This window comes from uncultured Phenylobacterium sp. (assembly GCF_902826855.1).
Lineage (GTDB): Bacteria > Pseudomonadota > Alphaproteobacteria > Caulobacterales > Caulobacteraceae > Phenylobacterium.
Map to the genome: position 1 here is coordinate 1 of NZ_CADEGK010000014.1, position 41,756 is coordinate 41,756.

A 41,756-nucleotide genomic window follows, 5' to 3' on the forward strand; every position below is an offset into this window, starting at 1 on the left:
GCGGATTGGAGCGCTGCGGCGGGAGAGCGCTCTTGCGATGACGCTCTGACCCACCGTCCGGAACGGGGCCGACAGCCGGCGCGCCGGTGGACCGTCGTAGCCCGCCGCAGCGGGCTCAATATAGGGCGAACGCGCGTCGCTTACAGCTTCGGCCGGTCGGCGAGGTCCTGGCCGGTGATCTGGTAGTGGACCAGCTCGGCGATGTTGGTGGCGTGGTCGCCGATGCGTTCCAGATTCTTGGCGATGAACAGCAGATGCGTCCCGTCGCCGACCGTGCCGGGATGGTTGATCATCCCGCTGACGATGTTCTGCAGGACCGCGTCGTGGCGCTCGTCGATCTCGGTGTCCTTCAGCCAGACGGTGTAGGCCCCCTGGGCGTCGTCCTGGCGGAAGGCGCCCACCACCGCGGCCAGCCGGTCTCCAACCAGCCGCCCGAGGTCCACAATGGGTTCGACCTGATCCTGCGCGCCGGCGGTGTCCATCCGCCCGACCCGCTTGCCGATGTTCTTCGCCAGGTCGCCGCAGCGCTCCAGCTGCATCGCGATCTTCATGGCCGCGATCGGGCGGCGCAGGTCGTCGGCCATGGGTTGGCGCAGGGCGATGAAGCGCACGGCGTTGCGCTCGATCTCGGCGTCCTGGATGTCGAGTGCATCGTCCGCGCGGACCACCTTGGCGGCGGCCTTGAGGTCGTGGCGGTTGAAGACGTCCACGGCGGCGCGAACCTGCGCCACCGCCAGGTCGCCCATCGCCGCCACCGCGTGGGCCAGCACTTCCAGGTCCGTATCGACCGCCTTGAAGGTGTGGGACATGCGGAGCGCTCCTAGCCGAACCGGCCGGTGATGTAGTCGCGGGCCCGGGCGGTGACCGGGTTGGTGAACACCTGCTCCGTCTCACCGAACTCCACCAGCGTGCCCAGGTACATAAAGCCGGTGTGGTCGGAGAGGCGCGCGGCCTGGCCCATGTTGTGAGTGACGATCACCACCGTGTACTCGCTCTTGAGGTCGGCGATGGTCTCCTCCAACCTGGCGGTGGAGATGGGGTCGAGCGCCGAGGCGGGTTCGTCCAGCAGGAGAACCTCGGGCTTCACTGCGATGCCGCGCGCCACGCACAGGCGCTGCTGCTGGCCGCCGGAGAGACCCAGGCCGGACTCCTTCAGCTTGTCCTTGACCTCGTCCCACAGGGCCGCGCGGCGCAGGGCCTCTTCGACGCGGTTGGCCATGTCCGCCTTCGACAGTTTCTCGTACAGGCGAACGCCGTAGGCGACGTTGTCGAAGATAGACATCGGGAACGGTGTCGGCTTCTGGAACACCATGCCGATCCGGGCTCGCACGGCCGCCACGTTGGCCCGCGGCGACAGCACGTCCTCGCCGTCCAGCAGGATCTGGCCGGAGGCCTTCTGCCCGGGATAGAGGCTGTACATGCGGTTCATGGTCCGCAGCAGGGTGGACTTGCCGCAGCCGGACGGTCCGATCAGCGCCGTCACCGCGTTGGCGGCGAAGGAGACGTTGACGTCGAACAGGGCCTGCTTGGCGCCGTAGAAGAAGTTCAGGTCCTTGATGGCGAGCTTCACCGTGTCCGGCGCGATCTCGAGGATGGCCGTCTCAGGCGGGGATTCGAGTTGGACGTTCATGACGATCGGGTGTTCCCCCGGAGCAGGATGCGGGCGAGCATGGTCACGACCAGCACCGTGGCCGTGATCAGGAGGGCGGCGGTCCAGGCGAGCCGGCGCCAGTCGTCGTAGGCGGTCAGGGCGAAGTTCGCGATCACCACCGGCAGGTTGGCCGTGGGCTTGGTCAGGTCAAGGCTGAGGAACTGGTTGTTGAGCGCGGTGAACAGCAGCGGCGCGGTTTCGCCGCTGATCCGAGCGAACGCCAGGAGTGCGCCGGTGAGCATCCCGCTGCGCGCCGACTTCCAGATGACCGTGAAGATGGTGCGCCAGACCGGCGCGCCCAAGGCGACACTGGCTTCCCTTAGAGCCGTCGGCTGGAGGCGCAGCACGTCCTCGGTGGTGCGGGTAATTACTGGGGCGGCGATGAGGCCCAGGGCGACCGCGCCGGCGAACCCCGAGAAGCCCTTCAGCGGCGCCACCAGGATCTCGTACACGAACAGGCCGACCAGGATCGATGGCGCCGAGAGAAGCACGTCGTTCAGGAAGCGCACCACCTTGCCGTATCGGCTGTCGCGGGCAAACTCGGAGAGCCACGTGCCGGCGAGGAACCCCACCAGCGCGGCGCCGATCATGGCCAGGACGCACATCATCACCGAGCCCAGGATGGCGTTCAGCAGCCCGCCCTCGTTGCCAGGCGCGGGCGTCGACTTCGTGAAGACGTTGAGGTCGAGCCCACCCACGCCCTTGGTCAGCAGCGACCAGAGGATCGCGGCCAGGGCGACGAGCGCGACGCCCGTCGCAACCCAGCAGGCGCTCAGGAATACGATCTCGCCCAGGCGTCGGGACAGGCGCGGGGCTGCGGCGGCCATACTCATAGGTTCTGCTGCCGTCCAATGAGGAGGCGGGCGAGCGCCAGCACCGTGAAGGTAATCACGAACAGCACGAGACCGAGCGAGATGAGGGCGGCGAGATGCAGCTCGCCGGTGGCCTCGGTGAACTCGTTGGCGATGGTCGAGGCGATGGTCGATCCGGGCGAGAACAGCGAGGTCGGGAAGCCGTGCGCGTTGCCGATGACGAACGTCACCGCCATGGTTTCGCCCAGGGCGCGGCCCAGCCCCAGCATGACCGCCCCGATGGCGCCGGTGCGCACGTACGGGAGGCTGACGTTGCGGATCACCTCGAAGGTGGTCGAACCCAGGCCGTAGGCGCTTTCGCGGACTGTGGCCGGGATGGTCATCAGGAGCTCGCGCATGGTCGCGGCGATGAACGGCAGGATCATGATCGCCAGGATCACCGAGGCCGTGAAGATGCCGGCGCCGTTCGGGATGCCGGCGGTGAGCTTCTCCCAGAGGGAGCCGGGCTTGGCCGACATCATCATTGGCATCTGGACGTGCTTGGCGAACCACGGCGCGAAGACGAAGAGGCCCCACATCCCGTAGACGATGGACGGGATGCCGGCGAGCAGCTCCACCGCCGTGCCGATGGTGCGGCGCAGGATGGGCGGGCAGAGCTCCACCAGGAAGATGGCGATGCCGAACGCCAGCGGCAGGGCGAGGAGCAGCGCAAGCCCAGCGCTCACCACCGTGCCGACGATGGCCCCCGCGGCGCCGTACACCTCCTGCACCGGATCCCATTCGGCGCTGGTGAAGAAGGCGAAGCCGAACTTCGACAGCGCCGGCCAGCCGCCGATGACCAGCGAAATGACCAGTCCGCCGAGCGCCGTCAGCAAGAGGGTTGCAGCCGAGAAGCAGAGGATCTCGAAGGCCCGATCCCAACCGGTCCCGCGCGCGGAACGCGGCGGCGCGGCGGGGACGGCGACGGGAACATCGACAGTCACGCTCATCGGTCGTCCTGCCGTCTGGGTGACACCCGCGCACTCCCGTGGTGACGATCTCGCTCTCGCTCTATCGGGGCCGGATGACAGTTGAGCGAAGGTTGCGTGACAGTTCGGTGACGCCGCGCGCGGCGCACGCTATGTAGCCGCCGCACCCTGCTCCGCCGCCGTCGACACGAGGTCACATGCTCAGATGGTTCCAGGCCCTCATGCCCAAGGAGGGCCGGTTCTTCGACCTGTTCGAGAAGCATGCGGCGACGCTGTGCGCCGGCGCCCGGTCCCTCGACAGCCTGCTGGAGGGTGGCGCATCGGTGCCGGACCACGGCGCGGCGGTGGCCCGGCACGAGAACGACGCCGATGAGGTCACCCGCGAGGTGATGCTGCACGTAAGGCGCACCTTCATCACGCCCTTCGACCGGGCCGACATCATCGACCTGATCACCTCGATGGATGACGCCATCGACCAGATGCACAAGACGGCCAAGGTCACCGCCCTGTTCGAACAGCGGACCTTCCAGCCTGACATGAAGCGGCTGGGCGAGGTGATCGTGCAGACAGCGGATCTGACCGCCGAGGCGGTCCCGCTCCTGCGCTCGATGCGGTCCCACGCCGCGCGCCTGAACGAGATCACCGAGGCGGTGAAGGACCTGGAGGAACAGTCGGACCGACTCTACGACACCGGCATCGCCGCCCTCTACAAGGAAGTCGGCAAGCACGACCCGATGGCCTACATCATCGGCGCTGAGATCTACGACCACCTCGAGAAGGTGGTCGACCGCTTCGAGGACGTGGCCAACCGGATCAGCAGCGTGCTGATCGAACACCTCTAGGCTGGCGGATGGACTATTCCACCGCGGGCCTGCTGCTGATCTTCCTGATCGGCGTCGCGCTCGCCTTCGACTTCCTGAACGGCCTGCACGACGCAGCCAACTCCATCGCCACGATCGTCTCGACGCGGGTCCTGTCGCCGCGATGGGCGGTCATCTGGGCCGCCTTCTTCAACTTCATCGCGTTCCTGTTCTTCGGCCTCCACGTGGCCAACACAGTCGGCAAGGGCATCATCTCGGCCGACATCGTAAGCGATGCGGTGATCTTCGGCGCGCTGGGCGGGGCGATCACCTGGAACGTGGTGACCTGGCTGGCGGGCATTCCTTCGTCGTCCTCCCACGCCCTGATCGGCGGCCTGCTGGGCGCCGGGATCGCCAAGGCGGGGTTCGAGGGCGTGATCTGGAGCGGCGTGCTGAAGACCGTCGCGGGGATCGTGGTGTCCCCGGCCCTGGGCTTCGGGCTGGCCATCGTCCTGGTGCTGATCGTCTCCTGGCTGTTCGTGAAAGCCACGCCGGCCCTGGCCGACGGCGCCTTCCGCAAGCTGCAGTTCGTGTCAGCGGCGATGTTCTCCCTCGGTCACGGCGGCAACGACGCGCAGAAGACCATGGGGGTGATCACCGTCCTGCTGTTCTCCCATGGCAAGCTCTCCGGCGAGTTCCACGTGCCCTTCTGGGTGGTGATCAGCTGCCAGGCGGCCCTGGCCCTGGGCACCCTGTTCGGGGGCTGGCGGATCGTCCACACGATGGGGTCCAGGATCACCCGGCTGTCGCCGCAGCAGGGCTTCTGCGCCGAGACAGGCGGGGCGATCACCATCTTCCTGGCCACCTACATCGGCGTCCCGGTCTCGACCACCCACACCATCACCGGCGCGATCGTGGGCGTAGGCGCAGCGCGGCGCGCGGCCGCGGTCCGCTGGAACGTGGCCTCGCGCATCGTCTGGGCCTGGGTGATCACCCTGCCCTCCTCCGCCCTGGTGGCGGCGGGATTCTACGGGCTGGCGCGGGTGTTGGACCGGGTGTTCTAGGACGCCGGCGGCGTGAAGACGGGCTTGCCGTCCGGACCGACGATGTCCGCCCAGCTGGCCCGCGCGCGCGCCTTCAGATCCGCCGGCAGCGGCACGTAGGCCAGTTCGCCGGCCGACGCGTCGCCGTTCGTGTAGGCCCAGTCGAAGAAGGCCAGCGCAGCCGCGCCGGCCGCGGCTTTGTCCTGCTTCTTGTGCATCAGGATGAAGGTGGCGCCGGTGATCGGCCATGCCCCCTGCCCCGGCTGATTCACCAGCAGCAGATAGAAGCCAGGGGCCTTGGACCAATCGGCCCCGGACGCCGCGGCCGCAAAGCTCGCCGCCGTCGGCGTCACGAACGCGCCGCCGGCGTTCTGCAGGCTGGCCGTGGGCATGCCGTTCTGTTTGGCGAAGGCGTATTCGACATAGCCGATGGCGCCGGGCGTCTGCTTGACGAAGGCCGAGACGCCGTCGTTGCCCTTGCCGCCCAGGCCGACGGGCCAGGAGAGCGCATCCGCGGCCCCGACAGAGGCCCACTGCGGCGCCACGGCCGCGAGATAACTGGTGAACAGGAATGTGGTCCCGGACCCATCCGACCTGTGCACCACGGTGATCGGCAGGTTGGGTAGGGCGAGGCCGGGGTTGGCCGCGGCCAGCGCGGGGTCGTTCCACTTCTTGATCTTGCCCAGGAAGATGTCGGCCAGTTGCGGGCCGGTCAGCTTGAGTTGACCGTTCGCCACGCCCGGCAGGTTCACCACCGGCACGACGCCGCCGATCACCGTGGGGAATTGGGCGAGACCCGCCTCTTCCAGTTCGGCCGGTTTCAGCGGCTTGTCACTGGCCCCGAAGGCCACGGTCTTGGACTTGATCTGCTTGATGCCGCCGCCCGACCCGATGGCCTGGTAGTTGAGGAGGCGGCCAGTGGCGGCTTTCTGCATCTCCGCCCACTTGGCGTAGAGCGGCGCGGGGAACGTGGCGCCGGCGCCGGAAATCTCGGTCAGGGCGGCGGGCTTGGCCGCGCCGCCGGCCTTGTCGGGCTGGTTGCAGGCGGTCAGGGCGAGGCAGGCGGCGAGGCCGAGTGCGAACGTGCGGATCATGGGAGCTCCAGGGCCGACAGGCGATGCGCCACAGCCCTACGTCACTTCCACGACAGTTCGATGACGCCGGGCCGCCCGGCTAGATCGTCCCCATCGCGGTCCACATGGCCATGGCCAGGCCCAGCGCGCGCATGTCGCCCTGGGTCGTGGCCCCCATCTTGTTCATGGCGTAACCGAAGGTGGTGCGGGCATCCATGTCGATGATGATCAGCGAACCGCCGTAGCCGCCCCAGTACATGCTGCCGGGGTTCGGCAGCGGCAGCATCCCGCCGGCCAGGCCGAAGCCCAGGCCGAACCGCGCCGGGCCTCCGAGAACCAGGTCCTGGCCCTCGACCTGCAGCTCCAGGGCCTTGCGGCAGCCGGCCTCGGACATGAAGCGCTTGCCCTTGGCGACGCCGCCGTTGGCCAGGATCATGTGCACTTCGGCCACCGAGCGCGCGTTGCCCGTGCCGCCGGCGGCCGGGATCTCGGCGCCGCGCCAGCCCCGCGTCTTGGTGGCCGAGATGTCGATGACCGGGTTCGACATGCTGCGCTGGATTTCGTTCGGGGTGTAGCCGGCTGGCGGCGGCGGGGCCGGCGGCGGCGGGATCAGCTCGGCGACGCGGTGGTCTTCCGACGCCGGGAGACCGATCCAGAAATCCGCGCCCAGAGGCTCGGCGATCTCCTCGCGGAAGACGGCGCCGATCGACTTGCCGGTGACCCGGCGAACGACCTCGCCCACCAGGTAGCCCTGGGTCAGGGCGTGATAGCCAGGCGCGGTCCCGGCCGGCCAGTACGGCGCCTGGGCCGCCAGCAGGCTGGTGGCCTTCTCCCAATCGTAGAGGTCGGCGGTGGTGACCTTCTCCCGCCAGCCGGAAAGGCCGGCCGAATGGCTCATCAGGTGGCTGACCTTGATGTCGCCCTTCCCATTGGCCGCGAACTCGGGCCAGTACTTCGCCACCGGCGCATCGAAGTCGAGCCCGCCGCGGTCGGCCACCAGCAGCGCTGTCAGCGCACACATCGTCTTGGTGGTCGAATAGACGTTGACGATGGTGTCCCGTTCCCAGGCCTGAGTCTCGGCCGCGTCGGCGAAGCCGCCCCAGAGGTCGACGACGATTTCGCCCTCGACCGTGGCGCAGAACGAGGCGCCTACCTCATCGGCCGAGGCCAGGTTCTCTTCGAACTGGGTGCGGACCGCCGCATAGCGGTCGTGGGTCACGCCTTGCACCGAACCGTCGGCCATATTTCGCCTCCCTGACGTTTTCACCACCGTGGCAGGCGGGCGCCAGGGAAGCCTAGGGGGTTCGCCCAGAAAGAATCCAGGCCGAGAGGTCGGCGACCACCTCGAAGCCCAGGCTCGCATAGAGTGGGCGGCCAGCCTCGGTGGCCGAGAGGTAGAAGCGTTGGACCCCACGGCCCCGGAAATCCTGCATCACCTGGGTGAGCAGGGACCGGCCGTGGCCCTTGCGCTGCTGCGCCGGCCAGGTGGCCATCAACGAGATCCCCGCGGTGTTCCCGATGGGCGTCACGGAGACAGCGCTCATCGGCTGATCACCGTCCCAGGCGATGTAGGTCTCCACACCCGATGTGGCGGTGAGCCCCACGTCGATGCATCTGGCGATCGCGTCGCGCGGCGCATCGAACGCGGCGGCGGCAAGGTCGCCTGCGATGCCCACCAACTGCGTCCCGAGCGCCCGACTGACCTTCGTTGAAGGGCTTCGCAGCAAGGGCGTGTCAGCGCGCAGCACCATCAGCGGCGCCATACCCACGTAGGTCAGGCCCAACGCCGTCGCGACCGGCGCAATCGCCGGCGCCACCTGGGGACTGAGGGTAGCCAGCAAGGGCAGGCCTCGCGCCCTGGCCCGGGCGATCGACCGGACGAAGAAATCCTCGGCATCCAGGTCGGGGCCCAGCGTCAGCATGTTGAAATCCGCGAGGGGCTCGCCGGTCAGCCCCAGCACGCTGTTATGGCTCAAGTGAAGCTCCACCCCGGGCACGTCGCCCATCTGGGCGACGAGGGCGCGCCCACAAAGCCGGATCAGCGCTTCGCTTTCGTCCATGAGTTTCGTCCCCCCGCCCGGCGCGCGGTCGTTGCGTCGGGCGCGAACGCCCCGGCCCCAAACGCACCATGGCCGGCGGTGAGGCCGGCCATGGCGGTCGTGGTTCGATCAGCGAGCTTAGCGGTAGACGGGCCGCTTGTCCGGTCCGACGACCCGCATCCAGGACTTGCGCACCAGGTCCTTCACGCTCTGCGGCATGGGCAGGTAGTCCAGTTGGACGGCCTGGGCGTCGCCGTTCTTGTAGGCCCAATCGAAGAAGGCCAGGACCTCGCGGGCGCGGGCGGGGTTCTCTGGCTTCACGGGCACCAGGATGAAGGTCGCCGCCGTGATCGGCCAGGCCTCGGCGCCCGGCTGGTCGAGCAGCAGCAGGTAGAAGCCCGGCGCCTTGGCCCAGTTGGCGTTCGCCGCCGCAGCCGAGAAGTTGGCGGCGGTGGGGTTAACGAACTTGCCCGCCTTGTTCTGCAGCTGGGCGTAGGTGAGGTTGTTCTGCTTGGCGAAGGCGTACTCCACATAGCCGATCGCCCCCGGCGTCTGCTTCACATAGGCCGCGACGCCATCGTTGCCCTTGCCGCCCAGGCCGACCGGCCACTTCACCGAGTCGTTGGCCCCGACCTCGGCCGCCCAGCGCGGGGCCTTCATGGTCAGGTAGGTCGTGAACACGAAGGTGGTGCCCGAGCCGTCCGAGCGGTGGACCACGGTGATCGGCAGGTTCGGCAGCGCCACGCCCGGGTTGGTCTTCGCGAGCAGCGGGTCGTTCCACTTCTTGATCACGCCGCGGAAGATGTCGGCGATCTGCGGCCCGGTCAGCTTCACCTGGCCCGAGCGGATGCCCGGCAGGTTCATCACCGGCACAACGCCACCGATCACGGTGGGGAACATGGCGAAGCCGTTGGCGGCCAGGTCGTCCGGCTTCATCGGCTTGTCCGTGGCGCCGAAGTCGACGGTCCTGGCGGTGATCTGGCGGATGCCGCCGCCGGAGCCGATGGCCTGGTAGTTCAGCCGGTTGCCGGTCTGGGCGCGGTAGGTCTCGGCCCACTTTGCATAGACCGGCGCCGGGAAGGTTGCGCCGGCGCCGGAGATGTCGGCGGCCCGGGCCGCCCCGGGGCCGGCCAGGGCCGCGACCGCCAAGATCGCGGTGATGTAGCGTTTGAACATGGAAATCCCCTCGTCGAGGGCGCAGGTCGCGCGCCCGTTCGGGGGCCGGTGTATTGACGTCCCACGACTCTCACGTGACGTCCGTCCTTCAGTTTGATGACAGTGGCATTGTCACAAATCTGTTTTCCAACCTTTGTCGTAAGGTCGCATACGGAGCCTAGGAACCGCCTCGTCGAAGCCGCCGCTCGGGTGGCCAAAGAGGGGTTTCTCAGATGGTGTTGTCACTGAAGCGCGGCGCGCCCGCGTGGCTGGGCGCAAGTCTCGCCGGCCTGCTGCTCTGCGGTGTGTCCAGCACCGCCTTGGCCGCCCCCGCCGCCGACGCCAAGCTGCAGTCGATGCAGAGTCAGCTGGACGAGTTGCGCGGTCAGCTGACCGCCCTGCGCGCGTCGGGCCAGGCGCCCGACACGCGCCTGTCGGCCATCGAGCAGCAGCTCAGCGCAATGGCCGCCCAGCTGGCGGAAATGAAGACCGAGCAGGAGACCGCGAGCGCCGGCATCGCTACCCTGCAGCAGCCTCCCGCGCCCGCCGCCGTCACCGCAAAGTTGTCGAACGGCAAGCCGTCCTTCGCCACCACGGACGGGCGCTTCACCGCCAACATCCGGGCGATCCTGATGATGGACGCGGGCAAGTACTTCCAGGACGGCAACCTGCCGGCCAGCGTGACCAACCGCGACCTCAACGAGGGGGTCAACTTCCGCCGCGCGCGGATCGGTTTCGACGGCAAGCTGTTCGGCGACTTCGACTATGCCTTCGTCTACGAATTCGGTGGCTCAGGCGCCGAAGAGGCGGGACGTCTCTACGAGGCCTCGGTGACCTACACCGCGCTGAAGCCGTTCCGGATCAAGGTCGGCGCATTCGAGCCCAACGTGGGCCTGGCGGCCGCCACCTCGACGAGCCAGATGGTGCTGCTGGAACGCCCGGCCCCGGCCGAGGCCGCCCGCAACGTCGCCGCCGGCGACTCGCGCGCCGCCTTCCAGGTGTCCGCCGCCGGTGGGTTGGGCAGCGAGAGCGGCTTGGCGGCCTCCTGGCTCGCTTCCACCGCCTTCACCGGCAATGTCCTCGGCGGCGCCCAGCAGTTCGACGAGCAGACCGGGTGGCTCGCGCGCGCGGTGGTGGCTCCCTATTCCGGCCAGGATTGGCAGGCCCACCTCGGCGCCAACGTCCAGTACGTGATCCAGCCCAACGACGCCCTCGGCCCGGCCGGCGCGGGCGCGCGCTATCCCATCCAGATCCGCGATCGGCCCGAACTCCGCCTGGACGGCACGCGCCTCATCGACACGGGCGGGATCGACGCCGAACACGCCACGGTCTACGGCGGCGAGGCGGCCGTCCAGGTGCGGAACTTCCTCTTGGAGGGCGAGGTCTTCCGCTACGAGATCGAGCGCCGCAACAGCCTGCTGCCCGATCCGAAGTTCCGGGGCTGGTACGTACAGGGCTCTTGGGTCCTGACCGGCGAGCCGCGCCCCTACAACCCCATGGAGGGTCGCTTCGAGGCGCCGAAGCAGGCGTACAACTTCAATCCCGCGGCCGGCACCTGGGGCGCCTTCGAACTCGCGGCCCGCTATTCCGACCTGGACCTCAACTACCGCGAGGGCGCGCCCGGTACGACGACGGCGGCGGCCCTCGGCGCGGTGCGGGGCGGCGAGCAGAAGATCTACTCGATGGGCGTCAATTGGTATCTGAACCCTGCGATGCGGCTCATGCTGAACTATCAGCACGTCAAGATCGATCGGCTGGGGGGGACTGGCCTGCAAGTGGGCCAGACCTTCGACGCCGTGGCGGCGCGCGGCCAAGTCACCTTCTAGTCCGTCCGCCTCCCCTCTCCGCCTTCGCCGCCGCGGTGCTCCGCGGCGGCGTTTTCTTGCCTTCAAGAGACCGTCACGGGTCGGACATCGCGGCGCGATAGGGTCCCGGCGTGCGCATCCCCTCGCGCATCTCTCCACGGCCGCCCCGAAGGCCGGATGGGGCCGCGACCCTCCCCCGGGGTCGCGGCCTTTTTTTCCCCGGGGATCGCTAGGCTGCTAGGGGAACCGGGCGCGGCGCCCGCGCCTTGCGCGCCTCCAGCCACGGTATGATCCGCATCGACCCGTCGAAGTCCTCGACGACGGCCGTGCAGCTTTCCACCCAGTCGCCGTCGTTGAGATAGACGATCCCGCCCAACTCGCGCCTCTCGGCCTTGTGGATGTGCCCGCAGATGACGCCGCAGACGCCCCGCCGCCGGGCCTCGTCGGCCATGGCGGTCTCGAACTGGTCGATGAAGGCGACGGCGTCCTTCACCTTGTGCTTCAGGAAGGCCGAGAGGCTCCAGTAGTTCAGACCCAGAATCTTGCGCGCCCGGTTGAAGTGGGTGTTGAGCGCGATCAGCGCCCGGTAGCTCCAGTCCCCCAGCAAGGCCAACCACTTGGCGTTCTGGACCACGCCGTCGAACTCGTCACCGTGGGTGACCAGGTAGCGCCGCCCGTCCGCCGCCTCGTGGATCGCGTCGCGGGCCACCACCACGCCGCCGAAGTGGACGCCGCAGAAGTCGCGGATGACCTCGTCGTGGTTGCCGGGGATGTAGACGACGCGGACGCCCTTGCGCGCCATCCGCAGGATCTTCTGCACCACATCGTTGTGCGCCTGGGGCCAGAACCAGCCGGAGCGCAGCTTCCAGCCATCGACGATGTCGCCCACCAGGTAGAGCGTCTCGCACTCCAGCTCGCGGATGAACTCCAGCAGGAGCTCCGCCTGGCAGCCGCGCGTGCCCAGGTGGATGTCGGAGATGAAGGCCGTGCGGCAGCGGACGGCAGGCGTGTTATCGGGCATGGCAATCCCCCAACGGTCGTGTGACCAGCGCTAGGGCGAGTCCGTGACGGGGCGGTGACCGCCGCCCCCTCAGCCGTCCTGATCCAAAGCGTAGCCCGCCGAACGCACGGTACGGATCAGGTCCGGCGCGTTCGGCAGCCGCAGGGCCTTGCGCAGGCGCCCCACGTGGACGTCGACGGTGCGGACCTCGACGTAGGTGTTGGCCCCCCAGACGGCGTCCAGCAGGCGCTCGCGGGTGAACACCCGGCCCGGCCGCTGCATCAGGAAATCCAGAAGGCGGTACTCGGTGGGGCCCAGATGGACATCTGTCCCGCCGCGGGTGACGCGGTGGCGGGCGCGGTCCAGGACCAGATCGGCGTACTCCAGCCGTTCCTCCACCAGCTCCGGGCGCGTCCGGCGCAGCAGCGCGCGGATGCGGGCGACCAGTTCGCTCATGGCGAAGGGCTTGACCACATAGTCGTCGGCGCCGGTGTCCAGGCCGCGGACCTTGTCGGTCTCCTCGCCGCGGGCGGTCAGCATCAGCACCGGCGTGCGCCGCGTCTCCACGCCCGCGCGCAGCTGGCGGCAGACCTCGACGCCGGAGACCTTGGGCAGCATCCAGTCCAGCACGATCAAGTCCGGCGGCTCCTCGGCGACCCGCAGCAGGGCCTCCTCGCCGTCGGCGGCGCGCTCCACGCGGAAGCCCTCCTTCATCAGGTTGTAGTCGAGGAGCGTCGCCAGAGCGTCCTCGTCCTCCACCACCAGGACATAGGGGATCACGATAGCGAAACCTCCGCGTCGGGCAGGCTGACCTTGGGCCGCTCGCCCGTCAGTTCCTGCCCGGTCATCTGGAAGTGCAGGATCTCGGCGATATTGGTGGCGTGGTCCCCGATCCGCTCGAGGTTCTTGGCGACGAACAGCAGGTGCGCCCCGGCGGCCACCTGGTCGGGCCGGCTGGTCATCAGGGCCAGCAGCTCGCGGAACAGGCTCTCGTAGTGCTCGTCAACCTCGCCGTCGCGGCGCCACACGTCGAGCGCCGGCTCCACGTCGCCGGCGGCGTAGGCGTCCAGCACCTCGCGCAGGCGGGCGGAGACCAGGCGGCCCATGCGCTCGATCGCGCCCGTCAGCGGCAGCAGCGGCTCGCCCGCCGAGAGCACCAGGCTACGCTTGGCGATGTTGCGCGCCAGGTCGCCGCAGCGCTCCAGGTTCATGGCCAGCTTCAGGGTGGAGATGGCGCGCCGCAGCTCGGCCTCGTCGGGGCTGTGGCGAGCGATCAACGCCACGGCGCGGCGCTCCACCTCGCTCTGCATTGTGTCCAGACGCAGGTCGCGGATGATCAGCGCCTGGGCCAGCGGCACGTCGCGGCGGACCACCGCGTCGACAGCGTCCACCACCTGGGCCTCCGCCAGGCCGCCCATGCGGATCACCTCGGCGACCAGCTGGCGAAGTTCAGCCTGCAGGGAACGTGTCACTTAAGCCCTCTCATGGAGGTGCAAACTACTGCGGTATGGCGACAGTTTTGCGACGGTCGCGGTCAGGAGGCCGCCACGGGCAGGTAGACGCTGAACGTGCTGCCCTCCCCCTCGGCGCTTTCCACGGCCAGCCCGCCACGGTGGCGGTTGACCACGTGCTTGACGATAGCGAGCCCCAGGCCGGTGCCGCCGCTGCGCTGGCCTTCCACTCGATAGAAGCGTTCGGAAAGCCGCGGCAGGTGCTGGCGCGCAATCCCCGGCCCGGTGTCGGTGACGCGCAGCACCACATAGGCCTGCCCCTCCGAGGCGTCGGGGGACAGCAGCGAAAGGCCCACGCCCGTACGGCTGGGCGCGCGTGCCGCCTCCACGGTCGGCGCCGATCGCAAGGCGACCCGCACCTGGCCCCCGCGCGGGGTGTACTTCACCGCATTGTCCACCAGGTTCTGGATCACCTGCACGAGCTGGTCGCGATCGCCGATGACCGAGCCGACGTCGTCGCCGGGGTCGATGGCGACCGTCACGCCCCGATCGGCGGTCAGCGGGCGCATGGCGTCGGAGACGTCCTGCACGGTACGCGCCAGGTCGACCTTGCCGGAGGGTGCGATGTGCTCGTTGAGCTCGATGCGGCTGAGCGAGAGCAGGTCGTCCACCAGCCGGGCCATGCGCGTGGCCTGCTGGGCCATGATGCCGAGGAACTTCTCACGCGCCTCAGGATCGTCCTTGGCATGGGTGCGGAGGGTCTCCACGAAGCCGGCCAGCGAGGCCAGCGGCGTGCGCAGCTCGTGGCTGGCGTTGGCCAGGAAGTCGGCGCGCATCCGTTCGGTGCGCCGCGCGTCGGTCTCGTCGCGCAACACGACGACCAACTGCTTGGCGGCCCCCGGCTCGGCCTCCAACGGCCTGGCGAAGGCGCGCCAGAAGCGCGGCTGCACGCCGATCGTCTCGAAGGCCACCTCGGCGCTGGTGGAGGTCGCGAGCGCATGCTCGATGGTCTCCAGCACCTCCGGCCGCCGCAGGGCCGCCCCCAGGGGCGCGCCGGCCAGCTCAAGGCGGAAGACCTCGCGGGCGGCCTGGTTGCCGTAGGCGATCTCCGGCGGCTCGCCGTCCGCGCCGCGCACCAGGATCACCGGTTCGGGCAGCAGTTCCAGGATCATCTGGGCCGCTGCGCCTGCCCCGGCCCGCTCCGGCATGTCAGGCTCCCGGGACGCCGAGCTGACGGGCGGCCTGGCGCAGGGTCTGCTGCTCGCCGGGCGAGCCGGCGAAGGCGCGGCTGGCCTCGCGGTACGCGGCCTGCGCCTCGCCCGTCTGGCCCAGGACCATGCGGGCTCGCATCAGCTGCTGCCAGCCGGCCAGGTCCCTGGGATTCTGCTTCAGCCTCGCGTCCAAGCCCGAGACCATGCCCTGGATCATTTGCTGGCGATCGGCCGGGCTCATGGTCTGGGCGGCGGCCATCTGCTCCTGGGTGGGACCGCGCGGGCTGGCGGCGGGCGCGGCGGCGAGCGGAGGCAGGCGCCCGGCGATGTCGATCTTCCGCTCGGCGGCCACCTTCTCCACGAAGCCGCGCACGTCGGCGGCCCACGGCGCGTCCGGCGGCGCGGACTTCAGGAGCGCGACCCAGTCGTTGATGGCGCCTTCGTGGTCGCCGGCCTGGTCGCGGGCCACGCCAAGGTAGTAGCGGGCGCGCGGGTCGGCGGGGTCGGCGGCGAGCGCCTTCCTGAACACGTCCTGCGCCACCGGCGTCACCGTGCCCTCCGACGCCAGCACCGTGGCCTCGCCCTGCGCCGACAGATAGTCGGCGTTGGTGGGATCCAGCGCGGCGGCGCGGCCGTAGGCCACGGCGGCCTCGGCGTTGCGCCCGGTCTGCAGGTAGGACCAACCCAGCATCCGCCAGCCCTCGGCGTTGCCGGGATTCTGCTGCATCTGGGTCTCGAGCTGGGCGATCACCGAGTCTGCGTCGGCGTGCGGTGCGCCGTTCGCGCCGGGCGCGCCGGGGGCCTGCGCGGCCTTCACCCCCGGGGCGGCGGCGACGTTGGGCTTGCCGATGGCCAGGTAGAGGCCAGTGCCCGCGAGGGTGACGATCGCGACCGTCCCCAGCGCCACATACAGCAGCGTCCGCTCGCTCAGCGGCCGCGCAGGCGTCACCGGCCGGCGGCCCTCAGCCAGCACGCGGCGCTTGAGGTCGGTCTTCAGCGCCTCGGCCTCCGGAGCTTCCAGCACGCCGGTCGCGGCCTGGGTCTCGATCTCGCCAAGCTGGGCCTTCAGCACGCCGAGGCTATCGTTGCGTTCAGCCGCGCGGGCGGCGTCGACGCGGCGGACAAGCGGGATGGCCAAGCCAACCGCCGCCAGCACCGTCATCAGGGTCAGGATCATCCAGAGCATTCAGCCGGCCCTATCACTGCTTGAGCGGTCGGTTTCCATCAGATCGGCCAGTTCGGCCTCCTCGCCGGCGCTGAGAGGCGCCGCCTTTCCCGGCGCGCGGCCGCGCATGTAGATCGCCGCGCCGATCCCGCCGGCCACCAGCACGACGAGCGGCCCGAACCAGAGCGCCAGGGTGTCCGGCCGAAGGGGCGGCTTCAGCTGCACGAAGCTGCCGTACCGCGCGACCAGGAACCCCTCCGCCTCCTCGTCGGTGTCGCCTGCGGCGATCCGCTCGCGCAGGATGATCCGCATGTCCTTGGCCAGTGCGGCGTCGGAGTCGTCGATCGACTGGTTCTGGCAGACCACGCACCGCATCTCCCGGGAGAGCGCGTGGGCCCGGGCCTCGAGCGCCGGGTCAGCCATCACCTCGTCCGGCTCGACGGCGTGGGCCGCCCCCGCCAGGGCGGCGGCGCTGGCCGCGATCAGCAGGAGCCGACTCAAGATTCCGCCCTCAGCCGTTGCAGCAGCGGGCCGATCTTCTGCTCCCAATCCTCGATGCTGATAGCGCCGATGTGGCGGTAGCGCACCTTGCCGGCCTTATCGATCACGAAGGTCTCCGGCGCGCCCGCGACGCCCAGGTCGATGCCGGTGCGGCCGCTCTGGTCACTGCCCACCCGCACGAAGGGATCCCCCCGCTCCGCCAGGAAGCCATAGCCAGCCTCACGCGTGTCCTTCCAGTCGACGCCGTGAATGATGACGCCCTCGCGCTTCAGGCGCATCAGCATCGGGTGCTCCAGCTTACAGGGCCCGCACCAGGAGGCGTAGACGTTCACCAGCATCGGCTCGCCGCCCAGATCGGTTGCGGCGAAGCCCCTCGAATCCTCGGGGCGCAGGGGCGGCAGGATGAACGCGGGCACGGGCTTGTCGATCAGGGCCGAGGGCAAAGCCGACGGGTCGCGTCGCAGGCCCACGAAGAACACGACCAGGACCACCACGAACAGGGCGATCGGCGCGAGAAACAGGACGCGCTTCATTCGGCGGCCATCGGCTGCGCCAGGGCCGGAGCCTTCACCGCCGCCCCCAGCCGCAGGCGCCTGTCGCTGAGAGACACCGCCCCACCGAGGGCCATGGTGAAGCCGCCCAGCCAGATCCAGACAATCAGCGGGTGATCCCAAAGCCGAACGACCACGCCGGCCGGAGATTCCTCCCCCACGGAGACGTACAGATTGCCCAGCGGCCGCACGTGGATGCCGGCCTCAGTCGTCTGGGTCTGGGCGGACGGGAAGAACCGCCGCTCACTGGAGAGCGTGAAGGGCGCGCCCTGGCCGGTCACCGTGAACCGGGCGCGGCGGGCCTCGTAGTTGGGTCCGTTCACATTCTCCAGCGCGGCCAGCGTCAGGGTGCGGCCGGCGAAGGCCACGGTGTCTCCCGGCCGCATCGAGACCACCTTGTCGGTCTCCCACGCCGTGACGGCGGTGATCCCGAGCACCAGGAGGCCCAGGCCGGCGTGCGCCAGGGTCAGGCCGACGATGGCCCGCGGCGTCGTGCGGATCGCGCGCCCGAGATATGCCCGGCCCGCCCACCAGCGACGCCCCAGAATCGCACCCGCCCCGGCCACCAGCCAGGCCGCCAGCGCCAGGCCGCCGGCGGCGATCACGCCCTTGAACCCGCCCAGCACGAGGCTCACCAGAAGCACGACGGCCGCGAGCGCCAGGGGTACGCGGACGCGGCGCAGGGCCTGGCGAAGGCTGTCGCGCTTCCAGTTCACCATCGGACCCAGCACCACCAGCACCAGGAGCGGCGCGGCGATGGGCACGAAGGTGCGGGCGTAGAACGGCGGCCCAACCGAAATCTTGTCGCCGGCCATCAGTTCGATGAACACCGGCTGAAACGTTCCCCAGAAGACGACCGCGCACAGCACGCTGAGGAACAGGTTGTTCAGAATGATACCGCCCTCACGCGAGACCGGCGTGAAGAAGGCGCCCGGCCGCAGAGCCTGGGCCCGCCAGGCGTAGAGCGCGAGGGAAAGGCCGGTGGTCGCCCCGATGATCGCCAGGATGTACACCCCGCGTTCCGGGTCGACGGCGAAGGCGTGCACGCTGGTCAGGATGCCGGAGCGCACCAGGAAGGTGCCCACCAGGCTCAGGGAGAAGGTGAGGATCGCCAGCAGGATCGTCCAGCTGACCAGGGCGCCGCGACGCTCCAGCACCAGGGCCGAGTGCAGGAGCGCGGTCCCCAGAATCCAGGGCATCAGGGAGGCATTTTCCACCGGGTCCCAGAACCACCAGCCGCCCCAGCCCAGCTCGTAGTAGGCCCAGGCGCTGCCCAGGGTGATGCCCAGCGTCAGCGGCACCCACGCCGCCAGCACCCACGGCCGCACCCAGCGCGCCCAGGCCGCGTCCACGCGGCCTTCGATCAGCGCCGCGACGGCGAAGCAGAACGCCATCGAGAAGCCCACGTAGCCCAGGTAGAGCATCGGCGGGTGCATCACGAGGCCCGGGTCCTGCAGCAGCGGATTGAGCTCCCGCCCCTCGAGCGGCGCAGGTGAAAGGCGCAGGAACGGGTTGGAGGTGAACAGCAGGAAGCTCAGGAACGCCGCCCCGATTATGCCCTGGATGCCCAGGACACGGGCCTGGAGCGTCTCTCGCAGCGCGCCGCCAAACGTGGCCACCGCGCCTCCGAAGATCACCAGGATGAGAACCCACAGAAGCAGCGAGCCCTCGTGGTTGCCCCAGGTGGCGGCGAAGCGATAGGGCGTCGGCTGGGCGGTGTGGGCGTGATTGGCCACCAGGGCGACCGAGAAATCACAGGTGACGAAGGCGTAGGCGAGGCACCCGAACGCCAGGATCACGAATCCCGCCTGCAGCCGCGCCGCCGCCCGGCCGAGGGCCATGAGCGTGCCATCACCCCGCCACGCACCCCAAAGCGGGGCTGTGGACTGGACGAGCGCGAGAAGCAGGGCGAGAATCAGTGCGAACTGACCGACTTCCGCCGACATGGACTTTGTGCTCCCCTCTGACCGGTGGCGCGTGGTACCGCGTTCGGCGAAGATCGGAAATGCTAGTGTGCCAGGACCGGGCGTGAATGGGTAACCGCTGCGGCCAATTGGCCAGGGCGCTGGGGGCGTTGGGATGTCGGAGCTCTACAAGGTCGCGATCATTGGATCCGGGCCCGCCGGGCTGAGCGCGGCGGCGCACGCGGCGAAGAAGGGCCTGAGCCACATCCTGCTGGAGAAGACCGACCACCTCTCCGACACCATCTACCGCTACCAGAAGGGCAAGCACGTGATGGCGACGCCCGTCATCCTGGTGCTGCGGGCCGACGCGGATTTCGACGCGGGCAAGCGCGAGAAGGTCCTCGATCAGTGGAACCAGGACATCGCCGCGGCCGGCGTGAACGTCAAATTCCACGCCGACGTGAAGGCGATCACCGGCGAGAAGGGCAACTTCACCATCGAGCTGACCAAGGGCGACCCGGTCCGCGCCGAGACCATCGTCCTGGCCGTCGGCACCCAGGGCAACCCGAACCGGATGCGCTGCGACGGCGCCAACCTACCCCACGTGCAGTACCAGCTGGACGACCCGGGCGAGTACACCGACGAACATATCTTCGTCATCGGCGGCGGTGACGCCGGCATCGAGAATGCGCTCGGCCTGGCCGCCGACCCCGCGCAGAACAACACGGTCACCCTCGTCAACCGCGGAGCCGACTTCCCGACCGCGAAGAAGCCCAACGTCGACAACCTGTTCGCCGCCCGCGACGCCGGGCGCATGACCATCCTGACCGAGTGCAACACCAGTCTGGTGGAGCCGGGCTGGATCACGGTCGACACGCCGCAGGGGTCGTCGCGCTATAAGTGCGACCGGATCATCGCGCGGATGGGCGCCGCCCCGCCTCGGGCCTTCGTGGAAGCGGCCGGCATCGAGTTCTCCGGCCCTGACCGCACGGCCTTCCCGACCCTGTCGCCGACCTTCGAGACTACGAAGGCGGGCATCTATGTGATCGGGGCGCTGGCCGGCTACCCGCTGATCAAGCACTGCATGAACCAGGGCTACGATGTCATCGAGTTCATCACCGGCAACACCCAGCTGGAAGCCGCCGACGAACCGCTCCTGAAGGACAAGCTGAAGCACCTGCCCGGCAACCGCAGCGTCGCCGACTGGCTGGAATTCCTGCGCAGCCGCGTGGAAATCCTGAACGGCCTCTCGCCCCTGCAGATGCGGGAGTTCCTGCTCGACTCCGAGGTAAGGGCCTACAAGGCCAACGAGCCGATCTTCATCCGCAACGACACCGGCTCCTCGGTGTTCGGCATCGCGGAAGGCGCGGTCAAGGTCGAGGTCGACCCGACCAACCCGAACATCACGGTCCCGATCGGCCAGAGCTCGATCTTCGGCGAGGTGGGCCTGATCTCCGGCCGCAAGCGCGGGTCGACGATCCGTGCGTCGGAACCGACGATCTGCGTCGAAATCCCCCGCATGGCGGCGCTGAAGCTGATGAGCCAGGTGCCGGCCGCCCGCGAGGCCGTGCAGCGGATCACCACCGAGCGCCAGGTGCTGCAGATCTTCAAGTCAGGCCTGACCCCCGCCGACATCACCGACGTGCTGGCCGGCGCCGAGGTGATCGACGTGAAGCCCGGCGAGGCGATCATCAACGAGGGCGATATCTCGGACGACCTCTACATCATCCGCTCCGGCTCGATGATCGTGGAGAAGAACCTGGGCGGAAAGCCCGTGTTCATGTCGTACGTTCCGGCCGGCTCCTATGTCGGCGAAATGGCGATGATGGAGCGTACGCCGCGCTCGACGACCGTGAAGGCGGCGATCCGCTCCACTGTCGTTAAATTGCCCGCCGAGCCGTTCCGGGCGCTGCTGGGCCGCAAGCCCGAGCTCGCCAAGCGCATGCAGACCGAAATGCGGGCGCGCCAGGAGATCAACGCGTTCATCGAGAGCCAGAAGGAGGAGTTCGGCGGCGCGGTCGACATGTACTCCTCGGTCGCCAACTTCCTGATCAAACAGGGGATCGGCGAGGCCACCGACGTGCTGCTGATCGACGAGAGTCTGTGTGTCGGCTGCGACAACTGCGAGAAGGCCTGCGCAGACAGCCACGACGGCCTCAGCCGTCTGAACCGCGAGGCCGGCACCACCTTCGCCAACATCCACGTGCCGACCTCGTGCCGCCACTGCGAGCAACCGCATTGCATGGCCGACTGTCCGCCCAACGCCATTCGGCGGGGCCCCGACGGCGAGGTGTTCATCAATGAGACCTGCATCGGCTGCGGCAACTGCCAGCGGGCCTGTCCCTACGGTGTGATCCAGATGGACAAGCCGCCGCCGAAGAAGCCCAGCCTGGTGGAATGGATGCTGTTCGGCCGTGGACCGGGACCGGGCCAGCCGGACAACGAATGGCGCAAGAAGGCGGCCAAGGCCGGTGGCGCCGAATCGCCGAAGCTGGCGATCAAGTGCGACATGTGTTCAGGCAAGGCCGGGGGCCCCGCCTGCGTGCGGGCGTGCCCGACGGGGGCGGCGATCCGGGTGACACCCGACGCCTTCCTCTCGGTGGCCAGGATTGAGAGGACCGCGTAGGTCGTGACACACGCCGGGGGGCATACGGAACGAGTGAAGCAGCGGACCCACGAGGGGTTCCTGCGGCATAAGCATTTCATGTTCGCGCAGATCGCCACCGCGCTCTGCGTGGTCGCGGTCGGCGTCTATTTCTTCACCGCAGCGAGCCTCGACGAGCCGCCCAGCGGCGGCAGCTGGATCGGCTACATACTGGGCACGATCAGCGCCGGGCTGATCGTCTGGCTGGCCTGCCTCGGCATCCGCAAGCGGGTGATCACCTCCGGCCACTACTCGCTGAAGGCGTGGGTTTCCGCGCATGTCTATCTCGGCCTGTCGCTGACGGTGCTGGCCACCCTGCACACCGGCTTCCAGTTCGGCTGGAATATCCACACCCTGGCCTACGTGCTGATGATGCTGGTCATCGTCTCGGGGGCCCTGGGCATCTGGGCCTACGCCACCCTGCCGCAGCGCCTGCATGGCAACCGGGGCGAGACCACGCGCAAGCAGATGCTGGAGAGCATCGAGAGCCTGGACCGCCAGATGCACGACGTGGCCCAGCCCCTGGACCGGGCCGGCGCCGAGCTGGCGCGGATGTCCATCGAGGACACGGAATTGGGCGGCGGCTTCTGGACGCGGCTCACCAACGGCTATGGAAACTGCGCGAACAGGCGGGCCGCGGCGAGGCTGCGCGCCCTGCCCCCGGCATCGAACCCGGCGCAAGCGGAAGCCCTGACCAAGCTGGAGCAGCTCATGCAGCAGAAGGCCGAGGTCCTGGCCCTGGCGCGGCGGCAGATGCAGATCACCGCCTTCCTGGAGGGGTGGCTGTTCGTGCACATCCCGGCCACCTTCGCCCTTCTGGCGGCGCTCACGGCGCACATCGCCAGCGTCTTTGCGTACTGGTGAGCCGGTGGCCCAAGAATTCCATCTCAAACTGATCACCGAGCGCGCCGGCGGCGGCGATCCCATCGTCCGCGAGCGGCAGCTGCCCGGACCGGAGCTCAGCATCGGCCGCGCGGCCGACAGCGGCATCGTCCTCACCGACCTGACGATCGATCCGCAGCACGCCAAGATGCGCTTCTCCGGCCCGGGCCGGATCACGCTGGAATCCGTCAGCGGGCGTCCATTCCTGGTCGGCGGCCGTCCGGTGCAACGGGCCGACATCGACGTGGCCAGCCGCCCGCAGGTGGAGTTCGCGAGCTATCGGCTCGCCTTCGAGCCTGGCCCGGACGGCGGCGCCGTCGTCACCGTCACCCACGCCGAGCACGAGAGCCACGCTACGCCGAAGGTCTTCTCGCTGCAGTCGAAGGTGTTCGGCCGGCGCAAGATGGCCTGGGTGTTCGGCTCCGGCATCTTCGTGATCTGCCTGCTCATCCCGCTGCTGTTCGCCGGATTGCTGTCTCAGTCGAAGATCCATCCGGACCAGCAGTGGTCCACCGGACCCCTGTCGAAGTCGCATGCCTTCCTCGAGACCGACTGCAAGTCGTGTCACGCCAAGTCGTTCGTCGCCGTGCGCGACGAGTCCTGCAAGTCCTGCCACCAGGCCAGCCACGACCCTGCGGCCCAGGCCAAGGTCCTCGCCAAGGCCCGGGACGGGGGCAGCCCCTATCGCCCCACCCTGATCTTCGATCACGCCGATCCGAAGAAGCTGAGCCAGTCCGCCCCCCTGCCCGATGGGTTCGGCGCGAAGGTCACCACGATCGTTCAGCGGACGCTGGGCCATCCGACCGACCGCTGCGCCAGCTGCCACATCGAGCACACCAAGGTCACTCCCCCGGCAAAGGGCGGGGACCCGAAGGCGCCGCTGGCCGACAAGCCCAAGATGGTCGTGGTCAACGACTGCGAGAGCTGCCACTCGAAACTGAAGACGCGGCTGGGCAAGACCGAGCTGATCGATACGCCGGACTGGAACCGCCACCCGGCCTTCCGCCCGCTGATCATGACCTCGGCCGAGGGCGTGAAGCCGACGTTCCAGCGGATGGCTCTGACCGGGGCGCCGCAGGAGCGGAACGGCCTGATCTTCCCGCACCGCATGCACCTCGATCCGCTGGGTGGGGTCGCCAAGCAGGCCATCGGCCTTGGCGCGGCGCGCGGCTATGGCGCCGCCCTGGAGTGCGAGTCCTGCCACCGTCCCGACGCGACCGGTCGCAGCTTCCAACCCATCCAGATGGAGAAGGACTGCGGCAGCTGCCACAGCCTGGCCTACGCGCGCGTCGGCAGCGAGTTGCGCCTCTATCCACATGGCGAGGTCGAGAAGACCATGATGATCGCCGGCGGCGGGAGCATGGGCGGTTCGAACCGTGTCCGGCCCGGCACCGCGCGGCCCACGCCCCTGCCAGGGACCGCCCCGCCGTCGGCGGTGAGCGGCTCGCCGTTCCGCCCGGGCGGCGCCTGCTTCGACTGCCACACCATCACCTGGACGCCCGAGGGACGGCCCAGCGTGCAGGCGGTGAAACTCACCACCAGCTACATGCCACGCGGCGCCTTCGACCACGCGACGCCCGAGCACGGCGGTCCGGGGCAGTCCAAGGCCGGCGGTTACAAATGCGCCGACTGTCACAAGGCGGCGGTCTCCGACCGGACCTCCGATGTCCTGGTGCCCGACATCGCCAAGTGCAACGCCTGCCACGGCCAGCCGAAGACCAAGACGGCCGCGGCCAGCGACGGCGAGTGCGCGACCTGCCACAGCTTCCACGCGCCCGGGAAGGCGACGCCCAAGCCCGGTCATCCGCCGCTGGAGACGTTGCGCTGGAGCCAGATAACCGCCGGGAAGGCCCCGGGGTAAAACCCCTCTACCGCTCGTCATGGCCGGGCGTGTCCGGGCCATCCAGAAGCGCAGTTCGTCCGCCGGACATGGAAGCGGCCGCCCCGCTTGCGCGATGACGGCCGCCTCGGCGTCTATGGATGGCCGGGACAAGCCCGGCCATGACGTTTCTGGTTGTGGTTACACGACCCCGAAGGCCAGCATCGCATCGGCCACCTTCTTGAACCCGGCGATGTTGGCGCCGCGGACATAGTCGGTGACCTTGGACCCCGGACGGCCGCCGTATTCGACGCAAGAGGCGTGGATTCCGGCCATGATATCCTCCAGCAGGCGCTGCAGCTCCTCTTCCTTCCAGGAGATGCGGGCCGAGTTCTGGCTCATCTCCAGTCCGGAGACCGACACGCCGCCGGCGTTGGCGGCCTTGCCGGGCGCGAACAGGATCTGGGCGTCCTTGAAGACGTGCACCCCTTCCAGGGTGGTCGGCATGTTGGCGCCTTCCGACACCGCCTTGCAGCCGTTCCCGACCAGGGTGCGCGCGTCATCGCCGGTAAGCTCGTTCTGCGTGGCGCAGGGCAGCGCCAGGTCGCAGGGGACGCCCCACGGGGTCTTGCCGGAGACGAACTCGGATCCGGTGAACTCCTTGGCGTACTCGGAAATCCGGCCACGGCGCTTGTTCTTCAGCTCCTTGATCCAGTTGACCTTCTCCTGGCTGATCCCGGCCGGGTCGTAGATGAACCCTTCGGAATCCGACAGGGTCAGGACCTTCCCGCCCAGTTGGTTGATCTTCTCGGCGGCGTGGGTGGCCACGTTGCCGGAGCCCGAGATCACCACCTTCTTGCCCTCGATCCCGTCCTTCTGGGTCGCCAGCATGTTGCGCAGGAAATAGACCGCGCCGTAGCCGGTGGCTTCGGTGCGGATCAGGCTGCCGCCGTATTCCAGGCCCTTGCCCGTCAGCACGCCGGTGAACTCGTTGGTCAGGCGCTTGTACTGGCCGAACATGTAGCCGATCTCGCGACCGCCCACGCCGATGTCGCCGGCCGGCACGTCGATGTCCGCGCCGATGTAGCGGTAGAGCTCGTTCATGAAGGACTGGCAGAAGCGCATCACTTCATTGTCGGACTTGCCCTTCGGGTTGAAGTTCGCCCCGCCCTTGCCGCCGCCCATGGGCAGCCCGGTGAGCGCATTCTTGAAGGTCTGCTCGAAGGCCAGGAACTTCAGCACGCTCTCGGTCACGGAGGGGTGGAAGCGGATGCCGCCCTTGTAGGGCCCGATGGAATTGTTGTTCTGGACGCGCCAGCCGCGCTGCACGCGGATGTTGCCGTTGTCGTCTTCCCAGCAGACCCGGAAGCTGACCACCCGATCCGGCTCGGCGATGCGGCGCAGGATCTGGTAGCGGTGGTACTCCTCCTTGTCTTGGATGAAGTCGAAGATGTCCTCGGCGACTTCCTGCACTGCCTGGGCGAACTCCGGCTGGCCGGGATTGCGGCGCTTCACGCCCTCGATGAAACCCGCCAGATCGACGTGATCGTTTACTGCCATGACTGCCCCCTGATAACCGGCGCGCGTTCGCACCTGCGGCTTTTCCAGCCCAACCTAACTACGAAATGTAACCGGACTTAAGCGCATTTCCGGCGGCAAAGCTCAAGCTCGGTCATTCGGCCCTTGATGAGCCGGTGGAATTTGCGACAACTCGTTGGTTGGATGGGGGCTGATGAAATGACCAAGGCGTCTGATTTGTTCGTGCAATGCCTGGAAGACGAGGGCGTACTGCACGTCTTCGGGGTTCCCGGCGAAGAGAACCTGGACTTCCTGGACAGCCTCAGCCGGTCGAAGAAAATCCAGCTGGTCCTGACCCGCCACGAGCAGGCCGCGGGCTTCATGGCCGCAACCTATGGGCGGCACACCGGCAAGGCCGGCGTTTGCGTGGCCACCCTGGGTCCGGGCGCGACCAACTTCGTCACCGCGGCGGCCTATGCGCAGTTGGGCGGCATGCCGATGATGATGCTGACCGGCCAGAAGCCGATCAAGAAGTCCAAGCAGGGCCGATTCCAGATCCTCGACGTCGTCTCCATGATGGGGCCGCTCACCAAGTTCACCCACCAGCTGGCCTCGGCCGACAACATCCCCTCCAGGGTCCGGGAGGCCTTCCGCCTGGCGCAGGAGGAAAAGCCCGGCGCCGTGCACATCGAGTTCCCGGAGGACATCGCCGACGAGCACACCGAATCGAAGCCGATGCCCAAGAGCAACGCGCGGCGTCCGGTGGCCGACGAGAAGTCGATCCGCGCCGCGGCCAAGCGGATCGAGCAGGCCAAGTCCCCAATCCTGGTGATCGGCGCCGGCGCCAACCGCACCATGACCAGCCGGATGCTCTCGCAGTTCATCGAGAAGACCGGCATTCCCTTCGTGTCCACCCAGCTCGGCAAGGGGGTGGTCGACGAGACGAGCGACAAGTTCGTCGGATGCGCGGCGCTCTCCGCCGGTGACTTCGTCCATGCCGCCATCCGCGCGGCCGACCTGATCATCAACGTCGGTCACGACGTGATCGAAAAGCCGCCGTTCTTCATGGAGGTGGGCGGCACGGAAGTGATCCACATCAGCTTCCGCTCGGCCGAGGTCGATCCCGTCTACTTCCCGCAGTACGAAGTGATCGGCGATATCGGCAACGCCATCTGGCAGATCAAGGAAGACATCCTTCCCCAGGCGAGCTGGGACTTCTCCAAGATGCACGCGGCCCGCGACGCCGAGGTCGCCCACGCCAAGGCGTCGGAAGGCGACATGCGCTTCCCGATCTATCCGCAGTACGCCGTGGCGCAGATCCGCAAGGCCATGCCCGACAACGGCATCATCTGCCTGGACAACGGGGTCTATAAGATCTGGTTCGCGCGCAATTATCCCGCGCGGATGCCCAACACCGTCCTCCTCGACAACGCACTCGCCACCATGGGCGCGGGCCTCCCGTCGGCGATGGCGTCGAACATGGTCTACCCCGACCGCAAGGTGCTCGCGATCTGCGGCGATGGCGGCTTCATGATGAACAGCCAGGAGATGGAGACCGCCGTCCGCCTGAAGCTGAACATCACGGTCCTGATCCTCAACGACAACAGCTACGGCATGATCCGCTGGAAGCAGGCCAACATGGGCTTCAAGGACTGGGGACTCACCTACGACAACCCGGATTTCGTGAAGTACGCCGAGAGCTACGGAGCCAAGGGCCACCGCGTCGAAAGCGCCGAGCACCTGCCGAAGCTTCTGAAGGAGTGCCTCGACACACCCGGTGTTCATCTGATCGACTGCCCCATCGACTACTCGGACAACGATCTGATCCTGAACAAGCAGATCAAGGAACTGAGCGCGGCGCTCTAGAGCGGCGGCCCGGCAAGGACACGGACATGGCCGCCCTGAAGGACTCCTACCCGCTCTACCTGGCCAACGAGGCCCAGACCCCGAACCTCGATCTGGAGGTCACGGACAAGTACACCGGCAAGGTGGCGACCCGCGTAGCCCTGGCCAACGCGGCGATCATCGACGCCGGCATCGCCGCCACCGTCGAGGCGGCCGAGCCTATGGCCCGTATGCCAGCTTACGCGCGCCAGGATGTGCTGGCCCACTGCGTGAAGCGCTTCCAGGAGCGGTACGACGAGTTGGCCTATGCGCTCTGCGTGGAGGCCGGCAAGCCTATCCGCGACGCCCGCGGCGAGGTCACCCGCCTGATCGACACCTTCCGCATCGCCGCAGAGGAATCGGTCCGGATGACGGGCGAGGTCCAGCCCCTGGATATCTCGCCGCGCGCCAAGGGCTATCAGGGCATGTGGAAGCGGGTGCCGATCGGCCCCTGCTCGTTCATCAGCCCCTTCAATTTCCCGCTGAACCTCGCCGCCCATAAGATCGCCCCGGCGATCGCCGTCGGCTGTCCCTTCGTGATGAAGCCGGCCTCGCGCACGCCGCTGGGCGCGATCATCATGGGCGAGATCCTGGCCGAGACCGACCTGCCGAAGGGCGCGTTCTCGATCCTGCCGGCGCAGCGCGACGGCGCGGACCTGTTCACCACCGACGAGCGTCTGAAGCTGCTCAGCTTCACCGGCTCGCCCGGCGTCGGCTGGGACCTGAAGGCCAAGGCCGGCAAGAAGAAGGTGGTCCTCGAGCTGGGTGGCAACGCCGCCGTGATCGTCGATGCCGACACCGACCTCGACGACGCCGTCGAGCGGATCATCTTCGGCGCCTTCTACCAGTCGGGCCAGTCCTGCATCGGCGTGCAGCGGATCATCATCCACGCGTCGATCTACGACGAACTTCGCGACCGGCTGGTGGCCAAGACCAAGACCCTGGTCACCGGCGATCCGCACGATGAAGCCACGTTTGTCGGGCCCATGATCGACGTCAAGGAGGCCGCCCGCCTCGACAGCTGGATCCAGGCTGCGGTCGCCGACGGCGCCAAGCTGCTGGTGGGCGGCAAGCGCGAGGGCGCGATGCTGGAGGCCACGCTGCTGGAAGGCGTGGGGCGCAAGGCCGCCCTCTATGCCGAGGAGGCCTTCGGCCCGGTGGCGATCCTGTCGAAGTTCACCGACTTCAACGACGCCCTGGCCGAGGTGAACGACTCGAAGTTCGGCCTCCAGACCGGTATCTTCACCCGCGACCTCTACAAGATGCTCGACGCCTGGGACCACCTCGATGTCGGCGGCGTCGTCATCGGCGACGTCCCGAGCTATCGTGTCGACAACATGCCCTATGGCGGGGTCAAGGATTCCGGCCTTGGCCGAGAGGGCGTCCGGTTCGCCATGGAAGACATGACCGAAATTCGCAACCTAGTCATCCGACGCCGGTGAGCTTTCGTATAAACCTTTGGGATAGTGCGCGCTGCTGCTTGGGGAGGCGGCTTTTTTGCTAACGATCGCTCAGATCACCGACCTCCACGTGACGACGGAGAAGGACCCGCTGAACCAGCGGCGTAACGAAACCCGTCTGCGCCAGGTGCTGAACACGATCCATGGCCTGCGCCCCCGCCCCGTCGCCATCATCGCCTCCGGCGACCTGATCGACCGCGGCGAGAAGGAAGAGTACGACGAGCTCAAGCGAGTGATGGCCAAGTGCGAAATCCCGGTGCTCTACGCGCTAGGAAACCACGATGGCCGGGACACCTTCCTCGAAGTCTTCCCTGAGTACCGCGACAAGCTCGATGAGCACGGGTTCCTGCAGTACGTCGTCGACTATCCGGGCGTGCGGCTGGTGATCTGCGATACGCTCGAGGGGCCGAACGAGGGCGAGTACGACGAACCCCGCGCGGCGTGGCTGGCCAAGACGCTGGACGAGGCGCCGGACACTCCCACCTGCGTCGTCCTGCATCACCCACCGATCCCGAGCGGCATCCGCTGGATGGACCCAGACCCAAGCTCACCCTGGATTTCGCGCCTGCATCAGGTGCTGACCGGCCGCGAGCAGGTGAAGATGATACTGTGCGGCCACATCCACCGGGCGTTCTCCGGCATCTTCGCGGGCCATGCGCTGCTGGCCGCACCCGCCACCTCGATCCAACTCACCCTCGACCTCACCGAGGTCGACATGCACACGCCGGACGGCCGCGAGATCCTCGTTGAGGAACCGCCCGGCTTCGCTCTGCTGATGGCCCAGGACGGTGACCTGACCAGCCACATCTGCCTGGCAGGCTCCTACAAGCCGGCGGTCACCTACAACTTCCCGTTCCGAAAGCAAGCCTGAGCCATGCCGGGGACGCGGCGGGGGATAATGGGCGCTGTTGCCGGCGGCCTCGCGCGCCTGCGGGCGGTCGGCGGCAAGACCTGGGCGGACGCGATCGTCGTCGCCGGCGTGGCCCTGGCGTCCATGGCCGCGGCGCTCGCCCTCAACCAGACCACCCCGATCCGCTTCGTGGAGAACCTGACCTACGACCTGCGCCTGTCGGCCGGCGCGCCGGCGGCCAAGCCGGACTTCGTGATCATCAAGATCGACGACGCGGCGACAAACGCCATGGCCGAGGCCTCGCCGTGCCACTGCCTGGCGCCAATCAACAAGGCCTGGCTGGGCGACCTGATCGCCACGCTGGATGCGCGCGGCGCGAAGGTGATCGTCGTCGACTACCTGCTCGACACCTGGGAGCCCGGCCCGTCCGGAGGCCAGCTCGACAGTCCGGAGTTCGCGGACTTCGAGAAGCGGATCGCCGGCGTCAAGGCGCCCATCGTGGTGGCCGTCGATCCGAACCGGACACCCGGCGTCGACTATCCGGTCTCCAAGAAGCTGCGCTATTCCGATGCGCGCGCGTTGACTCACTCCGACTACGACGACGTCATCCGCAAGTACGACGCGAAGCCGGGGAAGTTCTATTCTCTGGCTGGCGAAGCCCAGTTGGCCGCCACCGGCAAGGCGCCGCCACCCGGCACCTTCGCGATCCGCTACCGCCAGCCCGACAAGGACGCCCAGGCGGAGAACGCCGGCTCGATCAGCCCCGCCTTCTCCGCCGCGTTCGCCGAATTCGCGCCGGCCGACAAGCTGAAGGACAAGATCGCGTTTATCGGCAGCAATACCCGCGCCGCGACGGTTGATTCCGACACGCCCAAGGAGGACATGCACTCAACCCCGCTGCGCTTCCAACCGGGCCATCAGCAGGGCACGCCCGGCGTGGAAGTGCATGTACACGCGCTGTCGCAGATGCTGGATGGCGACCGGGTAAAGACGCCCGGCTGGCTGTGGGACGCGGTCGTCGTGCTGGCGGCCGCGCTAGGCGGCGCGATGATGGGCCGCTCGACGCAGAAGTGGTGGATGTCGATCGGCATCCTGTTCCTCTTCCTGGCCGGCGGCGCGGTGGTCTCCTATCTTGCCTACGAGCGCTTCGCCCTGATGCTGCCGATGGCGGCTCCGGCCATCGCCTTCGCGTTCGGCTTCTTCGTCCTCTCGCGGCTGGCGGCGGCTGACCTCCAGAACCAGCGGGCGTTCTATTCCTCCACGCTCGAGCGCTACCTGGCCCCACAGGTGATCGACCGCATGGTCGACGGGCGCGAGGAGGTGAAGATCGGCGCCGAAGAGCGCGAGATCACGGTGATGATCTCGGACCTGGAGAACTTTTCCAACCTGGTGGCCAGCCTCGACCTGGAGACCTTCGAAGGGGTCATCAACGAGTATTTCGACGGAATCATCGACCTCCTGTGGAAGCATGAGGCGATGATCGACAAGATGACCGGCGACGGCATCATCGCCATCTTCGGCGCGCCGGTGCCCTCCGAGGACCACGCCGACCGCGCCCTCGCCTGCTGCCGCGAGATCGACACCTACGCCCTGGAAATCCGCCAGAAGATGATCGCCCGCGGAATCAACTTCGGCTACACGCGCATGGGCGTCTCATCGGGCATCGGCCTGGTCGGCAACTTCGGCGGCGAGCGGCGCTTCAACTACACGGCCTATGGCGAGGTGGTGGTGATCGCCGCGCGCCTCGAAGCCGCCAACAAGACCTTCGGCACGCGCATACTGTTCTCCGGCGATACGCTGAAGCTCGCCAAGCGCCACGTCCCCATCGAGGCGGTCGGCGAGATCGACCTGAAGGGCGTCCCGGTGCCGATCCCAGCCTACACCACGCCGGTGGAACCGCCCGTCGAGGCGTAGCGCGGGAGCGCCGAGCGCGCCTAAGCCGCTGTCATCCTGAACCGCGAGCGCACGCAAATGGGCGCGAACGCGTCCTGCCTGCGGACGCTCGGCTCGCGTCGAACACCGACCTCTCGACAGGGAGAAGGCAGGGACCTGCGGTCCGCCTCGGCGCGTTCGCGTCCATTTGCGTTCGTTCGCAGTTGAATCAATACGGCGCTGACGCGCCGACGCCGTGAACGCTGACGCGACCGCCCATGCGCCTGGGCGGTAACTCTCTCCTCGACGGCGAGGACCTACCGCCCCGCCATCGACCTGGGCAGGATCTTCGGGCCCAGCCAGGCCTGCATGTCCGGGGCATCGGTCACGCGGTAGGGGCGGCCCCAGGCGTCGGTGAAGAAGCGGGCCATCTCGTCGCGGCTGAGGGGGCGTGAGCCCAGGCGGCCGAAGATGGCGATCTGGCCGCCGGTCTCGTCCACCGCCCGGTCGCGGTCCAGGCCCTTGGAGAGCGCCACGGCCGGCGACGGGGTCTTCACCCAGCCGATCAGCTCCGGCTTGGGGGCCGGCGAGAAGCCGTAGAAGTTGGGCTGGCTAACCGGGCTGGTCAGTTGCAGCACCTTCAGACCGTTCCTGCCGTCGGCGACGTAGGCGAACAGCGAGGCGTTGGTCGAGCCCACGATGACATCCTCGGCGTCGTTGAGCTGCCCACCGGCGTCGAACTTCTGGTAGATGCGCGGCCGCTCCGGGTTCTTCACGTCGACGATGACGAGGCCGTCCTTCTTGGCCGCCACGTAGGCATAGGTGCGGGCCACGTAGACGCGGCGCGCGTCGACCAGCGGGATCGTGGCGCCCTCGACCAACCGCGGCTGGGCCAGGTTGGTGACGTCCAGGACCTCCAGGCCGCGGGCGGTAGTGACCCACAGGTAGCGGAACTGCAGGGCCGAGCCGCGCACATCGGCGAGCGGGACGGTGGCGGCGAGCGCCGGGGCGAGCGGGTTCTTCAGGTCCACCACCACCAGGCCGGCGTCCGCGGCGATGTAGGCGTAATGCCCGCCCAGGGTGATATGGCGCGCGCCCTTCAGCACCCCGCCGGGGTTCCAGGTCACCGCGCGCTTGAGGTTGTTGTTGCGCGGGTCACCGTCGGCCAGGGTATTCACGTTGACCAGGATCAGGCCTTCCTCGCTGTCGGTGATCACCGCGTACGAGTAGATCGCCAGGAACTCCTGCTCCTGATTGGCCTGCAGAAGGCTCTGCTCGCCGTCCTTCAGGGGCATGCCCTGGGCGTTCAGCCGCTGCATGTGTTCGTTGCGCAACGGCGCGATCGACTGGTTGGTCGGCAGCGCCATGCAGGTGGCGTTCTTGGTGGCCACGCGGGTGTCGTTGCGCAGCGCCGAGAACGGCGCGGTGATGACCGGCTGCGAGATCGACTTGTTGGCGATGCTTGCCACGTCGTAGGCGCGGAAGCCGCCCTTCCCGCTCGCCACGTACATGTACTCGCCACGCAGCTGCAGGCAGCGCGATGCGCCATCGGTCTTATGGACGACGTTGCGGATATACTCCGCGGAGTCCTCCTCGCCGCCCTTCAAGCCGTCCACGAACGGCTTGCCGCGCACCCAGGTCTTCAGCTCCCGGCCGTTCTCCTCGTGGGCCTTGTAGTAGTCGGGATAGGCATACTTGTGCAGGTAGGAGCCGAACACCGCCTGCGGTTCGCCCCACTCGGAGACGCGGACCGCCTCGATAGCGCTTTCCAGGCCGACCCAGGCGTTCTGGCCCACGAAGTTGACGTAGTTGGTCCCCAGCAGCAGCAGCTGCGCCATGATGGCGTTGTTGTCGTTGTCGGCGGAGACGTGGCAGTCCGAGCAGGTCTTGGTTTCAGTTGTGCGCACCGTATGCGGGAAGTGCGGAGCGAACGCCTGGCTGGAGAAGCCCGAGGCGGCGATCGGCGGCTGCTGCACGTAGATCCGCTCGCGGTTCACGTTCGTCGAGGACAGCACCAGGGCTGACGACGAGCGGATGGGCGCGATGGTCCAGCCCTTGGTGGTCTGGTGCTTGCCCAGCTGGAACATGTCGTCGCGGGCCACCTGCGGATTGTAGGTGGCGTAGTTCCGCGTCTCCTCGCCCTCGAACTTGTGGCTCTTGGTCTTCCAGTTGGCCTCGATCGGCAGATGGCAACCGGCGCACGCCGTGGTCCACGAGGTGTGGCAGGCGAAGCATTCCATGTTGTCTTCGGTGTGGGCGCGGTCGCTGGCCGGCACACCGGGACCCCAGGTCATCGGCTTGCCGTTCTGGCTGATCTTCGACACCAGCTTGGCGCGCGCGGACTTGGCGTTGAAGTCGGGGTGCGTTGGATCGACCGTGTCCTTGGTCAGGTGGATGCGCCACTCCAGGTTCGGGTCGAGCAGCGAGCGCTGGACCAGCACCTGGCGGCCCTCACGCTCCACCCACTCGAAGCGGCGCTGACCATCGGGGTTGCGCAGCAGGGTGAGGTCGTTGCCCTTGGGACTGGCCGCGGGACCGGACGTGCGCAGCGTCGGATAGGCCGAGGTGGTGCCGTGGCAGTCGCGGCAGCGGATCTCCACCGCGTTGGCGACTTCACCCATGATCAGGCCAGAGCCGTGGCTGTCCTGGGCGAAGTGGCAGTCGGCGCACTGCATGCCCTTCTCGGCGTGGATGTCCATCATATGGACCGCCTTGCCGTCGTTCAGCTTGGGATCCTCACCGAGCGGGTCGGGGCCCGGCTTGTCGGTCTTCGGATAGAGCTCCTTCGGCCATTTGGCCGGACCCTGGGCGGTGACGATGTCGCCCTTGCGGTCGAGCAGGTTGCCTTCGCGGTCACGCTTGAAGATGCCGCGGAAGTTCCAGCCGTGGCCATGGTAGTCGGCGAACTGGGTGTCGTTCAGCTTGGAGTTCAGGTCGAACACATTGCGCAGGAAGTCCAGGTCGGCCCAGTTACCCTTGGGCGCCGCGCCCTCGGGGTTGCGATCCAGGACGTGGCGCACCTCCTCCGTGGTCGGGTACTTCTGCTTCTCGGGCCACATGAACGGAGCGTCGGCTTCGTAGTCCCACATCGTGTAGCCGAGGTAGGTGTTCACGAACATGTTCGGCTGGTGCATGTGGCAGTTCATGCACTGGGCGGTCGGGATGGCGCGCGTGAACGCGTGCTTGATCGGGTGGCCTGACTCTTCCTTGTTGATGGTCGGGTCGTCGGTGAAGCTTTTGCCGTCACGGCCGTACTTGGCCCAGGTCAGGCTGGCGTGCACCTGGCGGTTGTTCGCATAGACCACGTGGCAGGATGCGCACCCGGAAGAGCGGTAATCGCCGGGCTGGTCGTTGGTGCCCAGGAACCAGGTGAAGGGGTCGTTCAGGCGGGTCTTGTGGATGTTGAGCAGCGGGATCGCCACGCGCAGCCCGGTGCCGGGCCCGCGGTTCGACTGCTTCAGGTCGGGCCGGCCAGGCTCTTCCAGGCGCTGGATCTGGCCCAGGGAATTCGGCAGCCCCACCTCGGCGAACTGGGTGTTGATGTTGCGGCCGCCACGCTCGAACACGCGGAAGATGTCGCCGGGCGGCGTCACCTGCCAGGTCGGCGCGGGATAGAGGATCGGCAGGGCGCCGCGCTTGGCCTGGGCCGCCGTCACCTGCCCGGGCGGATCGCCCGGGGACTTGACCGTCGCGGGTTCGCCATGGGCCGTGTAGGCCTCGCCCAGGACGTAGTTCTTGAAGGGCAGAATGCCGTTGTTGTACGAGGCGCCGCCGAAGAACATGGCCCCGGTGGCCATCAGCGACCGCTCGGCCTTTTCGATCAGCTCCATGTGACAGGCGCCGCAGGCCTTGCGGGCCACACGATAGTCCGAGGGGTTCACGAACCGGACGAACTCCGGGCTCTCCTTGTTGAAGAGCGTGTAGCTCTGCTTCGGGTTCGCTGAGCTCGGGAAGTGCCAGGTCTTCGGATACTTGGGCAGCACATGGCCCTTGTCGCGGATTTCGGCGTACGGCTTCGACTTCGGGTCCAGGCCGGCGGGCGCGATCGCCGTGGCGTCGCCGCCGTGGCAGCTCACGCAGCCCAGCTTTACCGCGTTGGACAGGTGCATCGTCTTGGCGTCGGAGGCCGTGTGGCAGGAGACGCAACCCACGCTGTCGGCGTCCACTTCCGCGTCGGTCATGCCGAGTTTCGCGGCCGGCGCGGAAACATAGTGGCGCTTTACCGGCTTCTCGCTCTCGGACGCGCTCAGCGTGACAGGCACGAGCAAGGCCAGCGCCGCCAGCGCCCCCATCCTCAGCCTTTTTCCCCACGCTTTCAACATCTTGCCCCTAATACGTGAATATGATGTTGGCCAATACCGAGTAGTAGCGCTTGTTGCGCTCTGCGTTCGCGAAGAGGTCCTTGAAGCCCTTCCCCGGATCGAATGCCGCGCCTGACAGGCGCACCACGATGTTCTGCGTCATGAACGGCCGCCAGATCGCCGACACCGAGGCGTCCCAGCCAAGCGACTTGGGAATCGACCCCTCCTGGCGTAGCGCCTGCACGGTGGCGGTGTTGGCGAAACCGAAGTGGTTGAGATTGGTCGTGATGCGAAGCTCCGGCGTCACATCGAAGTCCGCGCCGGCCCCGAAGATGACCGTGCCGGGATTGTTGAAGTTCGACTGACCTTCGTCCTTGGAGGAGCGCAGGCTGTTCAACAGGCCGTTGCGGCCATTGACCCCGATCACGCGGCCACCGCCGGCGAACGGGATCGTCTGGCGGATCCAGTAACTGGTGTCGGAGCCCACGAACTGCGGGTTCTCCTGGATCGCGTCGAACCCTCGCTCGGTGTTGTCGTAGGGGTTCTTGTCGCCGGACGCGTAGAGGCCGTTGAGGCGCACCCGGACCCAGCTGAAATCGATCGAGGGCTCGACGGCCACGAAGTAGCTGCGGATCTTCGCCTTGCGGTCGGTGAAGATCGAATTCCGGTCCTGGCCGTAGGCGTAGTAGGCCGACGCCGTCAGATTGACGCGCCCCCAGTGGCCGTCGGCATTGTAGCCGAGGTAGGTCACCTCGTAGTTGCGGCCCTTCAGGTTGCCGATCAGCGCCGGGCGCACCGGGAACCCGTTGTGGTCGATCTGGATGTCGTCGCCCTCGTGGTTGCGATTGTGCACCACGGTCAGTTGCGACGTCAGGCCCGGGATCGGCAGGTCCTGGCGGAACACGTTGGCGATGAAGACATAGTCCTCGCGCAGCTTCTGGCCGACGTCGTTGAGGCCGGAGTTGGTGTCCTTCTCGATCCGCCGGAAGACCGCCAGGTTGTACTGGAAGCGGTTGTTGTCGCGGTTACCGAACAGGCGGACGCCCAGTTGGTTGTCCTGGAACAGGAAGCCGCGGAAGTCGGTGTTGAACGGCTGGATGCCAACCCGGATCGAATCGAAGTCGTAGCGCTCGCCGATGTTGCGCAGGTGGTAGTCGAGGAAGGCTTCCTGCAGGCCGATGAAGGCGTCGTTGCGGTGCGACGGCTTGGAGGGCTTGACGTTGAGCACCCGGCGTTCGGGCACGTCGACGTAGTTGTACTGGCCGGCCACAGCGACGCGGAACTCGTACTCCGGCGGCTTGTAGGCCGTGGAACCCTTCACCAGCGACGCCGCGGCGATGAAGGTCTGGGCGAACACCAGACTGGTGTCCTTGCCGAACACGTCGAGGCTACCGGCCCGCTCGGTCGTCTGCACCCCCACGGGGATGGGGAAACTCCGCGGCTCGAAAACCGTGTCGGAGATCAGGCTGACGTTCAGGAACCAGTCTTCAGTGCCCTTGATGGGCAGGTCGCCCTTGAGGAAGTTCTGGTTGTACGGATCAATCAGCCGCGGCCGTGACACGCCGAGCGCGCCCGCAAGGCGCCAGCGGTCCGGCACCGGGATCTCGTCTTTCGGGAACGCCTCGGGCGGCGGCGCGCGCACGGCCCCCGGGTTCTCCTGCCGGATCGGAGCGGGGAACTCCTCGACGCGACCGGGCCGCCGGCGGCCGTCCAGCGGCGCGGCGTCCTGCGGCGGCGCATCGGCCGGCGAGGCGGTGACCTCGGGACCTGGCTGTTCCTGCGCCGAGGCGTCGCGGGCCGCCAAGGCTACCGACGCCGTCTGCATCGGTCCGCATGCGCGGTCCAGGATGTCGTCGATGGTCAGCGGGCGTGCGACGGCCACGGGGCCTTGCGCCGGCGCGGCCTTGGCCTGCTGTCCGGCGAGGGCGGCGATGGCGCCGAGTGCGAGGAAAGGAGCCCTGCGCATGCCTATTTGCCCTGACACACGTTCTGATCCTGGTTGTCCAGGAACGGCGCGAACGGGCAGCCCACATAGCGCAGACGCGTGTTCGTTGGCCCGACGAGGAGCTGGTCGGCGCGCATGGCCGCCGGCGCATTGCCGATCCCGCCGGCCTTGAGACCGCCGTTGTGGGCGCCCAGGAACGAGATCATGTCGTCCTGGTCGATGCCGTCGCCGGATACGCCGACGGCGCCGACCAACATGTTTCCGCGGAATAGCGGCACCGACCCGGAGAAGATCTGCAGACCGTTCTGCAGGCGGTTCTGGCCCGGCGCGACCTGCGGCAGGTTGGTGCAGACACCCGGGGTGTCGGTGGCCGTCGCCCCGGAGATGAAGCCCAGGTGCGCACCGAGATTGTTGATGATCAGCGCCGACTGCAGCCCCGTCGACAGCGGGCTCCACAGGGTGATCGGCCGCGAGAATGGCCCGTTCGGCCGCCCAACCTCGCCGTCCGGGAAATAGGGCCGCGCCAGGTTGCCGATCGACTTGGCGCCGAAGGCGGTCTTGCCGGTCAGGAAGACGGGATCGGGAATGAAGTCCCGCGCCCGCTGCACGAACAAGCGTACGTCGGCATCCGGGTTCGCCAGCAACTCGGCGCCGGCCGTGGGCGCCGACAGCAGGGCCACCGTACGCGCCTTCTGGGCGGAGACGTCGATGCCGAAGATCGGCGCATCGGGAGCCCGAACCAGGCCCAGGATCTGGCCGCGGCTGTCCACCACGGTGATCGAAACCTGGGCGCGGCTGTCCAGCGGCCGGCGGATCTGGCCGCGCGCGCGGCTCATGATCGTGAAGGCTTCTTCGAGCACCGCACGCACCTCGGCGGCGGTGAGCGGGGCGATACCGTCGGCGCCGTCGGTGCCCGCGCGGATCGGGAAGCGGTTCTGGCCCGAGCCGTCGGAGAGGACCATCGAGCTCGGGATCGAGAACTCGGCGCTGGTGGCGAGGCGCAGGCCAGAGGCCTCCGTGCCGTAGACGACGCCCGGCAGGGCGCCGCCCCCGGCGTAGTAGCCGGTGACGGCCGTGAACGCGCCGGCGCCCCCCGGCAGGCTCGCGAAGGTCGGCGCGCTGGCCGGCGTGGTCCGGAGCGTCGCGGCGGTCACGTCGGTGTAGCGCAGCGTCGTGCCGTCCACCGTGATCCGGTTGGCCTGCTGTTCGCGAGGGGCTTCGAAGCCGATGGTCCCGGCGATGGCGATCGCCTCTTCGGCGTCGTCCTCGACGTCCAGGATGTTGGTGTCGAACCCGTAGTCGTTGTCGCCGACGACGCCGATGCCGCCCACCAGCACGCCGTTCTTGTAGAGCGGGAAGCCGCCGGGGTCCGCCGACAGGCCGAGCGGCGAGCGGCGCGGCCCGACCGAGGCGTTGGCCACCCGCGTGACGACGTCCGAGCACGGCAGCTGCGAGAACTGGACCCCGAACAGCGGGCCCGCCTCCAGCCCGACCGTCGTCGGCGCGGGCGGGAAGTGCTCCTGGACGATCTGACTGGCCGTGCGGGTCGAGAAGGCATTGCCGCCCGAAGAAGACAGGTAAGCCCCGGTGATCGCCTTGGCGATAGCCGCGCCAGCTGCCGGCACGGGCAGGCCCTGCGCGTCCGTGTTGACGCCCGTGGGCCCGCGTCGGGTCACCGTCGTCGCCCGCGCCCCGGCCATGGAATAGACGGCCAACACGTTGCCGGGCCGGTCGGTCACGGCGATCACAACCGGCAGGTTGCGCGCCCTCGCTTCGGCCACGGCCTGGGCGATCACCTGCTCCACGTCGGCGACGCTGAGCGCCTGCGCGCCCGGCAGGGTATACGCCCCCTGGGGCGGGGGCGGCGCGGGCGGAGGGGCGGTGGGAACGCTGCTGTTCGTCCCGCCTCCGCCGCCGCAGGAGACCAGCGCCAAAGCGGCCACGAACACGGCCAGACGCGACGCCGACATCATCTGAGCGACCTCGCAGCCTGGGCGACCTGGGCGAGAGAAGTACGGAAGGCGCCTGGCCGATAGGCGTTGGGATCCCGCACCTGGGCGTACGCGGCCGTGAGAGTGGGCCGGATCCGGGCCACCGCCCCACGGTCGGCCTGACCAGAGCTGACCAGGGCGTTCAGCAGCGTGTCGGCGGCCATCACGGCCTGGGCGCTGCCGGCATAGTCAGTATAGCGCTTGCTGATCTCGCCGGTCAGCACGGCGTCCAGGATCGCCAAGGTCTCCCGGCGGCTAAAGTCATGCCTTGCGAAAGCGTCGGAGAGCGCCCGGGCGGACGCCGCCAACCGGCCTGCGGCCCGCATCGATTCGTTCCGATCCCGCGCCATGGCGACGTGGAAGGCCCGAGAGTCGGCCTCGAAGCGCGCCGCCAGGCTCGGGGACACCGCCTGCGCCGCCGCCGCCAGCATGATCATGTTCTCGTCATTGAACGGTGGTTGGCCCGCAGGGATCGGCCGGCCGGGGTTGGCTTCCCACGTCGGGCGCGCCTTTGGGTCGTCCTGGATCTCGCGATGGCAGCTATGGCAGTCGAAGAAGTAGAGCTCGGGGAACGCCCCCTGCCCCCGGCCGCCCGGTTCCGAATAGAGGGTCAGCGCCCGGTCGACCGCCATCGCCTGGCCCACGGCCCAGGTGCGCACGCCGCCAGCGTAGCCCTTGCGCTTCACGTAGTCGGCGTCGACGTCCCAGTGCTGCAGCAGGCTGGAGAAAAGGTCGAGCTCGAAACTGACCCGCGGATGGCCGGCGGCCATGATCCGGTGAGTGACGAACTGGCCAGGCTTGGAGCTGCCGAAGTGGCAGTCGAGGCAGACGTTCGCGCGCACCTTCGGATTCTCGAGCGCGCGCATGCCGTTCGCGACATTGTTCGCGTGGGTCCCGCTCACGGTCCGGTGGCTGGCCAGCCACCCCGAGGAGCCGCCATGGCAAGCCTCGCAGCCGACGCCGTCTTCCACGCGGAATTTGGCGCCCCGGAGGTTTGCCGGCGCCGGATCGGCATGGCAGCCGAGGCATTCCTTTGCGTCTTCCGCCGGGCCGATGCCCATCTTGCGCGCGATAGCTTGGGCGCGGGGCTGGGTCAGCACCCGCCAGGCCCGGCTGTGCACGCCGGCCGGGCTTGAAGGGTCCTGCCAGGTAATCAACTCGTTCTGCCGCACGACGACGCCGGAATCGACTTGGCGACTGTGGCAGCTGGAGTCCGCGCAGGACGCCACGCCCTCGTGGACTCCACGCGAGACGACCGGCCGTTCCGCCTGCGCGAACGCCGTGCGGCCGGCCAACACCCCGACCGCGCACACTGCCACTGCCACGGTTGCGCAAAGCGCTCCGATGACCCGCGACGTCCGTGCTGCCCCCATGCTCACTCCCCCGGCGCACCTACTGCAGTTCTAGCGGGCTCGCTCCGGCTTAGGTAGCCCCGAAATACCACGTGATCCGACCAAATCA

The 41,756-nt window shown here is 68.2% G+C and carries 31 protein-coding genes; 10 read left to right on the plus strand and 21 right to left on the minus strand.

Features of this window, described 5'->3' with window-relative positions; genetic code table 11:
• Window positions 1–140 precede the first annotated feature (140 nt).
• From phoU (QZV94_RS03755) to pstC, 4 genes are read right to left on the minus strand one after another with little or no spacing between them, the layout of a single operon-like run.
• On the minus strand, window positions 141–809 hold the full coding sequence (gene phoU / locus QZV94_RS03755) for a phosphate signaling complex protein PhoU (RefSeq protein ID WP_293676464.1): 669 nt from the start codon (window positions 807–809) through the stop codon (window positions 141–143).
• 11 nt (window positions 810–820) lie between these two features.
• Complete coding sequence (gene pstB / locus QZV94_RS03760; protein WP_293676465.1) at window positions 821–1,630, minus strand: phosphate ABC transporter ATP-binding protein PstB; 810 nt, start codon at window positions 1,628–1,630, stop codon at window positions 821–823.
• Entirely contained in the window at window positions 1,627–2,478 is an 852-nt protein-coding gene (gene pstA, locus QZV94_RS03765) for a phosphate ABC transporter permease PstA (protein ID WP_293676466.1), read from the minus strand. Before pstA ends, pstB begins: the two co-directional genes overlap by 4 nt.
• Window positions 2,479–2,480: 2 nt before the next feature.
• The gene (gene pstC / locus QZV94_RS03770; protein WP_293676467.1) at window positions 2,481–3,452 is read right to left on the minus strand and encodes a phosphate ABC transporter permease subunit PstC; all 972 of its coding nucleotides are present in this window, start codon (window positions 3,450–3,452) and stop codon (window positions 2,481–2,483) included.
• Between the two features lie 176 nt (window positions 3,453–3,628).
• Between pstC and QZV94_RS03775 the strand changes: the two genes are divergently transcribed.
• On the plus strand, window positions 3,629–4,273 hold the full coding sequence (locus QZV94_RS03775; protein WP_293676468.1) for a DUF47 domain-containing protein: 645 nt from the start codon (window positions 3,629–3,631) through the stop codon (window positions 4,271–4,273).
• Between the two features lie 8 nt (window positions 4,274–4,281).
• Window positions 4,282–5,295 (plus strand): inorganic phosphate transporter, encoded by a 1,014-nt coding sequence (locus QZV94_RS03780; protein ID WP_293676469.1) that lies wholly within the window; start codon window positions 4,282–4,284, stop codon window positions 5,293–5,295.
• On the opposite strand, the gene pstS (QZV94_RS03785) is transcribed toward QZV94_RS03780, so the two are convergent.
• From pstS (QZV94_RS03785) to pstS (QZV94_RS03800), 4 genes are all read right to left on the minus strand, one after another.
• The gene (gene pstS, locus QZV94_RS03785; protein WP_293676470.1) at window positions 5,292–6,368 is read right to left on the minus strand and encodes a phosphate ABC transporter substrate-binding protein PstS; all 1,077 of its coding nucleotides are present in this window, start codon (window positions 6,366–6,368) and stop codon (window positions 5,292–5,294) included. The genes QZV94_RS03780 and pstS (QZV94_RS03785) overlap by 4 nt on opposite strands.
• A 79-nt stretch (window positions 6,369–6,447) precedes the next feature.
• Window positions 6,448–7,590 (minus strand): serine hydrolase domain-containing protein, encoded by a 1,143-nt coding sequence (locus tag QZV94_RS03790; protein WP_293676471.1) that lies wholly within the window; start codon window positions 7,588–7,590, stop codon window positions 6,448–6,450.
• Between the two features lie 52 nt (window positions 7,591–7,642).
• The gene (locus QZV94_RS03795) at window positions 7,643–8,407 is read right to left on the minus strand and encodes a GNAT family N-acetyltransferase (RefSeq protein WP_293676472.1); all 765 of its coding nucleotides are present in this window, start codon (window positions 8,405–8,407) and stop codon (window positions 7,643–7,645) included.
• Window positions 8,408–8,524: 117 nt separating this feature from the next.
• A complete protein-coding gene (gene pstS / locus QZV94_RS03800) occupies window positions 8,525–9,562 on the minus strand; it encodes a phosphate ABC transporter substrate-binding protein PstS (protein ID WP_293676473.1) in 1,038 nt (345 codons plus the stop codon).
• Between the two features lie 212 nt (window positions 9,563–9,774).
• Here pstS (QZV94_RS03800) and QZV94_RS03805 point away from each other — a divergent pair, with 212 nt between their 5' ends.
• Window positions 9,775–11,367: a porin gene (locus QZV94_RS03805; protein ID WP_293676474.1), complete on the plus strand. Its 1,593-nt coding sequence runs from the start codon at window positions 9,775–9,777 to the stop codon at window positions 11,365–11,367.
• A 208-nt stretch (window positions 11,368–11,575) separates the two neighbouring features.
• On the opposite strand, the gene QZV94_RS03810 is transcribed toward QZV94_RS03805, so the two are convergent.
• The 8 genes from QZV94_RS03810 to QZV94_RS03845 form a co-directional block, all read right to left on the minus strand.
• Window positions 11,576–12,367 carry a UDP-2,3-diacylglucosamine diphosphatase gene (locus QZV94_RS03810; RefSeq protein ID WP_293676475.1) on the minus strand — a complete coding sequence of 264 codons (792 nt, stop codon included), beginning with the start codon at window positions 12,365–12,367 and terminating at the stop codon, window positions 11,576–11,578.
• A gap of 69 nt (window positions 12,368–12,436) precedes the next feature.
• Window positions 12,437–13,126, minus strand: a complete 690-nt coding sequence (phoB, locus tag QZV94_RS03815; RefSeq protein ID WP_293676476.1) for a phosphate regulon transcriptional regulator PhoB — start codon at window positions 13,124–13,126, stop codon at window positions 12,437–12,439.
• Entirely contained in the window at window positions 13,123–13,818 is a 696-nt protein-coding gene (phoU, locus tag QZV94_RS03820) for a phosphate signaling complex protein PhoU (RefSeq protein WP_293676477.1), read from the minus strand. Before phoU (QZV94_RS03820) ends, phoB begins: the two co-directional genes overlap by 4 nt.
• A 62-nt stretch (window positions 13,819–13,880) precedes the next feature.
• Entirely contained in the window at window positions 13,881–15,005 is a 1,125-nt protein-coding gene (locus tag QZV94_RS03825) for an ATP-binding protein (protein ID WP_293676478.1), read from the minus strand.
• Window position 15,006: 1 nt separating this feature from the next.
• The gene (ccmI, locus tag QZV94_RS03830) at window positions 15,007–16,194 is read right to left on the minus strand and encodes a c-type cytochrome biogenesis protein CcmI (protein ID WP_293676479.1); all 1,188 of its coding nucleotides are present in this window, start codon (window positions 16,192–16,194) and stop codon (window positions 15,007–15,009) included.
• A complete protein-coding gene (locus QZV94_RS03835) occupies window positions 16,195–16,674 on the minus strand; it encodes a cytochrome c-type biogenesis protein (RefSeq protein ID WP_293676480.1) in 480 nt (159 codons plus the stop codon). It lies immediately after the preceding gene.
• Entirely contained in the window at window positions 16,671–17,207 is a 537-nt protein-coding gene (locus QZV94_RS03840; RefSeq protein WP_293676481.1) for a DsbE family thiol:disulfide interchange protein, read from the minus strand. The genes QZV94_RS03835 and QZV94_RS03840 overlap by 4 nt, the downstream gene beginning before the upstream one ends.
• Window positions 17,204–19,171, minus strand: coding sequence for a heme lyase CcmF/NrfE family subunit (locus tag QZV94_RS03845; RefSeq protein WP_293676482.1), 1,968 nt, complete (start codon window positions 19,169–19,171; stop codon window positions 17,204–17,206). The genes QZV94_RS03840 and QZV94_RS03845 overlap by 4 nt, the downstream gene beginning before the upstream one ends.
• Window positions 19,172–19,304: 133 nt before the next feature.
• Here QZV94_RS03845 and QZV94_RS03850 point away from each other — a divergent pair, with 133 nt between their 5' ends.
• Genes QZV94_RS03850 through QZV94_RS03860 form a run of 3 tightly spaced genes read left to right on the plus strand, consistent with a single transcriptional unit; the run spans window position 19,305 to window position 24,516 of the window.
• Entirely contained in the window at window positions 19,305–21,755 is a 2,451-nt protein-coding gene (locus tag QZV94_RS03850) for an NAD(P)-binding domain-containing protein (protein WP_293676483.1), read from the plus strand.
• 33 nt (window positions 21,756–21,788) lie between these two features.
• On the plus strand, window positions 21,789–22,637 hold the full coding sequence (locus tag QZV94_RS03855; protein WP_293676484.1) for a hypothetical protein: 849 nt from the start codon (window positions 21,789–21,791) through the stop codon (window positions 22,635–22,637).
• A 4-nt stretch (window positions 22,638–22,641) separates the two neighbouring features.
• A complete protein-coding gene (locus tag QZV94_RS03860) occupies window positions 22,642–24,516 on the plus strand; it encodes a cytochrome c3 family protein (RefSeq protein WP_293676485.1) in 1,875 nt (624 codons plus the stop codon).
• Window positions 24,517–24,675: 159 nt separating this feature from the next.
• Here QZV94_RS03860 and gdhA read toward each other — a convergent pair whose 3' ends face one another.
• Window positions 24,676–26,034, minus strand: a complete 1,359-nt coding sequence (gdhA, locus tag QZV94_RS03865) for an NADP-specific glutamate dehydrogenase (protein WP_293676486.1) — start codon at window positions 26,032–26,034, stop codon at window positions 24,676–24,678.
• 177 nt (window positions 26,035–26,211) lie between these two features.
• Here gdhA and QZV94_RS03870 point away from each other — a divergent pair, with 177 nt between their 5' ends.
• Genes QZV94_RS03870 through QZV94_RS03885 form a run of 4 tightly spaced genes read left to right on the plus strand, consistent with a single transcriptional unit; the run spans window position 26,212 to window position 32,100 of the window.
• Window positions 26,212–27,858 (plus strand): acetolactate synthase large subunit, encoded by a 1,647-nt coding sequence (locus tag QZV94_RS03870; protein WP_293676487.1) that lies wholly within the window; start codon window positions 26,212–26,214, stop codon window positions 27,856–27,858.
• Window positions 27,859–27,884: 26 nt separating this feature from the next.
• Window positions 27,885–29,318 (plus strand): aldehyde dehydrogenase family protein, encoded by a 1,434-nt coding sequence (locus tag QZV94_RS03875; protein WP_293676488.1) that lies wholly within the window; start codon window positions 27,885–27,887, stop codon window positions 29,316–29,318.
• A gap of 55 nt (window positions 29,319–29,373) precedes the next feature.
• Entirely contained in the window at window positions 29,374–30,207 is an 834-nt protein-coding gene (locus QZV94_RS03880; RefSeq protein WP_293676489.1) for a phosphodiesterase, read from the plus strand.
• A 27-nt stretch (window positions 30,208–30,234) separates the two neighbouring features.
• A complete protein-coding gene (locus tag QZV94_RS03885; protein ID WP_293676490.1) occupies window positions 30,235–32,100 on the plus strand; it encodes a CHASE2 domain-containing protein in 1,866 nt (621 codons plus the stop codon).
• A gap of 275 nt (window positions 32,101–32,375) precedes the next feature.
• Here QZV94_RS03885 and QZV94_RS03890 read toward each other — a convergent pair whose 3' ends face one another.
• The 4 genes from QZV94_RS03890 to QZV94_RS03905 are packed head-to-tail and all read right to left on the minus strand — an operon-like array spanning window position 32,376 to window position 41,620.
• Window positions 32,376–36,350 (minus strand): hypothetical protein, encoded by a 3,975-nt coding sequence (locus QZV94_RS03890; RefSeq protein ID WP_293676491.1) that lies wholly within the window; start codon window positions 36,348–36,350, stop codon window positions 32,376–32,378.
• A 37-nt stretch (window positions 36,351–36,387) separates the two neighbouring features.
• Entirely contained in the window at window positions 36,388–38,325 is a 1,938-nt protein-coding gene (locus tag QZV94_RS03895; RefSeq protein ID WP_293676492.1) for a hypothetical protein, read from the minus strand.
• A gap of 2 nt (window positions 38,326–38,327) precedes the next feature.
• Window positions 38,328–40,277, minus strand: a complete 1,950-nt coding sequence (locus QZV94_RS03900; RefSeq protein ID WP_293676493.1) for a heme-binding protein — start codon at window positions 40,275–40,277, stop codon at window positions 38,328–38,330.
• Window positions 40,274–41,620: a multiheme c-type cytochrome gene (locus QZV94_RS03905; protein ID WP_293676494.1), complete on the minus strand. Its 1,347-nt coding sequence runs from the start codon at window positions 41,618–41,620 to the stop codon at window positions 40,274–40,276. The genes QZV94_RS03900 and QZV94_RS03905 overlap by 4 nt, the downstream gene beginning before the upstream one ends.
• Window positions 41,621–41,756 lie beyond the last annotated feature (136 nt).

What these genes read in the sequence shown, in the direction of transcription:
- QZV94_RS03845 (WP_293676482.1), bottom strand. Translation starts at nt 19,171, where the DNA reads ATGTCGGCGGAAGTCGGTCAGTTCGCACTGATTCTCGCCCTGCTTCTC.
- QZV94_RS03890 (WP_293676491.1), bottom strand. Translation starts at nt 36,350, where the DNA reads ATGGGGGCGCTGGCGGCGCTGGCCTTGCTCGTGCCTGTCACGCTGAGC.
- pstA (WP_293676466.1), bottom strand. Translation starts at nt 2,478, where the DNA reads ATGGCCGCCGCAGCCCCGCGCCTGTCCCGACGCCTGGGCGAGATCGTA.
- QZV94_RS03790 (WP_293676471.1), bottom strand. Translation starts at nt 7,590, where the DNA reads ATGGCCGACGGTTCGGTGCAAGGCGTGACCCACGACCGCTATGCGGCG.
- QZV94_RS03895 (WP_293676492.1), bottom strand. Translation starts at nt 38,325, where the DNA reads ATGCGCAGGGCTCCTTTCCTCGCACTCGGCGCCATCGCCGCCCTCGCC.
- QZV94_RS03885 (WP_293676490.1), top strand. Translation starts at nt 30,235, where the DNA reads ATGGGCGCTGTTGCCGGCGGCCTCGCGCGCCTGCGGGCGGTCGGCGGC.
- QZV94_RS03900 (WP_293676493.1), bottom strand. Translation starts at nt 40,277, where the DNA reads ATGATGTCGGCGTCGCGTCTGGCCGTGTTCGTGGCCGCTTTGGCGCTG.
- QZV94_RS03850 (WP_293676483.1), top strand. Translation starts at nt 19,305, where the DNA reads ATGTCGGAGCTCTACAAGGTCGCGATCATTGGATCCGGGCCCGCCGGG.
- QZV94_RS03810 (WP_293676475.1), bottom strand. Translation starts at nt 12,367, where the DNA reads ATGCCCGATAACACGCCTGCCGTCCGCTGCCGCACGGCCTTCATCTCC.
- QZV94_RS03805 (WP_293676474.1), top strand. Translation starts at nt 9,775, where the DNA reads ATGGTGTTGTCACTGAAGCGCGGCGCGCCCGCGTGGCTGGGCGCAAGT.
- QZV94_RS03775 (WP_293676468.1), top strand. Translation starts at nt 3,629, where the DNA reads ATGCTCAGATGGTTCCAGGCCCTCATGCCCAAGGAGGGCCGGTTCTTC.
- ccmI (WP_293676479.1), bottom strand. Translation starts at nt 16,194, where the DNA reads ATGCTCTGGATGATCCTGACCCTGATGACGGTGCTGGCGGCGGTTGGC.
- gdhA (WP_293676486.1), bottom strand. Translation starts at nt 26,034, where the DNA reads ATGGCAGTAAACGATCACGTCGATCTGGCGGGTTTCATCGAGGGCGTG.
- QZV94_RS03840 (WP_293676481.1), bottom strand. Translation starts at nt 17,207, where the DNA reads ATGAAGCGCGTCCTGTTTCTCGCGCCGATCGCCCTGTTCGTGGTGGTC.
- QZV94_RS03780 (WP_293676469.1), top strand. Translation starts at nt 4,282, where the DNA reads ATGGACTATTCCACCGCGGGCCTGCTGCTGATCTTCCTGATCGGCGTC.
- QZV94_RS03825 (WP_293676478.1), bottom strand. Translation starts at nt 15,005, where the DNA reads ATGCCGGAGCGGGCCGGGGCAGGCGCAGCGGCCCAGATGATCCTGGAA.
- QZV94_RS03870 (WP_293676487.1), top strand. Translation starts at nt 26,212, where the DNA reads ATGACCAAGGCGTCTGATTTGTTCGTGCAATGCCTGGAAGACGAGGGC.
- phoU (WP_293676464.1), bottom strand. Translation starts at nt 809, where the DNA reads ATGTCCCACACCTTCAAGGCGGTCGATACGGACCTGGAAGTGCTGGCC.
- pstS (WP_293676473.1), bottom strand. Translation starts at nt 9,562, where the DNA reads ATGTTCAAACGCTACATCACCGCGATCTTGGCGGTCGCGGCCCTGGCC.
- QZV94_RS03795 (WP_293676472.1), bottom strand. Translation starts at nt 8,407, where the DNA reads ATGGACGAAAGCGAAGCGCTGATCCGGCTTTGTGGGCGCGCCCTCGTC.
- pstS (WP_293676470.1), bottom strand. Translation starts at nt 6,368, where the DNA reads ATGATCCGCACGTTCGCACTCGGCCTCGCCGCCTGCCTCGCCCTGACC.
- pstB (WP_293676465.1), bottom strand. Translation starts at nt 1,630, where the DNA reads ATGAACGTCCAACTCGAATCCCCGCCTGAGACGGCCATCCTCGAGATC.
- QZV94_RS03875 (WP_293676488.1), top strand. Translation starts at nt 27,885, where the DNA reads ATGGCCGCCCTGAAGGACTCCTACCCGCTCTACCTGGCCAACGAGGCC.
- pstC (WP_293676467.1), bottom strand. Translation starts at nt 3,452, where the DNA reads ATGAGCGTGACTGTCGATGTTCCCGTCGCCGTCCCCGCCGCGCCGCCG.